Source organism: Corallococcus sp. AB018 (genome assembly GCF_003986945.1).
GTDB classification, from domain to species: domain Bacteria; phylum Myxococcota; class Myxococcia; order Myxococcales; family Myxococcaceae; genus Corallococcus; species Corallococcus exiguus.
The window spans coordinates 1-45094 of sequence record NZ_RAWR01000060.1 but is presented as its reverse complement, the minus strand read 5'-3'; the positions used below and the strand labels follow the sequence as shown (position 1 = coordinate 45094).

Here is a 45094-nt window from a genome sequence, read left to right as displayed (position 1 = left end):
CGTTCCCGCCCTGTTCAAGGTGGCCCTGGCCCCCGTACAGGCGTTCTTCCGGCTGGAGGCCAGCAGTGGAATCCTCCTGGCGCTCTGCGCGGTGGCCGCGCTCGCGTGGGCCAACTCACCCTGGGGCTCCACCTACGCCGCCGTCTTCGACGCCCCCCTGCACCTGGAGATCGTGGGCCACGGCGGCCACTTCACCTTCCGCGAGCTCATCAACGACGGGCTGATGACGCTCTTCTTCTTCCTCGTGGGGATGGAGATCAAGCGCGAGCTGTCCGCGGGCGAGCTGCGCACCTTCTCCCGCGCGCTGCTGCCGCTCATCGCCGCGCTGGGCGGCATGGTGGTGCCCGCCGGGCTCTACCTCGCCTTCACCCACGGCACGCCCGCGCAAGTCGGCTGGGCCATCCCCATGGCCACGGACATCGCGTTCGCCATCGGCTGCCTCACGCTGGTGAAGGCGCGCGTGGGCCACGGGCTGGTGGTGTTCCTCACCGCGCTCGCCATCTTCGACGACATCGGCGGCATCCTCGTCATCGCGCTCTTCTACGGCACGGGCCTTCACGTGGAGTGGCTCGCGGTGGCCGCGGGCCTGGTCGCGGTGCTCTGGGGGCTCAACCGCTTCTACGTGCGCAACGGCCTGGCCTACGCCGCCGTGGGCCTGGCGCTCTGGTACGCCATGCACCACGGCGGCATCCACGCCACGCTGTCCGGCGTGGTGCTGGGCCTCTGCATCCCCGCGCTGCCCACCCGCCCGGGGCGCGAGGTGCTGGAGGAGCTGGCGGAGTACATCAAGGGGCTCGTGTCCCAGCCGGACGACGAGGCCGCCCGGGGCGCGCAACTGCTCCACATCGAGGAGGCGCTGGAGGACATCGAGCCGCCGCTCAACCGCTTCGTGCACCTGTGGCACGGGTACGTGGCGTACGGCATCGTGCCCTTGTTCGCGCTGGCCAACTCCGGCGTGGACGTGTCCGGCATGTCGCTTTCGGACCTGCTCAAGCCCCTGCCGCTGGGCATCATCGTGGGCCTCTTCGTGGGCAAGCAGGTGGGCATCTTCCTGTTCACCTGGGCGGCGGTGAAGGCGGGCGTATCCCCCCTGCCCGCGGGCGGCAGCCTCGCCCAATTGCACGGGGTGTCGGTGGTGGCCGGCATCGGCTTCACGGTGGCCCTCTTCGTGGGCGGCCTGGCCTTCGCCAACCAGCCGGCCCTGCTGGCCGAGGCCAAGCTGGGCATCCTGACGGGCTCGCTGCTCTCCGCCGTCGTGGGCTACGTCCTCTTGCGCTACGTGGCCCGTCCAGCCCAGGCTCCCGCGCAGCCCTCGCCATGAACCTCCAGGACCTCAACCGCATCCGGCAGATCGCCCTCATCGCCGCCCGCCACGGCTTCGGCGAGGTGACCGAGCGCGCGGGCGTCTGGCGCATGCTCGGCGGCCGCAAGGAGAAGGTGGAGGTCTCCGAGGAGGCCCGCCGCGAGTCCACCGCGCGCCGCTTCCGCCTCTTCCTGTCGGAGCTGGGCCCCACGTTCATCAAGCTGGGCCAGGTGCTCTCCACCCGCGCGGACCTGCTGCCCGCGGAGTTCGTGGAGGAGCTGGCCACGCTCCAGGACAACGTGGAGGCCATCCCGCTGGAGCAGGTCCACGCGCAGATCCGCGACGCCCTGGGCAAGGACGTGCAGGAGCTGTTCGCCCAGGTGGATCCGGAGCCGCTCGCCGCCGCGTCCATCGCACAGGTGCACCGCGCGGTGACGCTGGAGGGCGAGGAGGTCGTCATCAAGGTGCAGCGCCCCGGCATCGCCCAGCGCATCGACGCGGACCTGGGCGTGCTGCGCTCGCTGGCGCGCCTGTTGGAAGCCGTGGTGGAGGAGACGGGCATCTACTCGCCCTCCGGCATCGTGGACGAGTTCGACCGGGCCATCCACGAGGAGCTGGACTTCATCAACGAGGCCACCAACATCCGCGCGTTCCTGGAGAACCACAAGGACCGCCCGTACCTCAAGATTCCGCGCGTGCACGCGGCGCTCTCCAGTCGCACCGTGCTCACCATGGAGTTCATCCGCGGGGAGAAGATCAACCCCGCGGCCCTGCCGGAGGCGGACCGCAAGCAGATTGCCCAGCACATCCTGGAGGCCAGCTTCCGCCAGCTCTTCGACGACGGCCTGTTCCACGGAGACCCGCACCCCGGCAACGTGCTGCTCATGGAGGGCAACCGGCTGGCGCTCCTGGACTTCGGCGTGGTGGGCCGGCTCACCCGCCCCATGCAGGAGACGCTGGTGATGCTGTGCCTGGCGGTGGCGCTCAAGGACAGCGACTCCGTGGCGCGCATCCTCTACCGCGTGGGCGTGCCGGACGCGCGCGCCAACCTGATGGGCTTCCGCAACGACATCGAGGCCATCCTCGGCCAGCACCTGCCCACCACGCTGGGACAGGTGGACGCGCGCACGCTCCTGCGCGACCTGCTGGACCTGGCCGTGAAGTACCGCATCCGCATCCCCAAGGAGTACGCGCTGCTGTCGCGCGCCTCCATCTCCACCGAAGGCATGCTGCGCGGGCTCTACCCGGAGCTGAACATCATCGAGGTCGCGCTGCCGTACGCGAAGGAGCTGATGGCGGGCCGGTATGATCCCTCGCAGCTCCAGGGCGGCCTGATGCGCACGCTCCTGCGCTTCCAGTCCATGGCGCAGGACCTGCCCACGCAGCTGTCGCAAATCCTGTTGGACCTGGAGACGGGCAAGTTCAGCGTCACGGTGCGCGCGGAGCAGTTCGACAAGCTCAACGAGAACCTGCGCAGCGTGGCCGTCATCGCCTTCCTGGGCCTGTGCGCGTGCGGCTTCATCGTGGGCGCGTTCATCGCCTTCGCGCCCCGGCCGCCCATGTACGGGAACGTGCCGGTGCTGGGCATCGTCGGCATCGCGCTGGCGGCGGCCCTCTTCGGCGCGGTGCTCACCTGGTACCTGTTCGGCGGCCGGTTCGGGAAGGTCAGCGTGACCCGCTTCCTCAAGAAGCGCAGGTAGCCAAAGGCCTTCGCCGGCGCTCGGCACGGTGCGGGTGTGACAACGGCCCACCTGGGGACGGGCAGGCGGGCGCGGGGAGCGCATGTCACGCGAGTGCGAACGGATCCGTTGATGGGTGCACAGTCAGGCTCTGCCCGGGTAATCTGCGGGGCTTGTCGTTCCCCCCTCTTGCCCCCGTGCTCGACTTGTTCGCGAACCCAACCGCCGCCCGTCGTCCGTATCGCGCCCCGCTGGCCACGCTGTTCGCGGCCGCGCTCCTCGCCACCACCGCCGGCTGTGCTGGCGGGCTCGATGACCCCGAGCGCTTCACCGGGGGCTCCAGCTCCTGCGCCGCCGGCACCACCGGCGCGAGCATCATCCAGGCGCAGTGCTTGTCGTGTCACTCCACGGATGCCAACGGTTCGGCGGGTGGGGGCCTGGATCTGCAGGCGTCCGGCCTCCCCGGGCGGCTCTACACCACCAACGCGGCGTGCAATTCCAAGCCGCTGGCGGACAGCGCCAACCCGTCCCAGTCCTTCTTCCTGATGAAGCTCACGGCTTCTCCGGGCTGCGGCGCGCGGATGCCGCTGGGCGCGTCGCTGAACGCCGCGGACACCGCGTGCCTCTCCGAGTGGCTGGTCGCCGGAAAGCCGAGCTCCCCGTGATGACGCGCACCCGATACGCCTCCGCCGCGGCCCTCCTGGGCTCGGCCCTGCTGCTCGCGCCCGCCGCCTACGCCGCGCCGAAGAAGGCGTCCGCGAAGACGGCGCAGTCCGCGAAGAAGAAGGCCCAGGCCGCGGAGGCGCGCCGCGTGGCGGTGCTCGCCTCTGGTCCGCACGCGGACGCCGCGCGCGACGCGCTGGAGGCGGAATTGGCCCGCCGTCCGGCCCGCTACGAAATCGTCCCCGAGTCCGCGGTGCGCGCCGCCGCCTCACGCATGGGCAGGGACCCGACGCAGCCCGCCGGCGCCGCCGCCGTGGCGAGCGAGCTGGGCCTGAGCGCGGTGGTGGTGGCGGACACGTCCACCGTGGGCAAGAAGCCTCAGGTGCGCGTCACCGTGCGCAACGGCAAGGACGGCAAGGCGCTGGCCTCGCCCCCCGCCGCGAAGCCCGCCACGCCGAAGCTGGTGCCCGTGGCGGTGAAGCGTCAGTGGACGGCGCTGGAGCGTGGCCTTCAGAAGTCCAGCGCGCCAGTGGCCGCCCCGGTGGCGCCCCCGCAGCCTCCCACGCCGGTGGAGCCGGAGCCGTCGGTGAAGCCCGCGACGCCCATCGCGGAGACGCCCGCGCCCACGAAGACGCCCGCCGCGGAGCCCAACCGCAAGCCGGTGGCCGCCACTCCCAAGGAGAACAAGGCCCCGGAGAAGCCGGAGGACTCCTCCTCCACGGAGCCAGAGCTGACGGCCTCCGCGCCCATCGTCGAGGGCGCACTGGGCCTGAAGCTCTTCGGCCGGTCGCTGCGCTACAAGGACGACGTGTTCGGCGTGCTGCGCCCGTACACGCTGGGCCCGGACGTGGGCGGCTTCGCGCTGCCGGGAGCGCCCCAGTTGGCGGGTGACGTGACGGTCTATCCGCTCGCGGCCTTCAAGAAGGGAGCGCTGGCGCGGCTGGGCATCACGGGCTCCATTGATCAGTCCTTCGGGCTGAAGTCCACGGGCTCCTCGGGCGAGGTCACCTACCCCACCACGGCGCGCGAGTGGCAGGCGGGCCTGCGCTACGTGATTCCCTTCGGCGCGGCGAAGCAACACGGCTTCGAAGTCACCGGCACGTACGGGATGAACACGTTCCGCATCGACGCGGTGGACGGCGAGCGGCCGTTGGACCTGCCCAACGTGGAGTACAAGACCGCGGGCCTGGGCCTGGGCGTGCGGGCGGCGCTGTCGGAGAAGTTCGACTTCAACTTCCGGCTTGGCTACCAGCACCCGCTGGACTCCGGCGAGCTGTCCTCGGACGCGTGGTTCCCGCGCATGTCCGCGGGCGCCGTCACGGGCAGCGCCACGCTGGCGTACCGGCTCAATCGCATCCTGGACGTGAGGTTGAAGGCGGACCTGCGCCGCTACTTCTTCAAGTTCAACCCGGAGCCGGGCGACCCGTACGTCGCCGGTGGCGCCGTGGATCAGTACCCCGGCCTGTCGCTCCAGGTGGGCTTCCGCTACTAGCTGAAGCGCCCGCCCCCGCTGTGCCTGCGTGTCTGCCCATCCTTGGAATGGGCAGACATGCTACCCGGGAGGCAGGGCAGGTAGTGCCAACCAATCCCTACCCTGTTTCTACATGGGTGCGATTGCAATGCGACGCCGACCGGCGGATTCTGATTCACGCCACGTGAACAGGATTCAACCGGAGACCGGATGTCCGACCCCGTACGCGTCATCTTTCGCAACCAGGCCAACGCGCCTGTCACCGTCATCATCAACGGCTATCAGAACGCCAGCAGCGTCCCGGCCCGTGTCTATTCGGGGCAGGTCACCGGCATGAGCGGCGTCTTCCAGGTGTCTGGCTATGCCAGCTACGCCTGCTCCGCCTATGCAACGACGATGCTCTCCCCGGCGCTCGCACCCCAGACGGACGTGTCCATCGTCTTCACCACGGAGCAGACGCCATGAGCAACATGCGTGTCGTTTTCACGCCCTGCCCGGGGCAGGGCTATCAGGCGGATATCAAGAAGGTCTCCCAGGGGCACGTCAGCGAAGTGCAGAACGTGTCGGTCTGGAAGAGCTTGACCACCGACGCCACCGCGACGTTCACCGGCGGACCGGGTGACAGCTTCTTCATGCAGCTCTCTTCCTCGGGAGGACCGCGGGCCCTCTCGGGGACGGCGACCTTCTCGTCGGACGTCACCATCACCTTCGGGATGCTTTACACGGTCTTCGAGGAAGGATGAGCGCCCCGCCGACCCAAGAGACGCCGTCGCTCTTCCTGGTGTCGCTGCCCCGCTCCCTGTCGTCGACCACGTGGCAGTGGGCGCGCGAGCTGTTGGGACTCTCGGCCCCCGGCTGGGTGACGGACGGTGAAGTGCTCAACCTGGAGCGCTTCGGCTTCGCGCCCCATCCCGCGGCGGTGCACTTCCTGCGCCCGTCGGATGGCCCCGCCTTCGAGGCCGCGCGCGAGCACCTGGTGCACGTGGTGCGCCCCACGGGCTGGGCCTACAAGGACGTCACCCAACCCTTCGTCGTCTCCGCCGCGCTCTCCCAACCCGGCGCCCTCCGGGTGATGAAGATCCACCGCTCCGTCGCCGACGTCGCGCTCTCCATGGGGGACCGGGGCTGGACCTATCCAGCGCGAGGCGTGCGCCGCAACGACCCGGATGAGGCCCTCATCGAAGGCCTGCTCGACGCCCAGGAGGCGCTGGATGCCATTCCCGGCCTGGTCGTGGACTTCGACGACCTGGTGATGGACGAGCTCGCGCTGCCCGCCTCGCTCCGGAGCCTCTATCCCGGGCTCGCGATGCCCGACACCGTCTCCTTCGACGATGCGTTCCTCCGGGCGCGGGACGAGGTCCTCACGCGACGCCGGAGCGAGCGCCACCGCGTCCTGGGAGATCGCGTGCTGGAGGCTGTGCGACGGCGCACGGAGGAGCGCCGGGCCACCTCCGCGGACGCGCCCCGGCCGGGCTCCGCGCGCCGGAGCCGCCCGCGCATCCTCGTGGTGGGAGATGCCGTGGCCCCCACCGGCTTCAGCCGGGTCACCGAGAGCATCTTCCGCCGCGCCTCACGCGACTACGACGTCCACCAGCTCGGCATCAAATACGCGGGCGGCGCCCACGATCTGCCCTGGACGCTCCACCCCGCCATCGACGCCCGCGGCGTCAGCAAGCTGCCGGAGCTGTGCGCCAGCCTGGAGCCGGATCTCGTCTTCCTCGTCAATGACATCTGGGTGCTCGGGGACCATGTCCGGGCGCTCGGCCGCGTGCCCGGACGCCACCGGATGGTGGCCTACTGCCCCGTGGACTCCGGCCCGCTGAGCCCGAGCTTCCTCGCGGGGCTCCAGGGCGTCCACCGCCTGGTCGCGTACACCGACTTCGGTCAGGGCGAGCTGAGCGCCGCCGCCGCCCGGCTCACCACCGCGCCCACCTGGCCCCGGGTGGACGTCATCCCCCACGGCGTCGACACCGACGTCTTCCGCCCCCTGTCGCCCCCGAGCGAGTCGCTCGTCGCGTCCCGCCGCGCCAGCCGTGCCGCGCTGTTCGGGACGAACGAGCTGGACGACGCCTTCATCGTCCTGAACGCCAACCGCAACCAGCCGCGCAAGCTCATCGACCTCACGGTGAGGGGCTTCGCCGCCTTCGCGCAGGGCCGTCCCGACGCCCGGCTCTACCTGCACATGGGCACCGAGGACGTGGGCTGGGACGTGCGTGGGCTGGGAGCGCGCTTCGGCATCACCGACCGCCTCATCATCAGCTCGGACCAACGCTTCGCGCCCCGGCTGTCGCTCGCCCAGCTCAACCACGTCTACAACGCGTGCGACGTGGGCGTGAACACGTCCAGCAGCGAGGGCTGGGGGCTCGTCGCCTTCGAGCACGCCGCCACGGGCGCCGCGCAGGTGGTCCCCGGCCATACCGCGCCGGGGGAACTCTGGGCGGGCAGCGCCGAGCTGCTCGACGTCGCGTTGACCTTGTGCCAGCCCCGCATCCTCACCGACGCCCACGTGCCGTCCGTGGACTCGCTGACGGCGGCGCTGACCCGGCTGTACGAAGATCGAGCACACCTGGAGGCCCGCTCCCGGGCCGCCCACGCGCTCGCCACCCGTCCCACGCTCCAGTGGGACACCATTGCCCTGGAGTGGGCCCGTCTCTTCGCGGACGAGCTCTCCCTGGGTGGAGGCCGTTCATGAATACCCAATATCAGCAGGCCCTCGCGGGAACCCTGGCTTCGGCCCCCACCGGAGGCATGCGCTCCCTTCGCTTCTGGAACAACCTGCCCGTGGACGCGCAGCTCTTCTACCTCGCCGAGGACGCCTCCCGGTGCGCCATGGGCGTCGTCCCCGCGGGCTACGCGATCAACTTCTGGGTGGCCAACGGGGACTCCATCAGCTGGTCCTGCCGACACACGGGCTCGTTCATCGGCGTGTGCTCCATCACCTCCAGCACCCCCAGCGTCTTCTTTGGCCCCCACTCCATGGTGGCCCCCAATGACATCGGACTGCCCCCGCAGCCCACCGCCGAGGTCGTCATCCCTCCGGACTCCCCGCGCGTCCTCGTGGCGGCGGGCCTGCTGGAGAACCGCAACCGTACGCTTCGTGAGCAGTACTGGCGGCGGCTGCCCGAGTCCTACACCATCGCCCCGGGCGAGACGCAGACGGTCAGCACCACGTCCACCTCGAACATGCAGCAGACGTCGTCGAGCACCGACACCGTCTCCGCCTCGCTCGGCACCAGCGCGAGCGCGGGCTGGGGGCCCATGTCCGTGGGCATCTCCGCCAGCCTGAGCGCCAGCTCCACCAGCTCCCAGGAGGTGTCGCTCAGCACCGAGTACACCGCCTACGTCTCCGACACCCTCACCGCCACCCAGACCTATACGCAGATGTTCCTCAAGTGGCAGCTGATGGACATCGTCAGCGTGCTCTCGCCGAACGGCCAGGTGCTCTCGAGCATCGTCAACGGGCTGTCGCCGACGCTGTTGCAGGGGCCCTACAACGTGTCGGACCTCTCGACGCTGAGCGCCGCGAAGAAGGCCCTGAACCCCGCGAGCCCGGGCTTCCCTCGCACGCGCGTCGCCGCCCGTCCGTTCCAGCCCCGGGCCCTGGCGGAGCGCAGGTGATCATCGCGTACTGGAACACCCAGCGGGCCAGCGGGCTGAACTCCCGCAACCTGGAGCCCCAGGCCCGCTGCCTCTGGTGTTGCCAGCAGATCATCCAGTGGGTCCTCTCGATCATCGACACCCACCAGGCCCTGCCCTCACTCATCTTCCTGTCCGAGGTGTCTCAGGGCGGGGGGGCGCTGGCCAGGTACCTCGAAATCGGCGGCTATCGGGCGCGGTACATCGCCGCAGGCGACAGGAACAACAATGCCAGCCCGTGCTCCTTCATCGTCATGTGGCAGGAGGAGCTGAATCCAGACATCCGGATCATTGGCGTCAGCCAGAGGCGGCCCCTGGTGCGGGTGCGGCTGAGAGACATCACCGTGGGGGGCGTCCACATCATCGCCAATCCCGACAAGGCTCCGGATGAAATCCTGGATGACATCAACGAGCTCGACACGGAGCCGCAGCCCGCGGTGCTCATCGGCGACATGAATTACGCCTGGAGCAGCCTCGACAAGGGGCGACCTGGAAACCCCGAGAGCCTGGAGGACGAGGTCGATTACCTCTACGACTGGGAGCCGGTCCACCCCCGGCTCGACGCCACCTTCGGCAAGGTCTCGGAGACGGGTGGGCTCAGGACCCAGATTCTCGACTACCTGTGGAAGTCCGAGGACATCAGCCGCATCGAGGCCATGCCCCCATTTCCTGGCTACAACCAGTGGACGATGATCGACCACGCGCCCATCGCATACCGCATCCACCTCAATGACGAGGACGAGCTGATGACCGATGAGGAGGACGGGATGGGCGACGACGCGAAAGGGTGAAGCAGCGGGTGCGCTACGCTGCCGCGAATGCTCACCGCCCTCGTCCTTCCCGCGCTGTTCCTGCTGCACACCGCTCCAGCGGAGCTGTCCTCCGAATACACCGACGTGGAGAAGTGCCCGCGTCAGGCCGAGGCGGATGACTCCGAGGGCGGCGACATCCCCCTCCAATGTGACGGCCCTGGTGGCGACTACGTGCTGACGGAGTTCTACAGCGCCTACGACATCCAGCGGCAAATCACCTCCAAGAGCGACTCCCGCTTCACCCTCGAGCTGAGGCCGAAGGCGCAGTGCCCGGTGTCCCGCTTCGGTCCCAAGCTGGAATGGCGCATGAAGGACGGAAAGCCCTTCGCCGTCATCCAGCGCGTGACGTGCTTCGCCCTGAACAAGGAAGAGTCCGGCCCGGGCAAGAAGCTGGGGGAGTACCTGGTCGTGAGGGGACTCAAGGGCTTCGAGTCCATCAGCGGCGAGGTGTCCACGAAGACGAAGGACGCGAACACGAAGGCCCGCGCCATCGCGGACGCGGCGCCCTCCAAGCGCTGAAGGCCTTCAGCCGCGCTCCGGGGCGTGGCGGCGCAGCCACTCCCTCACCGTGGGCCAGAGCGTGGCGGCGTGGTGCTCGCGGAAGAAGCCCAGGTGGCAGATGCCCTGGCCCAGGCTGTCCGCTGGGGAGAACTGCCGGCGCTCCACGGTGCAGCCGGTGAGGTGCTCACAGACCAGGTCGATGGCTTCGGGTGGCCCCCAGGGGTCATCGTCCAGGCCAATGGCCAGCACCGGCATGCGCAGCCGCTTGAGGCGGGCCGCGGCGTCCACGTTCGGGGCGTCGAAGTAGAAGCGAGGCAGCGACGCCCAGCGGCTCCACTCCAGCAACGCCTGGGCGGGGACGTCCTCGCCAAGCCCCAGCCGCGCATAGGGCATGTAGCCCAGGACCCGCGCGCACAGCGGCCCGATGAGTTTGAGGTACATCGCGACCAGCATCCGCTCCCGAATGGAGTGGATGAACCGCAGGCTCCCGGCCTGGGCCGCCACCATCACCGCCGCGGTGAGTTGCTGGCTGCTCGCGCTCAGTCCAATGGCGTGGCCGCCGAAGCTGTGTCCCACGGCCAGCAGCGGCAGCCCCGGGTATTGCTCCGCCGCCCAGCGGGTCACCGCGTCCACGTCCTGGTCGGCCCAGGTGAGGAACCCGGCATGCGTCCGCTTCGCCACGCCTGAAGGGTGCACGCCCCGGTAGTTGTAGGTCACCACCGCGAAGCCGTCGTCCGTCAGCCGCTCGGCGAACGCGAAATACATACTCGCGGGCATGGCGGTCGCGGGATGCACCAGCACCACGCCCCGGATGGGGCCCGCCGGGCTGTGCAGCGTGGACTGCAACTCGAAGCCATCGGCGCAGGTGATTCGATGCGGAGTCGAGAGTGCCATGGCCCCGTGAGCGGCTTCGCAAAAGAACCTATCGGCTAGCATGTGAATCCAGGCAGGGCAAGACCACGGCCCGCGGCGAGCCGGCGGATGCGACACACCGCAATCCTTTCGAACAATCCGGGTTGAACGGGAACGGAGGTGTTCATGAATGCGGTGATCAGGGCAGTCAGCGGTGCGGGGATGTGTTTCCTGTTGTGGGCCTGTGGTGGCGCGGGCGCTCCGGCTCCAGAGCAGGAGGCGGCTCTGGCCGTGACAGCCCAGGAACTGGCGCCGGACGCGGGAGCCGCATGGAACGCGGTGGGCGCGATGGTGGCGGCCCGCGCGTCACGCCGTGGTTGGACCGGGGCGCGAAGTACTACGCCACCCTGGGCATGCAGCTGGCGGGCAGCGACACCACGGGCGGCGTGGTGGCGTTCTCGGTGGACCTGGAGAACGACCTGAAACCGTTGATTGCAACAGCGCTCGGGAACTGAGCCACACTGCCCTCCCTTTCTGGAGGCAGCCCATGTCCCAGCGCCGAGCGTCATGCGTCTGCGGTCAGCTTCGCGTGGAGTGCACGGGAGAGCCCTTCCGGGTCTCCATGTGTCACTGTTTCGCCTGTCAGCAGCGCAGCGGCAGCGTGTACGCCGTGCAGGCCCGCTTCCGGCGTGAAGACATCACCGCCATCGAGGGCCGCTCCCAGACATTCGTCCGCAAGGGCGACGAGAGCGGCATCCCCACCACCTTCCACTTCTGTCCGGAGTGCGGCGCGACGGTCTACTACGTGAGCGCGGGGGCTCCGGACGCCGTGGCCATCGCCGTGGGTGCCTTCACGGATCCGAACTTCCCCGCCCCGGTCTTCTCCGTCTACGAAGAGCGGAGCCACCCCTGGGCCGTGCCCCGGGGCATCCCCATGGAGCACATGGACTGAGCGCCCTTCACTTCGCCGGAGGCCGCGCTTCCAGGAGCCCCCGCACGAACGCCGCGACCGGGCCGGCCAGCTCCGAGAGCCGGTCCACGCGGTCCTCCTCCACGGCCTCCAGGATGAGCTCGTTGATGCCGCCCACGAGCGCCATCGCGATCGCCGGGGACAACGTGGCCCCGGTGCCCGCCGCGTCGAACTCCCTTCGCATCAACTCCGCGAAGCCGCGCATCACCTGGCGGCGCAGCGCCACGCCCTTCGGCCCCACGTGCAGGATCTCCACCAGGAGCGTCCGCACGAGCCCCGGCCGGCTCTGGAGGCTCGCGAGGTACACGGCCGCGCCGATGCTGGCCCGCATCTCCCCCGGAGGCGCGTGCTGGATGGCCGCCTGGATCTCCGCCAGCAGCCGGGCGCTCTGCGCCGCGTAGAGCGCGAGCAGGCATGCGTCCTTGTCCTCGAAGTGCTCGTAGAACGTGCGCTTCGACACGCGCGCGTGCCGCACGATGTCCGCGATGGTCAGCCGGGCGTAGCCCACCTCGATGATGGCCTGCGCCAGGCCCGCGACGAGCCGCTCCCGGGGCGCTTCGCCTGGTGGGTCGGACGGGGTCGTCATGCGGCTCCCGGGGCTGGTACTTGACGGTACCAGATGTCACTGCTACCTCTGTTCAACAGACGCATAGGCTGGGTACCTTCCTGTACCACGAGGAGTCCCGTGATGCCGCTGTCCTCCGCCGAGCCGCTCTCGCACGTCGATGTGTTGATCATCGGCGCGGGCCTGTCGGGCATCGGCGCCGCGTACCACCTGCAGACGCGCTGCCCCACCCTGAGCTACGCCATCCTGGAGGGGCGCGGGGCCATGGGCGGCACGTGGGATTTGTTCCGCTACCCGGGCGTCCGCTCGGACTCGGACATGTACACGCTGGGCTACCGGTTCCGGCCGTGGCTGGGGGGCAAGGCCATCGCGGATGGGCCCTCCATCAAGGCGTACATCGAGGAGACCGCGGCGGAGTACGGCATCGACCAGCGGATCCGCTACCACCACCGCGTCACGCGCGCGGAGTGGTCCTCCGAGCACGCGCGCTGGACCGTGGACATGGAGGTGGGCCCTGAGCGCGCGCCCGTCCGCATGACGTGCGGCTTCCTCTACGCCTGCACCGGCTACTACGACTACGCGAGCGGCTACACGCCCACGTGGCCCGGCACGGAGCGCTTCCAGGGCCGCGTCGTGCACCCGCAGCACTGGCCCGAGGACCTGGACTACGGCGGCAAGCGCGTGGTCGTCATCGGCAGTGGCGCGACGGCGGTGACGCTGGTCCCCGCGATGGCCGACCGCGCCGCGCACGTCACGATGTTGCAGCGCTCGCCCACGTACATCGCGGATCAACCGGCCGAGGACGGCGTCGCCCGGGCGTTGAGGTACGTCCTCCCCCGGCGCGCGGCCTACGCGGTCGCGCGCTGGAAGAACGTCCTGCGCGGCATGCTCCTCTATGGCATCGCGCGCAGCCGGCCGGGGCTGTTCAAATGGCTCTTGCGCCTGGGCGTGCGGAAGGCGCTCGGCAAGGCCTACGACGTCGATACGCACTTCGCGCCCCGCTACAATCCCTGGGACGAGCGGCTGTGCGTCGCCCCCGACGGAGACCTCTTCGGCGCCATCCGAGAGGGGCGCGCCTCCATGGTGACGGACCACATCGAGTCCTTCACCGAAAAGGGCCTCCAGCTGCGCTCGGGCGCGCACGTGGACGCGGACATCATCGTCACCGCCACGGGGCTGAACGTGAAGATCCTCAGCGGCCTGGCGCTGTCCGTGGACGGAGAGCCCGTCCAGCTGGCGCGGACGCTCGCGTACAAGGGGATGATGTTCAGCGACGTGCCCAACCTCGTCGCGGCCTTCGGGTACACCAACGCGTCGTGGACCCTGAAGTGCGACCTGGTGGCCGAGTACACCTGCCGCCTGCTCAACCACATGAAGCAGCACGGCTACACGCAATGCGTGCCCCGCCTGACGGGCCCGGCCATGACGCCGGAGCCCGTGCTCGACTTCCGCTCCGGCTACGTGCAGCGCGCGCTGGACTCCCTGCCCCGCCAGGGCACGCGCGCCCCGTGGCGCCTGTACCAGAACTACGTCCGCGACCTGGTGATGATGCGCTACGGGCGCGTGGACGACGAAGCCATGGAGTTCAAGCGGTCCGGGAGCGCGGCCTCGGGACAGGCGCTGCTTCCGGAGGTGAGCACCCGTTCCAACGCGGAGGTGGCCCGTGGCTGAGCGCATGCGGCTTCAAGGCAGGACGGCGGTCGTCACGGGCGCGGCGAGCGGCATCGGCCGCGCCATCGCGGTCTGCCTGGCGCGCAAGGGCTGTCACCTCGCGCTCGCGGACGTGAACGAAGCGGGGCTCGCTGAAACAGCGGACTTGGCGAGTGCGCCGCAGCTGCGCATCAGCCGCCACCGGCTCGACGTGTCCGACAAGGAGGCCGTGGAGGCCTTCCCGGAGAAGGTGACGGCGGAGCATCCCGGGGTCGACCTGCTCTTCAACAACGCGGGCGTCGCGCTTGGAGGCTCCTTCGAACAGGTGAGCAGCGACGACTTCGAGTGGCTGTTCGGCATCAACTTCTGGGGTGTGGTGCGCCTGAGCCGTGCCTTCCTGCCCCTGCTGCGCCAGAGCGACGACGCGCGGCTGGTGAACCTCTCCAGCGTCTTCGGGCTGGTGGCCCCGCCGGGACAGGTGGCCTACGCGGCGAGCAAGTTCGCCGTCCGAGGCTTCTCCGAGGGCCTGCGCCACGAGTTGGAAGGCACCACCGTGGGAGTCACCGTGGTGCACCCGGGCGGCGTCGCGACGTCCATCGCCGCGAGCGCCCGGGTCCCCACCGGCGCGACGGACGAGGAGGTCTCCCGCCGCCGCAAGTCGTTCCAGAAGATGCTGCGGCTCCCGGCGGAGGCCGCGGGCGACATCATCGTGCGAGGGGTCGAAGCGCGCGAGCAGCGCATCCTCGTCGGCAAGGACGCCGTGGCGCTGGCGATGCTCGCCCGCGTCTTCCCCGTGTCGTACTGGAAGCTGCTCGCCCCGCGCCTCCGCGCCTGAATTCGTGCGGCACTGGGGAGCTCAGCCCGCGTTCAACCAGAAGAAGTCATCGCCGCTGGCCAGCGCCCTCTCCAGGAACTCGCTGAACGACGCGGCAATCTGCCGGGTCTCCGCCGGATCCGGGAACGTCTCGTGAAAGGCGTCGAGGAGCGGGTATCCCCCGTCCACCTGCCGCGCGACGTCCGCGAGGATGTAGTCCCCGTCCTGGAGGTAGAGCAGGGTGTACCAGGAGGCGGGACCATAGGTGTCCGTGTCCTCGTGCCTCATCTTGACGCGCGCGCGCTCAATCTCGTCGAGCGGGAGAATGCGGTAGTTGGGCGCCTTCTCTCGTGGAGCAAACAGCGTGGCTCCGTCGCAGTGCAGATAGAAGGCGCGCAGGTCATCGTCCAGTTGCCAGCCTACGCGCGCCTCGAAGGCCTCGACCTGCGCATGGGTGGCCGGAGGGTTGGGGAAGTGGCGAGCGGAGACTTCAGCGAGCAGGCGCCGCATGAGCGTCGTCATGGTGCTGTCCTCAGTCCACGTAGGGCCGCGCGGGGCCGGGGGTGAGCCACTTGCCGCCAGGCGCGTAACAGGCGGGGTACTCCTTGCTGAAAAGGTCGTGCACGTCTGGAGGCGTGGGGAGGATGTTGCCGGGTGCGGTGGCAGGGCCTCCGTGCGCGAGGTCGAAGATGTGGTGGCCTGGCCAGGGGTCCTTGCCTGCCGGCCACGCGCCAAACTCCTGGGCCCAGTCCTCGCGGAAGCCAGGACGCGCCTTGTTCCACTGCGTGCGCAACTGCTTGAGGTTGGACGCGGCCGGATAGTCACAACAGCAGTGGGTGATGGCGAGGCGGCCACCGACCTCCGCGGGCATGAAGAGGTATCGCCCCTGCCAGTCGCCCTTGATGTCGGCCAGCCACATGCAGCCCATGAGGGCGTGGCCCTGCGCCGCGCACTTCGACTCGCAGCGGGAGAGGAACTCGGCGCTGCACTGCCAGGGCCCATAGTAGATGGTCGTGCGGAGTTGCCCGCCGTCCGGAGTGCTGACGATGGGGCTGACCCATTTCGCCTGTGCCGGGCTGCCACCCCCACCGACGGTGGCAGAGCCGCACCCGACGAGGGCGAGGAGCGCGACTGTGCACGCGGTGCGCGAGAAGGATTGCGAGGCTGGCATCGCGCATCATGTCAGCACGGCGGGCGATGGAAGTTAACCTCTCCCATGAGAGAGATCCTTCGTTCCGCTCCTGAAACCGGTCCGACGGTCAGACAGGTCTGCGGAACAGGTCGCCCAGGTCGGCGGGCAGCTGCGACGCCACGGCGGCGATCTCGTCCTCGGGGATGCGGTCGCGCACGGCGGTGAACACCGCGGTGACGACGCGGAAGGCCTGGTCGGGCTTGATGTTCAGGTGGTCCGCCACGTCGGTGATGAACTCATCGCGGCCAATGCGCTTGGCGCGTGAAGGTCCCCGGTGCACCGAGCAGGCCCCCAGGATGGCGCCGATGCCGCCGGGCAGCGCGCGGTAGAGCTTCACGTCCTCGCCATCCGACAGCCTCCGGGCGAGCGAGCAGAACACCGCGCTCGCCGCCTCCCGGGCTTCCAGGCCCTGGCTGTGCATGACGGCGTCCCCCTGGATTTCGTCCAGGAACGGCTGGAGCTCGAGCGACTCGTCGCGCTCCTTGACGGGCACGGCGTGGGTGTCGGGAGGAACAGGCGTGGCCATGGCAGCGTCTCCGAAGGTTCAGGGCCCCAAGGCGGGGCCGTGTTCCGAAGACGCTGCGCATGTGCCAGGGCGCCTGCATCGTCCACCGGCGCCGGGGGCGCGCGGGCGGTCAGGCCGCCGCTGAGACTTGTCCAGCCCGCTACCCGTGCGGCACCGGCCGGGGCTCCTCGTGGGCGGAGTGCGAGTCGTCATCGCCCTTCCCCTTGCTGAACCGGTTGCCCAGGCGCGTCTTGAGGCGGTCCGCGACAACGTAGAACGCGGGCACCACGAGCAGGCTCAAGACCGTGGACACGGACAGGCCGCCCAGCACCGCGATGGACATGGGGGCGCGCGTCTCGCTGCCCGCGCCCAGCGCCAGCGCCGCCGGCACCGCGGACATCATCGTCGCGGTGGACGTCATCAGGATGGGACGCAGGCGCACCGGGCCCGCGCGCAGCATGGCCTGCATCGCGTCCGCGCCCTGCTCGCGCTGCTGGAGCGCGTAGTCCACCAGGATGATGGAGTTCTTCTTCACGATGCCCATGAGCAGCAGCAAGCCGATCATGCTGAAGATGTTCAGCGTGTTGCCCGTGATGAGCAGCGCGAACGACGCGCCCGCCACCGACAGGGGCAGGATCGTGAGCACCGTCACCGGGTGCAGGAACGAATTGAACTGCGCGCCCAGCACCATGTACGCGACGGCGATGCCCATGAAGAGCGCGAAGATGAGGCTGCTCATCGAGTCGCGGAACGCCACGCTCGCGCCGCCCGCCACCACGCGGATGCCGCCGGGCAGGTCCTTGCCCAGGGACTCCACCGTGGCCAGCGCCTCCTCCTGATTCGACCCCGGCGCCACGTTGGCGAAGATGCTGATGGCGCGCTCACGGTCTCGCCGGGTGATGGCCTGCAGCGCGGGCAGCTCCTCCTGCGTCACCAGCGACGACAGCGGCACCAGCGAATTGTTCGCCGTCCGGACCTTGAGCAGCGACAGGTCCTCCGGCCGCGAGCGCTGGCTCGCGAGCAGCCGCATGCGCACGTCGATGCGCCGCCCGCCGCTGCTGTACTTGCCCACGCGCACGCCGCCCACCAGCGCGTTCACCGTGGACGCCACCGCCTGGATGGGCACGCCCACGTCCGCCGCGCGAGCGCGGTCAGGGGTGATGCGCAGCTCCGGCTGGCCCAGCTGGTAGTCCGTGTCCAGGTCCACCACCTTGCCGGACGCCTGGAGTTGATCGCGCAGGGACTGGCTCGCCTCCACCAGCTTGTCCCAGTCCGACCCGCGCACGCTGAACTCCACCGGGAAGCCGCGCTGCGCGGTGAAGCCCGCCTGGGACAGGTCCTGCACCACCGCGCGCAGGCCCGGGTAGCTGTTCAGCTCCTTGCGCAGCACCTGCGCGAAGTCCGCCTGCGACATGCGCTGATCCGTCGGCACCAGCGTCAGGTTCATGTTGCCGGAGTTCACGGCGGACCCGCTGCCGCCGCCACCCACCACCACGAACACGCGCGTCACCTCCGGACGGCTGGCGACGAACTCCTCCGCGCGTTTGAAGAGGCGGTTGGTCTCCTGCAGGCTGCTGCCCACCGCCGTCTGCAGGCGCACGGACATGCGGCCCTGGTCCTGCGACGGCACGAACTCGCCCGGCAGCGCCTTGAACGCGAACGCGCTCAGGAACAGCATGGCCACCGCCACCAGCAGCACGCGCCAGGGCCGCACCAGCCCCCAGCCCAGCGCCCGCGCGTACAGCGCCTCCAGCTTGGAGAAGGCCTTGTCCACCACCACGCCAATGCGGCTGCGGTGCTCGCGGGACGTCTTGAGCAGCTGCGCGCAGCGCGCGGGCGCCAGGGTGATGGCCTCCACGTAGGACAGGAGCACCGCCACGCACAGCGTGACGCCGAACTGGAGGAAGAACCGGCCGATGATGCCCTTCATGAAGACGACGGGCAGGAAGATGGCCACCACCGCCAGCGTCGCCGCCAGGGCCGCGAAGGTGATTTCGGCCGTGCCTTCACGCGCGGCGCTCACCCGGTCCTTCCCCTCCTCCGCGTGCCGGAAGATGTTCTCCAGCACCATGATGGCGTCGTCCACCACGATGCCCACGGCCAACGCCAATCCCAGCAGGGTGAACGTGTTGAGCGTGAAGCCCAGGAAGTAGATGACCGCCACCGTCCCCAACAGCGACATGGGAATGGCGAGCACGACGTTGAGCGTGCTGGAGAGTGACCCCAGGAACACCCAGCACACGAACGCGGTGAGGATGCACGCGAGCAACAGCTCGAACTCAATCTCATGCACGCTCTCCTCGATGAACTGCGTCGAGTCGAAGTTGATGCTCGCGCTCATGCCCTCCGGCAGCTCCTTCTGGAGCTGCGCCAGCTGCTCACGCACCGCCTGGGCCACGGCCACCGCGTTCGCGCCGCGCTGCTTCTTGATGCCCATGGCCTGGGCGGGCTCGCCGTTCACGCGAGCCAGGCGGCGCTCGTCCTCGAAGCCGTCCTCCACGATGGCCACGTCGTGCAGGTACACCGGGCGGCCGCCCTCCTCGCGCACCACGACGTTCTGAAGCGTCTCCAGGTCCAGCGCCTCGCCCATGAAGCGCACGTTGACCTCGCGGCCCTGCGTCTCGATGCGGCCCGCGGGCAGCTCCACGTGCTCGCGCTGGAGCGCGGCGGTGATGTCCGTGACGGTGAGCCCGTGCGCGTCCAGCTTCTGCGCGTCCACCCAGATGCGCACGTTGCGCTCCAGGAGGCCGCCCAGGATGACCTCGCCCACGCCGGGCACCGTCTGCAGGCGCTCCTTCACGCGGTAGCGGGCGAAGTCGCTCACCACCTGCTGGGAGAACGGTCCGGCCACGCCCAGCCACATGATGGGCTGGTCCTCCGGGTTGGACTTGGAGACGACGGGCGGATCGATGTCCAGCGGCAGCCGGCGCTGGGCCTGGCTCACCTTGGTCTGCACGTCCTGCAGCGCCAGGTCCACGTTGCGCGACAGATCCAGCTCCACCGTGATGTTGGCGCTGCCCTGGCGCGCGGAGGACGTGATGCTCTTGACGCCCTCCACCTGCGTCACGGCCTCTTCGATGAACTCGACGACGTCCGACTCCACCGCCTCCGGGTTGGCGCCCTCCCACGACACGGAGATGTTGATGGTGGGGAAGTCGACGTCCGGGAACTGGCTGATGCCGATGCGCTGGGCCGCCACCAGTCCGAAGATGATGGTCGCCGCCATGATCATCCAGGCGAACACCGGCTTCTTGATGCAGACGTCGGTGATGCTCATGGCCGGCCCTCGGCACCCGCGTTCGGGTTCGTGTCGCCGCGGGCCTCGGCCGGGGGCTGCTCGCCTCCCACCTTCGGCTTCGGGCGCTCCTGCTCCACGCGCACGGCCACGCCGTCGCGCAGGGCCTCCGCGCCGCGCACCACCAGCGTCTCACCGGGCTTGAGGCCTTCCTTCACCTCCACCCGTCCGTCCGGCGTGCGCAGGCCCAGCTCCAGGATGCGCTCGCGCGCCTTGTTGTCCGTCACCACGAACGCCAGGAAGCCGCGCTCGCTGGGGCGGATGGCCGTCTGCGGAATCACCGGGCTGCCCCCGCGCGACTCCACCGGCACGCTCACCGTGGCGAAGGCGCCCGGGCGCAGCTTCTGCGCGGCCTCGCCCGTCACCTCCGCGGTCACCGCCACCATGCGGCTCTGCGTGTCCGCGCTCGCGGACACGTAGGTGATCTTCGCCTCGTACGCCCCGCCGTCCGAGCGCACCGTGAAGCGCGCGGGCATCCCCGGGGTGATCCGCGTCACGTCCGCCGCGGGCACGTTGAAGCGCAGGAGCAGCGGTTCGCGGCGCAGGAGCGTGGCCAGCACCACGCCCGGCTGCACGTACTGGCCCGTCTGCACGGTGCGCGTCTGGAGGACGCCGTCCATGGGGGCGCGCACGTACGCGTCGCGCTGGTTGAGCTGGGCTTGATCCAACGCCGCCTTCGCGGCCGACACGTCCGCCTGGGCGGTGGCGGCGCGGGCCTGGTACGTCTCCAGCTGTTCGGCGGGCAGCAGGCCCGGGCTCTGCGCGTTGACCTCCGCGCGGCGCTGGGCGCCGGCCTTGGCCTCCACCAGCGCGGCCTGGGCCTTCTGCAGCACGGCCTCCGCGGCGCGCACGGCGATGGCGTAGCGCGCGGGTTCGATCTCCGCGAGCGTGTCGCCCTTCTTCACCGTCTGGCCTTCGGTGAAGGACACCCGCTCCAGGGCGCCCGGGACGCGCGCGGTGATCTGCACGCTTTCGAAGGCCTCCACCGCGCCCACGGCGCTGACCGCGTACTCCACGTCGCGCGACTCCACGGGCGCGACCTCCACGGGGAACTGGAGGGGGCCCCGGCCCGCGGCCTTGCCACCTTGCGCGGTCGCTTCCTTCTTGCAGCCAGGGGCCAGGGACAGCACGGCCAGCGACAGGGCCAGCACACCAGTGCGTTGCATTGCCTTCACGGTTCCTTCCCCAGCGGATTCAGTCCGACAGCGGCCCGCAGGCCCAACAACGCCACGCCCAGCCCATAGCGGTTCTGGGCGAGCGCCACCTCCGCCTCGAAGAGGCTGAGCGACGCGTCCGCCAGGGTGAGCGCGGTGGACAGGCCCTGGCGGTAGAGGATGCCTGTTTCCGCGGCGTTCTTGCGCGCCGCCTTCGCCGCCTGCTCGCTCTGCGCGAGCGCGGCTCGCGCCGTCTCCAGATTCACCCGAGCCTGCTCGATGTCCACCGGCACGCGGCGCGTCGCGGCCTGGGTGTTCAGCTCCGCGACGTTGGCGTTGGCCACGCGCTCGTCGCGGTCCGCGTAGCGGGCGCCGCCGTCGAAGAGCGTCCAGGTGAGGTCCAGGGCGAGGAAGCCATCACCGACGTTGCCGTTGAGGCCCGCCTCGTTGGTGAGGCGGTACTGGGCGCTCGCGCCCAGGGACGGCAGCAGGCGAGCCAGGGGCTCCTTCGCGTTCTCCCGCAGCGAGCGCACGCGCAGGCGCGCGGAGAGGATGTCCGGCCGCCGGTCCGTGGCCCCCTCCGTGAGCAGCTCCAGGGACGGCGTGGGCTGGATGGCGTCCGCGAGCAGCGGCTCCGGCGGCGCGAGCTCCCCCTGCACGGGCTCCACGAGCAGGTAGCCCAGCTCCAGGCGGCTCGTCTCCGCGGTGCCCAGGGCGGCGGCGAGGTTCGAATGAGCGGTGGCCAGCTCCAGCTCCGCGCGGGTGACGTCGTTGGTGCTGGCGAGCCCGGAGCTGGCGCGGGCCTGTGCGTCCGCCAGGCTCTGCTTCGCGTAGGCCAGGCGCTGCTCGGCTGCCTGGTACACCTGCTGGTTGGCCAGGGTGACGAGGAAGGCGTTGGCGGCGCTGAAGGACACCTGGCGGCGCGTCTCCACGGCGTCCAGCTTGAAGGCCTCGCTCTCCAGCTTCGCGGCCTTGTAGAGCGGGAAGCCGCGCGCGTCGAAGAGGGCCATGCGGCCGGAGAAGACCGCGCCCAGGGCGTTGTACTTCTGGAGCACGACGGTCTGTCCACCGACCTCGCGCGTGGACTCACGCAGGCGCCGCGTGTAGGTGCCAGCGGCCGTGATGGTGGGCAGGAAGAAGGCGCGGGCGCGGGCGACGCGGGCCTGGGCGGCCTCGGCGGACTGCCCCGCGGCGAGCACGGCCTCGTTCTTCTGCGAGGCGAGCTCCACGGCGCGCTCCAGCGTCAGCGGCGCGGCATCGCCGGACGGCATCGGCGGCTTGGGGAAGGCGCTGGCGGGAGCCTCGGTGGCGGGCGCCGGAGACGGGGCCGGAGGCGTCTGGGCGAAGGCGTCCGGGGCCAGCGCGCAGAGGCAGGCACCCAGTGGCGCGGCGAAGAGGGCACGGCGGACGGTAGGCATAAGGCGTGCGGTGGAACGGGCCAATGTTGAAAGGTCAGCGGCCCCTATACACGGAAGCCGTCATCTGGGGGGTGATGAGCGGTGCGTGTCTGGACGATGCCTCGCGCAGCGGACTAAGGGTCGGGGAAGAAGGCTCTCGGGTTGAATTGCCGACGGGTGGCGACATCGCCCTACTCCGGGTGTGGGCGCGCCCCAGAATGCGTGTCCCATGCGTTTATTCCTGGTCGCTGTGCTCGCGAGCACCCTCGCGGGGTGCTCCAAGGGCGATGAGCTCAAGTCCGCCGCCCTGAAGGTGCAGGTTCATTACGAAGGATTTCGGCCGGGGTGCGTGACGCTGACCGTCACGGATCAGGCGGAGGTGTCCCAGCACGTCACGAAGGACGTGAACGTGTCCGCCGGTGCGCCTCCGGGCACGCTGTCCGTGGCGGTGTTCCGGCAGGCAGGCTGGAGCAACGACGTGAAGCTCCTGGCCCAGGCACACGAGCAGTCCTGCGAAGGCGCCCGGGTGGCGATCGCGGAGGCCACCGCGAGCCTCGCGAAGGACGGCATCACACCGGTGGAGCTGCTGCTGGCGGCCACGGATGGCGACGGCGACGGCTACGTCGTTTCGTCCGAAGGCGGCACGGACTGCAACGACCGCGACGAGACCGTGGGCGGTCCCAAGCCCTGGTACGCGGACGATGATGGCGATGGTTACGGCAACGGGCTCCTGCCGCCCCGCGTGGTGGCATGCGAGGGGCCCGCGCTGACCGCGTCCCGCACCGGAGACTGCAACGACCGCGACCCGAGCGTCCACCCGGGGCAGGCGGAGTTCCGCTGCGACGGCAAGGACGACAACTGCGATGACGTGAAGGACGAGTCGTTCGACGTGGGCGGGAATTGCTTCAACGCCTCCCAGTGCCCGGGTGCGAACGTCTGCGGCAATGATGGTCGCGTCGTCTGCAACAGCACCGTCACGCCCACGGCCTGGTACGTGGACGAGGACGGCGACGGAAAGGCTGGCGCGGTCGAGGGCCAGACGTGCGGAACGGTCCCTTCGGGCAAGCCCACGGTGTCCACGGACTGTGACGAGAGCACCGTCTACGTGGCGAACGGGCTTCCGGAGGTCTGCGACCGGCTGGACAACAACTGCGTGGGTGGCGTGGACGAGGGCAGCACCTGCGCCACGCTCACCTGGCGTGAGAACCTGCTCGTCGGCGGGGATGTCGTATGGAACGCCATTGCGCTCCATGGGACCCAGGGAGCCTGGTTCGCGGGAAATGACCTGCTCAACTATGCCACTGCCTCGCCCGCAGGCTTGAAGTCCTTCAGGTGTACTGGGGACTGGAAGGCGGCATGGACCAGCAGCACCGGGCGGGTGTACTTGGCGGGCGCGAATGGACAGCTCACCACCCGCGCGCCGACAGATCCGCAAGGCACCGACTGCGCGGTCGTGGTCGCGAACGGGAACACCAGCACCCTCTATGGGATTGTCGGGCTGGAGCAGCCGGCAGGCAGCGAGCCCGTCCTCTACGCCGTGGCAAGCAACGGTAGCATCGTGCGTTGGCGCAGCCCGGATGCTCCGACGGTCGTGACCCAGGTCCCGGCCAACCTGCGAGCCATTGATGGCGTGGGAACACCGGACACACTCATGGCAGCGGGCTTTGTCACCGTCGGAAGCCAGTCGACGATCCGGGTCTTCCGCTCCAATGCGGATGGAAGCGCCTGGCAGGAAGAGCCGTTCAGCCCTCCCATCGAAGGCTCCCTTCGCGCGGTGGATGTCGTGAACAGCCGTCTTGCCTTCGTGGCGGGAGACAATGGGCAGGTACTCCAGAACTACCGAGGCATGTGGAGCGCCTTGCCACAGGCCAGCTCCCTGGGGACGCGACTCAATGTCCTGGACGTCCAGGGCCTCGCGCAGGGCAAGGTTTATGTGGCTGCTGGACAGGGAGGCGTCTATTTCTACGGTGGAATCACCTGGGACGCCGTTCACCCCGGGCTGAACGCGCTCAGGTCCCTGGACTCGACCTCACCCACGAACATCGGAGTCGCGGGTGACCATGGAACCGTCGTCTACTGGCGGCCCTGAGGAGAAACCGCCCCCTTCACCATGGACCTGCGCGCCGAAGCCCTGACCCTCCGCTACGGCACCCGCACCGTGCTGGAGCCCACGGATTGCCACGTCCCGCCCGGCACGCAGGCGCTGGTGCTGGGGCGTTCGGGGTCGGGCAAGACGACGATCCTGAAGGCCTTCGCGGGCCTCCTGCGCCCCTCTTCCGGACGGGTGACGTGGGACGGACAGGACGTCTCCAGGCTCTCGGCGCCGGAGCGGCGCGCGCAGCAGGCGTCGTTTGGCTTCGTGTTCCAGACGGACGCGCTCTTCGACTCGCTGACGGTGCGGCAGAACGTGATGCAGCCATTGCTCCGCCGTCGCGTGCCCGAAGACGAGGCTCGCGAGCGGACGGACGCGGTGCTGCGCTCGGTGGGACTGGCGGACGCGGCGGACACGCTGCCGGAGCGGTTGTCCGGCGGCATGAAGAAGCGCGCGGGGCTCGCGAGGGCGATCGCGGCGAGGCCGGCGGTGCTGCTGGCGGATGATCCGTTCGCGGGCCTGGATCCCGGCACGGCGCGTCAGGTCGCGAGGGTGCTCCTGGAGGTCGCTGGCCAGGGAACGCTGTTGGTGGCGGCGCCGGAAGCGCCGGTGGATCTGCCCCTGCCCCGCTGGTTGTACCTGCGAAGCGGCAGACTGGTGCACGATGGGGCCCCGGCGCCGCAGCTCGAAAGCGCGCCGGACGAGGCCCTCGCATGACTCCGCGGTCCCAGCACCCGTGAGCACCACCGCCCTGGCCTGGCTGGGACGCTCGGCGATGCGGGCGGTGGGCGGCGTGGGAGCGCTGGCCCTGGTCGCGGGCCGCACGGCCTGGGGTCTGCGCAGGCTGGAGCGGCGCGAGCTCGCGCGAGGGCTGGTGCAGTTCGGCTACGGGTCGCTGCCGCTTGCATTGGCGACGGCGGCGCTGGCGGGCGTCATCGTGGTGGTGCAGGCCTCGCTCTACATCCAGCGCTTCGGGGCGAGGGCCTTCCTGGGATGGGCCGCGGGCTACGGCGTGCTGTGGGAGTTCGGCCCGCTGCTGCTGGGGCTGATCATGTCGGCGCGGATCGGCGCGAGGAACGCGGCGGAGCTGGCCACGCTGAAGGTGGGCGGACAGATTGAAGGCCTGCGAGGCATTGGCCTGGATCCGTTCGCGCTGCTGGTGGCGCCCCGGGTGGTGGCCATGGAGCTGAGCATGCTGGGGCTGAGCACGTTCACGTTCCTGGTGTCCATCCTCTGCGAGGCGGTGGCGGCGAAGCTCACGTTGGACCTGCCGGTGCGGGTGTTCTTCGGGACGTTCGCGCAGATGCTGAGCCCGTCCGACATCCTCGGGGGCGTGGTGAAGACGGGAGCGTTCGGGCTGGCCATCTCGCTGGTGTCCACGGCGGTGGGGCTCCGGGCGAAGGGAGGAGCCCGCGCCGTGGGAGAGGCCGCGGCGAGCGCGGTGGTGCTGGGCTGCGCGGCCATCTTCCTGTTGGACTTCCTGCTGACGTCGCTGCTGTCGAAGGTGCTCGCATGAAGCGCGTGCTGCTCTTCTTCGGGGCGCCGGGGGTGATGCTGGCGCGCACGGTGCGGGCGGGCGCGCGGGAGGGAATCCCGTGGCGTGAAACCCTGGCGCAGGTGCACGAGCTGGGCGGGCGCAGCGTGTTGTTGGTGATGTCCGGCATGGCCTTCTTCGGCGCGGTGCTGGTGATGATCGCCAACGCTCAGGCGAAGAAGCTGATCGGCAACGTGGCGGTGTTGGGCCCGGCCTACTTCGAGATGCTGGTGCGCGAGTTGGGCCCCGCGGTGTCGGCGCTGCTGACGGCATCACGAGCAGGCGCCAGCCACTCCGCGGAGCTGGCCACGATGAGCGTGAATGAACAGGTGGAGGCGCTGGAGATGTCCGCGGGGGATCCCTACGCGGACCTCGTGGCGCCCCGGGTGGTGGCGGGGTTGGTCGGAGTACCGCTCCTGAGCGTGCTGGGGACGATCGCGGCGACGGCGTCGGCGGTGCTGGTGGCGAGCGTGGCGTTGAACATCGACGGCCGGGCATTCATGGACGCGAGGTACGTGGATGGGTGGGACGTGCTGGTCGGAGGGCTGAAGGTCGTGGCCTGCGGGCTGTACATCCCGCTCGCGGCGGCGGTGGCGGGGTTGAACGCCCGAGGCGGCGCGGAGGCGGTGGGCGAGGCCACGACGGACGGCGTGGTGGCAGCCAGTCTGGGATGTCTGTTGATTGACCTGACGGTGTCGCTTGCGTTCCAGTTCGTGCGCCTGTGAGTGACACCGGTCCGGACACGCTGCTCTTTGATGACGTGGCGATCGCCTTCGAGCAGGGCCGCCGCGTCCTGGACGGCCTGAGCGCGCAGGTCTCCACGAGGGAGCTGACGTTCATCGCGGGAGCGAGCGGCTCCGGCAAGAGCGTGCTGTGCCGGCTGGCGGTGGGCCTGCTGAAGCCCGAAGCCGGCAAGGTGACGCTGTTCGGGGAGCGGGTGGACACGCAGCCGGAGAGGACTCTGGTGCCCCTGCGCCGCAGGGCTCCGTACTTGGTGCAGGGCCCCGCGCTGCTGGACTGGAGGACGCTGAGGGAGAACGTGCGCCTCGCGGATCCGCGCGCCCCGGAGGAAGCCGTGGAGACGGCGCTGGAGAAGGTGGGCCTGAAGGAATGGGCAGACCGGCTGCCGCCGGAGCTGGGGCCCGGGGCGAAGAAGCGGGCAGCCATCGCGAGGGCACTGGTGCTCAAGCCGCGCTACCTGTTGTTGGACGAGCCGACGACGGGGTTGGACCGGAGGGCGGCGATGCAGGTGGAGGCGGTGTTGGCGTCGTTGAAGGAGCAGGGCCTTGGTGCGTTGGTGGTGTCGCACGACTACCGGCAGTTGAGAGGCATCGCGGACCGGGTGCTGGTGGTGGCGAAGGGGCGCAGCGCGTACCTGGGCAGCCCGGAGGGCTTCCTGGAGTCCCCTGCCCCGGAGCTGCGAACGCTGACAGCGCCGTTCATGGAGGGCGCGACGGATGGATGAGCAACGGCTGGAGTTGAAGGTCGGGGCGCTGGTGCTCGCGGCGCTGGTGGGAGTGCTGGTGTTGCTCTGGTTGATGGGAGAGCTGACGCTGGGCCGCGGCGCCAAACTGGAGGTGGACTTCGCGCACACGGGCAACGTGGTGCAGGGAGCCCCGGTGAAGCTGGGAGGCGTCCAGGTGGGCAAGGTGGACACCATCCATCTCCTGGCGGACCGAAGGGACGCGAAGGGCCTCCCCCTCCCCGTCCGCATGGACCTGTCCGTGGAGCCGGCGGCGAGGGGCGCCCTGCGCAAGGACGCCAGGGTGACGGTGGGCACGGTGGGCCTGCTGGGTGAGCCCTATCTAGAGTTGAACCCGGGCAACGCGGACGCGCCGCTGCCGGAAAAAGAAGCGCTCCGGGGCGTGGATGCGCCGCGCCTGGACCTGCTGTCGGAGCAGCTGTCCAAGTTCGTGACGCTGTTGTCGGACATGCTGGAGAAGGACCCGGAGGCCGTGACCGGCCTGGCCGCCAACGTGTCACGATTGGCGAGGACGTTGGACGAGGTCCTGACGGAGAACAAAGGCGACGTGAAGGTCCTGGCCACGGAGCTGTCGGCGGCGTCGAAGGACCTGAGGCAGCTGGCCCAATTGGCCAAGGAGTCCATGCAGCCCGGAGGCAAGGGAGCGCGCCTCCTGGACGACGCCTCCGCGGTGGCGGCCTTGATGAGAAAGGATCTCCCCGGACTGACGAAGTCCGCCGGAACGACCCTGGACGGCCTGGCGGCAGTGACAGGTCCCCTAACGCCCGAGGACGGCCAGCAGGTGAAGCTAGCCCTCCAGCGATTCACGGCGGCAGCGGGCCAGTTGGAGCAGATCGCCACCAAGGCGGACCGGATCCTCGGACAGCTCGACTCCGGCCAGGGAACCGGTGGCGCACTGCTCAAGGACCCGGCCCTCTACGACGAGCTGAAGACCCTGGTCACGGACCTGCGCAAGCACCCGTGGAAGATACTTTGGAAAGACTAACGCACACCAAACACCACCAACACAAGGCAATCAATGAGCTTTGAAAAAACAAAATCCGCCCTCATCTCAGCTCTTGCCCTGCGGGACACTCCTGTAATTGCGCTCCATGGCCCGTGGGGCTCTGGGAAAACCCATCTTTGGATGGGCGTTTCAGCCAGCCTCGAAAACGAGGGCAAAGCAACACCGCTTTACGTTTCATGCATGGCCTACGGCTCAAGCGCAGCTCTCAAATCGGCCATCATCACCATCCTCCTATCTCGTTCATCAAGCCTTGCGAAGCACGGCGAGAAAATATTCAACCTCGCTGTTCGACTAGTAAACACAAAGTTACCCGAGGAGCTTCAATTCAGCACAAGCCTGTCAGACATCCAGGCACTTTTGCCCACCATAAGGAATTTCCTACCCACCAACACACTGCTCGTTCTCGACGACATTGAGCGCGCTGTAGAGATAGACATCAGAGAACTGCTCGGATTTGTTGGCTTTCTTACAAATCAACTTCAGATTCGGGTAATGCTTATTCTAAACAAATCAAAGCTCGGCGAAAAACAAGAAGCATGGGAACAACTCAGGGAAAAGATTATCAGCATCGAAATCAGCCTTGAGCCCACACCCGCAGACTGCGTGTCCATTGGAATCGGCGAACTACCCAAGGCGCACCTGAATGTTTTTTCAGATCGAGCACACCGATTAGGAGTCACAAACATCCGCGCGCTGCAGCACATGCGAAGAACCTATGACGCGCTCAAAACTACTCAGCCGCTTAATGACGAACATTGGACGCAACTCATCCCTAGCATCGTCCTCCTCACCGCAATTCACTTAAACGCAATTGAGAACGGGCCAACAATCGAACAAGCAATAACGCCCTTCTTTATCTTTGGGAAAAAGAAACCCACAGAGCAGGAGGAGAACGCCAGCAAAATGCTTGGCGACTACAATCTCGGCACGCCTGATATTTTTGAAACCAAGATTCTGGTCCCATACCTTCGTACTGGGCATCTTGACGGCCAAGCCTTCGCGGCTTATGCGACCGAGATTCACCGGCGCAACCGCAGTCAAGCCGCCGGAGCCAAAGTAAAGGAGTTTGCCCTTAGATACAAATGGGACGGCGGTTCCTCAGTCGATGACTTGCTGACCTTATTCGAAAGCCTCCGCCAGTTCCTTGACGTTCTCAACGAAAGCTACATCAGCCAGCTCGCAGACATTGTCGTCCAGCTTGGAGCCCCAGAACGTGCCGACTCATTTGTGAAATCTTGGGTGGAGCACAACATGGCGTCAATTTCGACAATGCCCATGGACGAATACTTCTTCGATTCATATTCGTTGGATTTCCACAAGATCCACCCATTCATTCAGGCTGCTTATCAGAAGCGCTACGATGCACTTCATTCGCCTTTGTCCCTCAAACACGCCATTGAGTATCTTGCGGCGCACAACTCATGGGCCAATCGTCACTCCACTCCGATCGTAAACTCAACTCAATCGGAAATAGATGAGCTAGTTTGCGGACCTGACTTCGAACTACGTGAGCGCGCTTTTCGCTTCTTTGCTCCTTATGTGCGAGGAGGTGTGCATGGGGGTTCTTTCCATCCCGCAGCTGAGCGGTTTATTGAGGCTTGTCGCAAGGTCACAACCAATGAGCCTGCATCTCGACTCGCAAGCATCATTCAAAGAGAGTTTCAGGAGCTTGGTGCAGCTGGAAAACTAAACAAGCCCATCACCCAATAAATCGCAGACTGCGATTTACAGTCGCACTGTTTCACTCCTCGATGAATGGCCCGTCAAACCCCAAACGGGCTGTCATCGGCCCAATGAGTCTCAGGGTTATCCTATCCCTACCCGGGATCCAGCCCCCAGGTTCCTTCTGCCCAGCGCTTCAACGCCTCAGAGGCGGCGAAAGAAACGAGGTCCTGCCCTTGAGCAGCCTCGTTGAGGACAGCCGTGGCTTCATCCGTTCGATGGCGGAGAAGGAAGGCCGCAGCCTTGACCCGGACGTCCATGCGCGGATGGATGAACAGGGCCGCGAGCGCATCCCGACCCGCGTTCCCGTGCGCACACAACTTGTCGAAAGTCTCGTTCACCTTCTTGGCGTGCTTGTTCGCGGTCTTCGCATCGCCCTGCCGGACTGCATCGTTCTGGGCCGCCACATGCAGGGCGAACGCCTCCACGAGCTTTTCCATCTTCACTTCCAGACTCCCCAGATTCGCTTCTGGATCTTCTCGATGGCCTGCAGACCGAAATCGCGCTGAGCCTCGAAAGACTGCGTGCTCAACCACTGTCTCACCGTCAAGGTCCGCGAACCGGTGATTTCTTGCTGGATCGATGAATAGAACCCGCTCAGCCGTTTATGCAGCCCTTGATCCAGCTGAATGACGTTCTCGGTGTTGTGAACAGCCTCCGGCCCGAATCGATTCACGTTGCCCGGTGTTTGCTCGACGATGTGGTGCCACTGCTTTCCGTCTTCCGCCGGGCCAAGGGCACGTTTGAGGCCGCTGAACGAACCCCAGGACCGGGGACCGCTGGGTGTGCTGTTCGAGCTGGCTCCATTCCGGGCCACCATCGCAACCGCTGTCGCTGGAAGTGAGACGACGATGGTGTCGCCTGCGATGGCCACCGCGCTCACCTGCCCTACCTGAGCCAATTCGATTCCGACTCGGGTTGCGCCCACCACCGCTGCCTCGGGGTAGCCGGGCATTCTCGAAAGCCGTGACGCCAGTGACGCCGCGCCGCCGGTCATCCCCTGACTCACCACGACCGTCACCGCGAGGATGAAAACGCGCGCAACCTCCGGCCCGACACGATTCGCGAAGTGCTGCCCAGCCTGCTCCAGCTCTCCGGCGGAGGTCGCCTTCTCCGTTGCTCGCTTCAGTTCCCGACTTGCCTCCAGCACCGTCAGGAAGGTCTCTACGCCCAAGTAGATCAGGAGGATTGCGGAAATAACCGCGGCTGACTTGGTGAAGACAGGCTCTGGATTGGCCGCGAGCACCGCCCAGGTGATAAGTCCTGTCGCGATGACGGTGTAGAAGAGCTGCGGTGCCAAGGTGTCTTCCACTGCCTTGGCGATGCTCGACTTCAGCGGGCCCACCGAAAGGCCCAGCGCGACGCCCAGCCTATCCGCCTCGCTCAAGGCTGAAACGTTGGCGAAGAGCGAGAGGCAATCCTCGCTCTCCTGGTTCGCGCGACAGATTCCTCCGAAGCTCTTGCGCATCAGGCTTCGCCAGCTTGCGTCAGGCGTGCTTCCCGGATAGGCGGCTCGAACCAACCAGGGTTGCCGCTCTGTGCGAAGCGAAAGCGGGAACTCAAGGACCCAAGCGGAGAGCGCCTCTTCGAATGCGTCCGCATCCACTACCACCGGCCGCATGGAGGCGCGCGGCACGTAATCAATGGTTCGCCCCTGCCCCAGGTCAAGGCGGAGCCCAGGTCGATTCGCGCACGCGCCGAGCAGCGAAAGAACAAGGACGGATACCACCAGCCGGTTCGTCATGAATGCCTTCGCCTTCGGGAAGAGCCCCGCCACCAGGTGATTGCCTCCGCTCCACAGTCTTGGAGTTGCTCCAGAGGGACAGCTGGAGCAGATCGCCACCAAGACGGACCGGATCCTCGGGCAGCCGGACTCCGGCGTCCCCTACCGCCGACCCTGGTCGGAATCGAGGTACTCCCACGGGAAGGCGTCGGCCGGCGTGGCCGACCGCAGGTAGCTCATGGGATGGGTCGGATTGTATTTGTAGGTCTTCTCCATGTCGCGCTCGAACGCGAACATCTGGTGGGCCGTGTACAGGTTGTGCTGGCGGTTCAATGCGTGGATCCGGGTGTTCTGGGGCGCGACGACACGGGCGGGCAGCGACAGCAGCCGGGTCCCCTCGTCAGCATAGGACGGCTTGATCCTCACCGTGACCGGCGGGTCCATATTGGCAAGCAACTGCTCCATCTCATCGTTCACCGCTTCGTACGTCGCATGGGTGCTCGAGGCGATCTGCCGGTGGTCCTGATGGCTGACCATATCGGCGATGTAGCAGTCGCGAAGATCATTGAGCGTCCAGTTACCGCTCCGGGCGTGGAGAATCGTCTGGCGGTTGCTGAGCCCATGCAGCGCCCACTCATGGGAGATGACCAAGAGGATGCCGCCCGGGTGCGTGGTGGCCTGTCCCCTCATCGCGATATGGACGCGGATCCGCACGTCGCGAGACAGGTCGAACCCGGCGAGGTCCCGGGTGAGCAGGTGAAGCGGAATCCAGGATCCGCCCGGCGTCGTCGTGTCGGCAGGGTCCCGCACCTCGATGATGCACTGACCATCGATGCCGCGCTTGGCGGTCGGAGTGACGTCGATGATCAACGGGACGTAGTCGGCGGCGCCTCGGTTGGCAAAGGGCTCGATGACGGACTGACGGAAGACGCTGGAGCTTTCGAGGATCTGCGTCAGTCGCGGGTAGGCCGCCGTGATCTGCGAGTAGCCCTCGATGAACGGCCACTCCGTCGGGGGCTGCTGCTCCTGCTCCTGCTCGTCCGGGTCCGTCGGGGTGGAGGTCGCGGAGCTGGCGCCTCGGGTGCCCGAGCGGTTGCGAACCGCGACCTTGGACGGCTGCACGTCCACCTCCATTCCAGGCGAACCACGGACCGCGTCAATGGTCTCCCTCAGATCCAACTGATCCAGCGGCGACGCCTTCGAGCTCGACGCCTGGGAATCGCCGCCGAGCTGCGCGTTCAGCAACCGCTCCTTCCACTCCTGGTTCTTCGCCGGGGATCTGGCGGCAGGGAAGGCCTTGTCGATCTGCTCGTTCAGGACGGCGGAGTTGCGGCTGCTCTGGGCTGACAGCGCGAGCTTCGTGGCCATCTCCCCGAAGGCCCGCGCGGTCTCCTGGTTGGAGGTCATCGCCGACAGGGCGTTCTTCTGGTTCTGGTCCAGGCCCGTCAGGTTGGCGAACGGGCTCACCTGGGTGAGCGCGTTCAGCAGCGAGCCCACCCCCGTGGGATCCGGCGCGGCCGGTGCGTTCTGGATGTTGACGATGGGCTGCGGGAGCGCGGTGGGCGTGGTGCTCTGCGGCGTCTGGTAGCGGCTGTCCGTGCTCACCGGGTTGATGGCGGTGGGCTCGTCCGAGGGCGACTGCTCCCATCTCCAGAAGCGCGTGTCATCGATGCGCTCGCACGCGTTGCAGGCGCCGCGCACGGCCTCCGCGAAGACTCCGGGCGTGGGCACGCTCAGGCGGAAGACCGCGCCCTGCCCTCCTTCGCGCTCGGCCTCCGTCTGGTAGTGCTCCAGCAGTGAGGCATGGGCCATGGCCCCACTGCCGCTCTGGTCCGGGGTGCCCATCTCGTAGGTGGGGTCCAGGTTGAGGCCACGGGCCACCGGGAACACGAGCGAGTTGCCCGCGACCCCCAGCAGCCGGTTCTCCACCAGCGAGGCCAGGGAGCGGCCCAGCACCCCGCGTTGCGCATAGATGGAGTTGAACTCGTCCTGCGCCAGATGGATGCGGTCCAGCATCATGTACCGGCGGTGCGGCGTGATGCCGTGGCACCAGATGGCGTGGTGGTAGTACTCCAGGTTCTCCTGGTTGAGGTGATCCCGGAGCTGCTGGGCCAGCCGCTGGTCCTCCTGCCAGGGGTTGCGCTGCTCCTCGGGCTTCATGGGCGTGGGCAGGTAGATCTGATCCGCGAAGCCGATGTCGTTGCGGATGGCCTGGTTGTTCACCAGCGTCCCGCTGAAGTGGGGCGTGCGGTAGCGCAGCGTGCCCCGGTCGACGACGGCGAAGCTGCCCGACAGACTCAGGCTGGGAGAGTTCAGCCGCAGTCCGACAATCTGGCTGCGCTTGAGGTCCGCGGGGGTGCCGGTGAAGGGCTGCTGGGCCACCCCTGCCTTGAGCGCCTTGATGTCCGTGGTCCGCGTGGAGCGCACGGAGACGGTCAACAGCCGGCCCGGGGCGTAGTCGGTGAGCAGGGTGCAGTCCAGCCGCAGGTCCTTCACCGTCGTTCCGTCCGCGAGGATGGCCTCGAAGCGAAGCTGCTCGACGAAGTTGCGGGCGAGCGCGGGGGCGTGCTGCGTCTGGAAGGTGCGCTCGCGCTCCTCGATGGCGAGCTTGACGAACAGGTTGCTGATGCCCCGGATGTCCAGCCCCAGGAAGACATGGCTCAGGGTGGCCCAGGCGGCGGCGTCAATCGACCCATCCGCTTGATCCGCCGGCCTGCTCAGCGTCAGGCGGAGCTGGAGCTCACCCGAGAACTCCTCGATGGACTCCTCACTGTAGGGCAGGAAGGTCACCGCGCCGGAGGACTCCACGCGGCGGGGGAAGTCCGTGCCCTGGTAGTTCCGCGCAATGCGATCCAGCGCGTCGAAGCCCCGGCGCAGCTCCTGCCCCCGGGTCGTCTCCAGGGAGTAGAGCAGGTGCTCGGACAGGCACTCCCGCCAGCGGAGGATCTTCGCGTCCGTGAAGAGGCTCATCATCAAGGGGACGAAGAGGCACTCCTGGACGTCCACCACCTGCTGCTCGATGACGAAGTGCCGGAGGATCTCGAAGTACTGGATGGTCAACGCGTGGCAGTGGTTGTGGTTGGCCACCACTTCGGTCTGCACGGAGAGCGATTCGCCCTGCTTCGCGCTGGTGACGACGGTGGAGCGCTGGCTGCGCACGGAGGACGTCGCCTGCATGGTGGCGTCACGCAGCCGGTTGTGGAGGCTGGACGTCATGTCGCGGGTGTTGTCCTGCCACGCGGAGGACGTCCCTGAACCGCCGGAGATGCTGAAGCCGGTGGACAACCCCACGGCCACGCCGTTCTTGCTGCCGCTGCCAGCGCCCCCCAGGCCGAAGGAGAAGCCGCGCGTCTTGGCCGAGCTGCCACCCCGCATGGACTCCTGGACGGTCCCACTGAGGATTTCGTCGATGTCGCGGTCTCTCGACAGGTTGTGGGTCAGGCCCTCTTCGGCCACCGTGGCCTCATCGCGCGAGGCCCCGTCCTCCCGGTTCCAGTCATAGATGACGAGCTGCTTCTTCTGCCCGGGGGCCAGCGGCAGGGAGTAGAGCAGGTCCCCCATCGAATAGCCGTCCGCCTTGAAGGTCTGCTTGAAGTGGAGCACGTGGCCGTGCGCCAGCGACACGGCTTGATACAACTCATAGTCGGTGGCGTCGTCGTCCCAGCGCAGGGGGTTCTTGCTCCCCAGCGTCTGCCGCAAGGTGCGGTGGAGATGACGGGCGTAGCCAGCCGGGTCGGAGGTGTCGCCATTCCACTCCCAGGCGGGGGCTTCGCGGATGGGGACGAGCTGGCCGCGCGGGTCCGTGGTGCGGACGATGGCGTAGTGGCTGAACTCCTCCAGCGACCGGTTGGGGACCGTGAAGTTGACGCAGGAGCCGCCGATATCCTGCGAGTAGCTGGACTCGTTGGCGACGAGCTCCTCCGTGCCCGGCAGGCGCGGGGTCGGGTCATTGCAGGCGCAGTCGTCTTCACCGCTGGCGGCCTCGGTCGTGCTCCCTGTCGCGACGACCAGCAGCGTGAACGCGGGGAAGGTCCCATCCGCGTTGAGCACGATGGGGAGCTCCTCGTCGGGACGGGAGGAGACCACCGCGTGGGCCCCGAGGAACGGCTCGTTGGGGACCACCACGGAGAAGTTGCCGCTGCTGTGCGTGGTGACCGCGGCGAGGGACACCTTGAGCGGGGGGCTCGTCCCGTCACCTCGCAGTGCCTGGAAGAGGATCTGCTGCCGCGTCAGCGCCCTGCCCGTGGGGTCCACCAGGCGCCCCTTGAGGACACGGGTGGTGGGCGCGCTGGAGCTCGGCACGAGGACGTTGGGCGAGAACGGCTCCACCTGCACCTTCACCACCGCCATCTTCGCGGCCTGGCTCACGGTGAGGTGCGTCGGAGAGACGAGCCGGGTGGGCAGGCCGTTGGGGGTGCGCACCACGAAGGTGAGAGGGCTGCTGGAGATGCGGCCGGTGATGGCGAGCGTCAACTGGAAGGCGCCCGTGGGCCCGAGCAGGAACTCCTGGTGGATGGGGGTGACGTCGCTGTCTCCAGCGATGGTGTCCGGACAGGAGATCTCCAGGGTGTACCCCGAGACGGAGCCGGCGGAGCTCTCCACCGCGCCCAGGACGGAGATGAACTCCACCTCCTCCAGTTTCGGCGCTGTCGCGGTAGGTGTGAGGGGCGACAGAGGGGCCTTCTGCTCAAGCCGGGAAGCGGTCGCGGCCTCCATCGTCGTGACCGACGTGCGCGGGGCCACCTTCACCGCGGGAGCGAGCGCCGGCAGCTGGAGGATGACCCGCCGGTCCGCCGCGGCGGGCTTGCTCTCCGCGACCAGCACCGCGTTCAGCGCGGCCTTGTCGGCGAAGGTGTGCTCCACGACGGAAACCCCCGAGCGGAGGACATAGAGCGAAAGGGGAAAGGGAAGCGCGGAGGCGGTGATCTTCTGGAAGAAGAACCCACCCTGCGGGCTCGTGAGCTCAGCGGTGAAGAGGGGCGTGTTGGGCGACTGGCCCAGCAGCACCGTGCATGCTTCCAGGCTGCCAGGCTCCGAGGTTTCTATCTGTCCGTAGAGTTTCATGGGTCTCGTGAATTATTTCCGACGAGACCGTAAGAAACACGACATTTGTACTCATAATACATTTCTCAGGAAATGAGACATGTCTCAAGCGGGCGCGTCCTGGGGCATTCACATCCGTACACGTCAAAGCTCGGTCGGCACCGGCACTTCGTCCGCGGGCGCCGAAGCAGGCGCCGGAGCCTGAACAGGCACCGAAGCAGGGACCTCATCCTGGGTCACGGGCGAGTTCAGGATCCACGAATAGCTATAGCCCGCCTTACGCAGCCGGTACGTCGCGCGCTTCCCGCAGCCCACGACGCCCGTGGTGACGCGGTCCAGCTTGGAAGCCTGGAGCTCCGCCTTCCCGCAGCTCAGGTCGAACTCGGCGCGGAGCCTCACGTCCGGAATCCAGGAGCACTGCCCCATGATACAGCGCAGTTCGTAGACGCCCTCGGTGTTGCAGCCGATCATCCGGTACTGGTTCTCACCCAGGTACTGCGGCGTCAGCTCTTCCTGGCACTTGAGATCCTTGGCGGCGATCTTCTCCAGGTTCGCATAGCGCTTGGAATTGATGGATGGCCCCATCTGGGAGAAGTCCACCTTGGAGTTGCTCCGGCGGCCCCCACAGCCTGCAACCAGGAACGCCACGCCCACGCCCACAACCGACAGTCGAATCAGGTTCATGGGCGCTCATCTACTCCAGGGCCTCACGCGCTTTCCAGCCCTCCCCCGCAAAGACAAGGAGCCGCCCCGCCGCACAGGCAGGACGGCTCCCAGGTCAACGCCCGCGCATCACTGCATCGACAGGGCCCAGGTGTAGCTGCCGCTCGATCCCAGCCCGACCAGCGTCGTCTTGCACGTGGCGGTGGTGCTGCCCTTGGACGTGGCGCTCCCCGCGGGCGTCCAGTAGCCGGACGTCCCCAGGATCGGATTGGGCGGGGTCCAGATGCTGCTCATGTTGAAGCGACAGGTCTTGCTGCCGCTCGTGTACTCGATGTAGACGGCGGAGTTGGTGCCACAGTCCGTCTGGTACACCCCGGACGTCGAGTTGGCCGCCACCGAGGTCAGGGCCGGGATGACCGCGGCACAGCCGTTGAAGTAGGAATTGGTGATCGCGCTGGCCGTGATCTTGTTCTGCACCGTGAACGTCAGCGTCGCCGCGTGCGCGGAACCCATGCCCAGCGCCGACACCGCGAACGCAGCCACCACCGTCAAGCTTTTCATGGACAGCCCCCAAGGAAGGGGAATCGCTTCCCCAGAATCAGATAGACGATTCCCGGGAGCCTTGTCCAGACAACCAACGCCTGAAATCCATGCAATGGATTGCGAGGAAAATTCTCGCCAGACTCGCTTCCCTTCCTGAGTCAGGCCTGAATCGCATACCGCCCATCGTGGTCGCGTCCGACTCATGAACCTCCATTCAATGACAGACATCCGCCGTGCTGCGTCAGGGCTGGGGCGCCTCCGCACTCCCGGGCAGCAGATCCGACAGCAGCATCTGCTCCTCGCTTGGCGAGAGGTCGTAGTGGCGGGCTGCCTCCGTGATGATCTGGATCATGGGAGTGTCCGGTTCCTCGGCCCTCCGCGCCGCGATCCTGCGGGCTGCGCCTCGAAGGGCCTCTCCCCTGGGTTGAAGTCTTTCACGCATGACGGCACCTCACTGGAGAGATTCGGATGCGCTTGCACCAATGCAAGGGCGATGACGGGTGGTGGGAGCAAGCGCTTCCCGTCAGCCCCCGCCCACGGGAAGCGGGCGGCTCGCAGGGTGGCGCGTGCCTTCCTCTGGATTCGCGAGCGCTCCAGCTTTGGGGTCGGACCCCACTCCGAGGAACGAGGAATCAGACATGGCAGCGCAAGACATCCCCGGCACCGGGCAGCAGGCAGGGAGCCCCACGCACCGCAGCACGGACATCCCGCTCGATGAGCGCCGCCGCATGCGCCACGAGTCCCGCACGTCGCAGACCTACAAGGCCTTCCTCAAGTACCTGCGCGACGTAGGCCAGTTCCAGGACGAGCAGGCTGCCCAGCAAGCCGCCTTCTCCGTGCTGTGCGTGCTGGAGCAGCGCCTCTTCGGCGAGGAGGACAACGACATGGAGGCCCAGCTGCCCCACAAGCTGCGCGAGCTCCTGGTGCGGTGCGACCGCCACGAAGCCGGGCCGCCGCCTCATAAGTTCGGCCGGGCGGAAATGCTGGCGATGGTCTCCACGGACCTGGGCGTGGAGGCCGAGAACGCAGAACCCATCGTCCGCGCGGTCTTCAGCGCCATCCAGGCGCAGATCTCCGAGGGGGAAAGCGACGACATCGCTGGCGAGCTGCCGACGGACCTCCGCGAACTGTGGGCGCGCCCCACCTGAGGCCGGGGGGGCTCGCCTGCATGGGCGCAATCCATTGACGCCTGGTCATGAATGGCTGTGAGCTGGCGGCAACATGAACTCCATCTCGGAGATCGAAGTCTTCATCAAGGCCGTCGACCTGGGCGGCTTCACTCGGGCCGCCGAGAACCTGGGGCTGACGCCTTCGGGCGTGAGCCGGATCATCTCGCGACTCGAAGGCCGGCTGGGTGTCCGGCTCCTGAACAGGACCACCCGCAGCCTCAGCCTCACGGATGAAGGGGCCGTGTACCACGAGCACTGCACTCGCATGCTCGCGGAGCTCGAAGCGGTCAACGCCACCCTGGCGCGGACGAGCGTCACGCCGCGAGGCCGCCTGCGCGTCGATGTCCCCATCCCGCTCGCGGACTACGTCGTCGGGCCCGCGTTGCCCCGGTTCCTGGAACGCTACCCGGACGTGTCCATCGACCTCACGGTCCGCGACCGGATCATCGACCCCACCGCCGAGGGCGTCGACGTGGTCCTCCGCCTCGCGCCGACGCGTGACTCCGACCTGGTCTCACGGAAGCTCGCCCGCGCGCGCTCCATCCTGGTCGCATCCCCTGCCTATCTCACCGCGCATGGCAGGCCCCGGACGCTCGCCTCGCTGCGGGAACACACCTGCATCGCGTACCTGTCGAACACAGGCCCCCTTCCGTGGCGGCTGAAGGGGCCTGGGGGCGAGGTCACCTTCGCCGCCCGGGGCAGGTTCATGGCCGGCTCTGGCAACGTGCTCACGCACGCCGCGCTGGGCGGGCTCGGCATCATCCAGACCTACGAGTACCACGTCGCCGAACACCTCTCCCGGGGCGAGCTCGAGCTCATCCTCGAAGACCTGGAGCCCGAGCCACGCACCGTCTTCGCCCTCTTCGAACGGCACAAGTCCGCCGTGCCCAAGGTGCGCGTGTTCCTGGACTTCGTGGCGGAGCTCTTCGCCTCCAGGGCCCCGCTGGCCACGGGACGCAAGCGCCGCTGACTCAGCGCACCAGCCGGAACCCGATGTCCAGCCCCAGCTTCTGCACGTAGCCGAGCAGGATGTTGAGGTAACCCAGCGACTCCAGCCACCGGGAGTTGCGCAGCGGTCCCGCGTCCACCGGGTCGAAGCCCAGGTCCTTCCCCAGACCCAGGACGCGCTCCCTGCCAGCGGCGTCATCCGAAGCGACCAGCAGGCTGAGCTTCTCGCCCTTCACCTGTCCCTGGTCCATGTGCTGCGCGAAGACCGTGTTGAAGGCCTTCACCACGCGCGCCTGGGGCGCCTTCTTCTGCAGCTCCTCCGCGCCGCTCGTGGTGAAACCGAGCGCCAGCTGCATATCGGCGGTCAGCGCGTTCGTCACGTCCACCACGACCTTGCCGTTCACCGCGTCGCCCAGCGCGCGGAGCGTGTCGTCCAGCGCGCCGAAGGGCACCGCCAGGAACACCACGTCCGCCCACGCCGCCGTCTGACGCACGGCCGCCGGGTCCTTGCCCACCGCCCGCACCTCATGCCCGGCGCGAGCCAGGCCCCGCTGCAGTGCGCCGCCCACGTTCCCCTTGCCGATGATCCCGATCTTCGTCGCCATGGTCTTGCCGTCCTCGTGAAGGCCGGAGCGGTGCGCCCCGGAACGGTTGGCAATATGCGGAACGGGGCCCTCGCGAAAAACGCCTGGGTCGTCACGGCACCTGTGACGCGGCGTCATGAAACGCGGGATGGGCCTCCTGGTGACACGAGTCACCAGCACTGATGATCCGCCTCACCAGTTTCGAGCCGCCCAGACACCTCTCGAAACATGCGCTTCAGAGGGAAGATGGCCCCGCCGGAGGTCTGGCACGCGCCGTGCTCTAGGGATTGGTCATCACGGACCGGACGCAGCACTCCGGTCCCTCTTCCAAATCCCTGACTCTCCCCTCCTTCGCCGCCCCCCGAGGTCTCCCATGCGCGTCTCCAACCGCCCCGCGTCCACGCCCGCCTCGAACTCCCCCGCCGTTGCTGGCCCGTCCGCGGCCACCGAGAAGAAGCCCGGCTTCATCGACAAGAACCAGCCGGAGACGAAGTTCAGCAAGGAGTGGGGCCAGGACATCTTCATGGACTCGCGCAAGGGCGATAAGGCCCAGGCCAGCGCGGACAAGAAGGACGGGCGCCAGGTCACGCAGGGCAACACGGGCCCCGGCCAGGTGGCGGGCAACGAGAGCGGCAAGTACGTGTCGTGGCAGAAGGACGCGGCGGAGTTCAAGACCGGCACGGGCTTCTCTAAGGACGGCACCGGCGCGCAGATCGAGGCGAGCGCCGCCGAGGTCCAGGGCGATGCGTCCTACCGCGTGATGCCGTGGGAGATCGGCGGCCGCGCGGGCGCCGAGGCCAACATCGCCAGCCTCCGCGGTGACGCGGGCTTCGGCAAGGACCTGAAGGACATCGGGCTCGACAAGGTGGAGGGCAAGGTCTACGGCGGCGTGCACGGCGAGGCGCTGGTGGGCGCCAACGCGGACGCGAAGGCCAAGATCGACCTGAACCCCAAGAACGGCGACATGGGCGCCGAGGTCGGCGCGGGCGCGCTGGTGGGCGCCGAGGCGAGCGCCACGGCTCGCGGTGAGTTCGGCCCCGTGCAGGGCTCCGTGACGGGCAGCGCCATCGCTGGCGTGGGCGCCGCGGTGGACGCGAAGGTGGCCTTCGAGGACGGCAAGCTCACCATCGGCGGCAAGGCCAAGGCGGCGCTCGGTGTGGGCGTCGGCGTCGGCACCTCGTACACCATCGACTTCAACAAGCTGAAGGGCACGGTCGACAACCTCACCAACGGCAAGGCCAGCGAGGCCGTCAAGAACGTCACGGACAAGGTTGGCGATACGGCGAAGAACGTCACGGACAAGGTCGGCGACACGGCCAAGAATGTCACCGACAAGGTCGCCGACAAGGCCAAGGACGTCGGCAAGGGCATCAAGGACCTGTTCAAGTTCTGATGCGCCTTCAGGCCGCGGAGACCACCGTGCCCTGTGCCAGGGCGCACAGCGTCTCCGCGCCATCCTTCACCGCGAAGACTTCACACTGACACACAGCCTGCCGCTTGCCGGCGGCCTTCGCGTGGGCCCGCGCGATGAGCAGCGAGCCCACGGCGGGCTTCAGGTAGTTGATCTTGTACTCGGAGGTCAGCGCGTTGCCGCCCAGCGCCAGGCCACCGGCGAACGTGATGGCGTTGTCCGCGAGGTAGCTGAGCACACCCCCATGGACGAAGCCGTGCTGCTGCTTCAGGTGGTCCACGATGGGGAGCCGCAGCTCCGCGGTCCCAGGCCCGGCGCTGGCGAGCTGCGCGCCGATGAACTGGCTGAAGGGCTGCGACGCGAACACCTGACGCGCGAACTCCTGAAGGTCTTCCACTGCGTGCTCCTGCGCTCGTGTTGAAAAGTCACGGGAGCATGACCCGCGAGGGGACCTTCACCAAGCCGAAAACCTGCCGCGCCCGTCAGCGGTCTATCAATGACACGCGGCGACTTGCCAATCCCTGCTCGCCGGGAATAGGACTGTCCTTGCCTTACAAACCAGACACGGGAGGACGCGTGAAGCCGTCGCGACTGAAGCGGGCAATTCCTGGCATCGCGTTGTTGATGGGACTCGCCGCGGGCACCGCCCTGGCGATGGTCCCCACCTCCACCGCGGAGGGCACGGAAGCAGGCGCGGCCCCCAGGGCGAGGATCTGTTCCTTGAGCTGCAAGGATTGCAACTCGCCCGATACCGCGTGCGGCCCTGGGGAAGGAGTCTGCGGGCCCTATCTCTGCCTGTAGCGGCGTCCCCCTATCCCTCCGCCGGAGCCGGCGCGTTCACCGGTTCCGGCGGCTCCACCGGCGGCTTGACGATGAGCTGCTCCAGCGTGGGCCGCTTCGGCTTTTCGAACGGGGCCAGCTTCACCGGCTTCCCCGTGCGCGCCGACTCCTGCAACGCGACGATGATGCGCACGTCCGCCAGGCCTTCAATGCCATTGGGCTCCGGATCCCGGTCCTCCAGGACGCACTTCGAGAAGTAGACGAGCTCCGGCGCGAACTGGTCGCTGTTCTTGAACGTCCGCGTCTCCGTCTCTCCGCCCACCGTGAGCTCGTGCTGGATGTCCGTGCCGTAGCCAAAGCCGTGCTTCACCAGCAGGTCCCCTTCCGTCCCCACCAACCGGTAGCTCGACACCGCCGAGGCCTCGTGGCTGATGGCGAACTGGGCCACCCGTCCGTTCGGGAACCGCATCAGCGCGAACGCGGATGCATCCACGCCGTGGAAGCGCCCATCCCTGCCTCCTCCCGTGAACGCGAACACCTCGCGCGGCTCGTCGCGGAAGAGGTAGCGCGCGGCGTTGATGGGGTACGGCCCTTCGTCCAGCAGCGCCCCGCCTCCCACGTCCACTCGTGTGCGGATGTCCCCTTCTCGCACCTGCTGCGTCAGCGTCCCCGTGAACACCAGCGGATTCCCCAGCCGCCCTGAGCGCATCAGCTCGATGGCGCGGAGGTTCGCCTCCTCGAAGTGCAGCCGGTACGCGACCATCAGCTTCACGTCGTTCTCGTTCGTGGCGCGGATCATCGCCTCGCAGTCCTCCACCGACGTCGCCATCGGCTTCTCGCAGAGGACGTGCACGCCAATGCGCGCCGCACGCTCCGTGAAGGCCCGGTGCAGGGTGTTGGGCAACACGAGGTAGACCGCGTCCGCCTTCGAGTCGCGCAACACCTGCTCGAAGTTCTCGTAGCCCCCCACGTGCTCCACGCCGTACTTCTCCTGGAGCGTGACCCGCTTCGCCTTGTCGGAGGAGATGATGGCCACCAGCTCGGAGTTCTCCTCCGCGTGCTGGAACGCCGGGAGGATGGCCACCTGCGCGAGGTTGCCCGCTCCCACCACCGCGTACCGCACCCGCCTGGATGTCTCCTGCGCCATGATGCACCTCTCCCGTGGTGAAGCCCTACGCTGGTGACGCGCCAGGCCACCCCGCAAGCCGCGCCCGTCCCTCCGGTGCAGGGGCCGCATGATGGGCAGGCGGACGGACAGGCTTTCGTGCGGCGTCCATCCGGCCTATGCCGTTCCCCATGCCCTTCATGAAGATGCTCGCCCGCCTCGGGATTGGCAGCGCGCGGGTGGACACCCGCCTGGAACACGACACCGTGCGCGCGGGCGGCGACCTGCGTGGACTCGTCCATGTCCAGGGCGGCCACACGCCCCAGCGCATCGACCGCATCGACCTGCACCTGATGGCGCAGTACCTCCAGCGCGACAACGACCGCCTCAGCGCGCTCAACGCCGTCGTGCGCACCTGGCGCGTCGCCAACCCCTTCACCCTCCAGCCCCGCGAGGAGCGTGAGATCCCCTTCTCCCTGCGCATCCCCGCCCACGCGCCCATCACCGAGCGCGGCACGCCCGTGTGGATCAAGACGGCGCTCGACATCGACAACGCCCTCAACCCCGAGGACAGCGACCGCGTCCACGTCCTGCCCCACCCGTCCCTCCAGGCCGTGATTGAGGCCGTGCGGCAGCTGGGCTTCCAGTGGCGCAACTCGTACTGTGAGGCTGGGTCCCCGTTGGGTCGCGACGAGCCCTTCGTGCAGGAACTGGAGTTCCACGCCGGCCCGGAGTGGAACGGCCCGCCTCGCTCGCTCGCTCTCCTGCCCTTCCCCCAGGAGGACGCGCTGGAGCTGGTCCTCGACCTGGACCGTGGCCCCCGGGGCCT

Annotated in this window: 42 protein-coding genes; 25 read left to right on the top strand and 17 right to left on the bottom strand. The window is 68.1% G+C overall.

Translation table 11 applies throughout. From position 1 onward, the window contains the following. The 10 genes from nhaA to D7Y11_RS14980 all read left to right on the top strand — a co-directional run. Positions 1-1321: Na+/H+ antiporter NhaA (nhaA, locus tag D7Y11_RS15025; protein ID WP_126934048.1), on the top strand; the 1321-nt coding region annotated here is incomplete at its 5' end. Beyond that, complete coding sequence (locus D7Y11_RS15020; RefSeq protein ID WP_121762152.1) at positions 1318-3003, top strand: AarF/ABC1/UbiB kinase family protein; 1686 nt, start codon at positions 1318-1320, stop codon at positions 3001-3003. The genes nhaA and D7Y11_RS15020, both read left to right, overlap by 4 nt. Positions 3004-3188: 185 nt before the next feature. Then, entirely contained in the window at positions 3189-3647 is a 459-nt protein-coding gene (locus tag D7Y11_RS15015; protein ID WP_147477262.1) for a cytochrome c, read from the top strand. Next, the gene (locus tag D7Y11_RS43295) at positions 3647-5137 is read left to right on the top strand and encodes a hypothetical protein (protein ID WP_158641947.1); all 1491 of its coding nucleotides are present in this window, start codon (positions 3647-3649) and stop codon (positions 5135-5137) included. Before D7Y11_RS15015 ends, D7Y11_RS43295 begins: the two co-directional genes overlap by 1 nt. 189 nt (positions 5138-5326) lie before the next feature. Continuing rightward, entirely contained in the window at positions 5327-5581 is a 255-nt protein-coding gene (locus D7Y11_RS15005) for a hypothetical protein (protein WP_120579993.1), read from the top strand. Next, a complete protein-coding gene (locus D7Y11_RS15000; protein ID WP_120579994.1) occupies positions 5578-5859 on the top strand; it encodes a hypothetical protein in 282 nt (93 codons plus the stop codon). Before D7Y11_RS15005 ends, D7Y11_RS15000 begins: the two co-directional genes overlap by 4 nt. Further along, positions 5856-7808, top strand: coding sequence for a hypothetical protein (locus D7Y11_RS14995; protein WP_126934046.1), 1953 nt, complete (start codon positions 5856-5858; stop codon positions 7806-7808). Before D7Y11_RS15000 ends, D7Y11_RS14995 begins: the two co-directional genes overlap by 4 nt. Beyond that, positions 7805-8734, top strand: a complete 930-nt coding sequence (locus D7Y11_RS14990; protein WP_126934045.1) for a hypothetical protein — start codon at positions 7805-7807, stop codon at positions 8732-8734. Before D7Y11_RS14995 ends, D7Y11_RS14990 begins: the two co-directional genes overlap by 4 nt. Continuing rightward, positions 8731-9543, top strand: coding sequence for an endonuclease/exonuclease/phosphatase family protein (locus D7Y11_RS14985; protein WP_120579997.1), 813 nt, complete (start codon positions 8731-8733; stop codon positions 9541-9543). Before D7Y11_RS14990 ends, D7Y11_RS14985 begins: the two co-directional genes overlap by 4 nt. A gap of 27 nt (positions 9544-9570) precedes the next feature. Continuing rightward, entirely contained in the window at positions 9571-10083 is a 513-nt protein-coding gene (locus D7Y11_RS14980) for a hypothetical protein (protein ID WP_126934044.1), read from the top strand. Positions 10084-10089: 6 nt separating this feature from the next. On the opposite strand, the gene D7Y11_RS14975 is transcribed toward D7Y11_RS14980, so the two are convergent. Next, positions 10090-10959, bottom strand: coding sequence for an alpha/beta fold hydrolase (locus D7Y11_RS14975; RefSeq protein WP_120579999.1), 870 nt, complete (start codon positions 10957-10959; stop codon positions 10090-10092). A 287-nt stretch (positions 10960-11246) separates the two neighbouring features. Between D7Y11_RS14975 and D7Y11_RS14970 the strand changes: the two genes are divergently transcribed. Both D7Y11_RS14970 and D7Y11_RS14965 read left to right on the top strand, forming a co-directional pair. Continuing rightward, positions 11247-11432 carry a hypothetical protein gene (locus D7Y11_RS14970; protein ID WP_121753243.1) on the top strand — a complete coding sequence of 62 codons (186 nt, stop codon included), beginning with the start codon at positions 11247-11249 and terminating at the stop codon, positions 11430-11432. A gap of 32 nt (positions 11433-11464) precedes the next feature. Next, positions 11465-11869, top strand: a complete 405-nt coding sequence (locus D7Y11_RS14965) for a GFA family protein (RefSeq protein WP_121753242.1) — start codon at positions 11465-11467, stop codon at positions 11867-11869. A gap of 7 nt (positions 11870-11876) precedes the next feature. On the opposite strand, the gene D7Y11_RS14960 is transcribed toward D7Y11_RS14965, so the two are convergent. Then, positions 11877-12473, bottom strand: a complete 597-nt coding sequence (locus D7Y11_RS14960; protein ID WP_121753241.1) for a TetR/AcrR family transcriptional regulator — start codon at positions 12471-12473, stop codon at positions 11877-11879. 102 nt (positions 12474-12575) lie between these two features. Here D7Y11_RS14960 and D7Y11_RS14955 point away from each other — a divergent pair, with 102 nt between their 5' ends. Both D7Y11_RS14955 and D7Y11_RS14950 read left to right on the top strand, forming a co-directional pair. Further along, a complete protein-coding gene (locus tag D7Y11_RS14955; protein WP_121753240.1) occupies positions 12576-14123 on the top strand; it encodes an NAD(P)/FAD-dependent oxidoreductase in 1548 nt (515 codons plus the stop codon). After that, positions 14116-14937, top strand: coding sequence for an SDR family oxidoreductase (locus D7Y11_RS14950; protein WP_199753736.1), 822 nt, complete (start codon positions 14116-14118; stop codon positions 14935-14937). The genes D7Y11_RS14955 and D7Y11_RS14950 overlap by 8 nt, the downstream gene beginning before the upstream one ends. 21 nt (positions 14938-14958) lie before the next feature. On the opposite strand, the gene D7Y11_RS14945 is transcribed toward D7Y11_RS14950, so the two are convergent. From D7Y11_RS14945 to D7Y11_RS14920, 6 genes are all read right to left on the bottom strand, one after another. Next, positions 14959-15438: an SMI1/KNR4 family protein gene (locus tag D7Y11_RS14945; RefSeq protein WP_169819852.1), complete on the bottom strand. Its 480-nt coding sequence runs from the start codon at positions 15436-15438 to the stop codon at positions 14959-14961. A 10-nt stretch (positions 15439-15448) separates the two neighbouring features. Then, entirely contained in the window at positions 15449-16087 is a 639-nt protein-coding gene (locus tag D7Y11_RS14940) for a hypothetical protein (protein ID WP_120580004.1), read from the bottom strand. Between the two features lie 88 nt (positions 16088-16175). Continuing rightward, positions 16176-16634, bottom strand: coding sequence for a DUF2267 domain-containing protein (locus D7Y11_RS14935; RefSeq protein ID WP_120580304.1), 459 nt, complete (start codon positions 16632-16634; stop codon positions 16176-16178). A gap of 139 nt (positions 16635-16773) precedes the next feature. Beyond that, on the bottom strand, positions 16774-19890 hold the full coding sequence (locus tag D7Y11_RS14930) for an efflux RND transporter permease subunit (RefSeq protein WP_126934043.1): 3117 nt from the start codon (positions 19888-19890) through the stop codon (positions 16774-16776). Continuing rightward, complete coding sequence (locus D7Y11_RS14925) at positions 19887-21074, bottom strand: efflux RND transporter periplasmic adaptor subunit (RefSeq protein WP_120580302.1); 1188 nt, start codon at positions 21072-21074, stop codon at positions 19887-19889. Before D7Y11_RS14925 ends, D7Y11_RS14930 begins: the two co-directional genes overlap by 4 nt. Positions 21075-21079: 5 nt before the next feature. Next, a complete protein-coding gene (locus tag D7Y11_RS14920) occupies positions 21080-22480 on the bottom strand; it encodes a TolC family protein (RefSeq protein WP_126934042.1) in 1401 nt (466 codons plus the stop codon). A gap of 208 nt (positions 22481-22688) precedes the next feature. On the opposite strand from D7Y11_RS14920, the gene D7Y11_RS14915 reads away from it, so the two are divergent. From D7Y11_RS14915 to D7Y11_RS14885, 7 genes are read left to right on the top strand one after another with little or no spacing between them, the layout of a single operon-like run. Beyond that, positions 22689-24548, top strand: coding sequence for a putative metal-binding motif-containing protein (locus D7Y11_RS14915; protein ID WP_126934041.1), 1860 nt, complete (start codon positions 22689-22691; stop codon positions 24546-24548). A 21-nt stretch (positions 24549-24569) separates the two neighbouring features. Then, complete coding sequence (locus D7Y11_RS14910) at positions 24570-25268, top strand: ABC transporter ATP-binding protein (RefSeq protein ID WP_126934040.1); 699 nt, start codon at positions 24570-24572, stop codon at positions 25266-25268. Between the two features lie 19 nt (positions 25269-25287). Further along, positions 25288-26067: an ABC transporter permease gene (locus D7Y11_RS14905; protein ID WP_233607295.1), complete on the top strand. Its 780-nt coding sequence runs from the start codon at positions 25288-25290 to the stop codon at positions 26065-26067. Continuing rightward, positions 26064-26810, top strand: coding sequence for an ABC transporter permease (locus D7Y11_RS14900; RefSeq protein ID WP_126934039.1), 747 nt, complete (start codon positions 26064-26066; stop codon positions 26808-26810). Before D7Y11_RS14905 ends, D7Y11_RS14900 begins: the two co-directional genes overlap by 4 nt. Then, on the top strand, positions 26807-27550 hold the full coding sequence (locus tag D7Y11_RS14895) for an ATP-binding cassette domain-containing protein (RefSeq protein ID WP_126934038.1): 744 nt from the start codon (positions 26807-26809) through the stop codon (positions 27548-27550). Before D7Y11_RS14900 ends, D7Y11_RS14895 begins: the two co-directional genes overlap by 4 nt. Further along, positions 27543-28553, top strand: a complete 1011-nt coding sequence (locus D7Y11_RS14890) for an MlaD family protein (RefSeq protein ID WP_126934037.1) — start codon at positions 27543-27545, stop codon at positions 28551-28553. The genes D7Y11_RS14895 and D7Y11_RS14890 overlap by 8 nt, the downstream gene beginning before the upstream one ends. A gap of 33 nt (positions 28554-28586) precedes the next feature. Beyond that, positions 28587-30284: a P-loop NTPase fold protein gene (locus tag D7Y11_RS14885; RefSeq protein ID WP_126934036.1), complete on the top strand. Its 1698-nt coding sequence runs from the start codon at positions 28587-28589 to the stop codon at positions 30282-30284. Between the two features lie 107 nt (positions 30285-30391). Here the strand turns inward: D7Y11_RS14885 and D7Y11_RS14880 are convergent, their stop codons facing one another. The 5 genes from D7Y11_RS14880 to D7Y11_RS14860 form a co-directional block, all read right to left on the bottom strand. Beyond that, positions 30392-30736 carry a DUF2019 domain-containing protein gene (locus D7Y11_RS14880; protein ID WP_126934035.1) on the bottom strand — a complete coding sequence of 115 codons (345 nt, stop codon included), beginning with the start codon at positions 30734-30736 and terminating at the stop codon, positions 30392-30394. A gap of 2 nt (positions 30737-30738) precedes the next feature. Continuing rightward, complete coding sequence (locus D7Y11_RS14875; protein ID WP_306770437.1) at positions 30739-32073, bottom strand: hypothetical protein; 1335 nt, start codon at positions 32071-32073, stop codon at positions 30739-30741. Positions 32074-32181: 108 nt separating this feature from the next. Beyond that, positions 32182-37083 (bottom strand): hypothetical protein, encoded by a 4902-nt coding sequence (locus D7Y11_RS14870; RefSeq protein ID WP_126934033.1) that lies wholly within the window; start codon positions 37081-37083, stop codon positions 32182-32184. Positions 37084-37206: 123 nt separating this feature from the next. Then, positions 37207-37746 (bottom strand): hypothetical protein, encoded by a 540-nt coding sequence (locus D7Y11_RS14865; RefSeq protein ID WP_120580187.1) that lies wholly within the window; start codon positions 37744-37746, stop codon positions 37207-37209. A 108-nt stretch (positions 37747-37854) separates the two neighbouring features. Then, on the bottom strand, positions 37855-38286 hold the full coding sequence (locus tag D7Y11_RS14860; protein WP_126934032.1) for a hypothetical protein: 432 nt from the start codon (positions 38284-38286) through the stop codon (positions 37855-37857). Between the two features lie 620 nt (positions 38287-38906). Between D7Y11_RS14860 and D7Y11_RS14855 the strand changes: the two genes are divergently transcribed. Both D7Y11_RS14855 and D7Y11_RS14850 read left to right on the top strand, forming a co-directional pair. After that, positions 38907-39416 carry a DUF2267 domain-containing protein gene (locus D7Y11_RS14855; RefSeq protein ID WP_120580189.1) on the top strand — a complete coding sequence of 170 codons (510 nt, stop codon included), beginning with the start codon at positions 38907-38909 and terminating at the stop codon, positions 39414-39416. Positions 39417-39489: 73 nt separating this feature from the next. After that, positions 39490-40407 (top strand): LysR family transcriptional regulator, encoded by a 918-nt coding sequence (locus D7Y11_RS14850; protein ID WP_126934031.1) that lies wholly within the window; start codon positions 39490-39492, stop codon positions 40405-40407. Between the two features lies 1 nt (position 40408). Here D7Y11_RS14850 and D7Y11_RS14845 read toward each other — a convergent pair whose 3' ends face one another. Next, positions 40409-40990, bottom strand: coding sequence for an NADPH-dependent F420 reductase (locus D7Y11_RS14845; protein ID WP_126934030.1), 582 nt, complete (start codon positions 40988-40990; stop codon positions 40409-40411). A gap of 352 nt (positions 40991-41342) precedes the next feature. Between D7Y11_RS14845 and D7Y11_RS14840 the strand changes: the two genes are divergently transcribed. Further along, positions 41343-42362 (top strand): hypothetical protein, encoded by a 1020-nt coding sequence (locus D7Y11_RS14840; RefSeq protein ID WP_126934029.1) that lies wholly within the window; start codon positions 41343-41345, stop codon positions 42360-42362. Positions 42363-42369: 7 nt separating this feature from the next. On the opposite strand, the gene D7Y11_RS14835 is transcribed toward D7Y11_RS14840, so the two are convergent. From D7Y11_RS14835 to D7Y11_RS14825, 3 genes are all read right to left on the bottom strand, one after another. Next, on the bottom strand, positions 42370-42777 hold the full coding sequence (locus tag D7Y11_RS14835; protein ID WP_120594833.1) for a PaaI family thioesterase: 408 nt from the start codon (positions 42775-42777) through the stop codon (positions 42370-42372). 154 nt (positions 42778-42931) lie between these two features. Then, positions 42932-43111 (bottom strand): hypothetical protein, encoded by a 180-nt coding sequence (locus tag D7Y11_RS43290; protein WP_158641946.1) that lies wholly within the window; start codon positions 43109-43111, stop codon positions 42932-42934. Between the two features lie 80 nt (positions 43112-43191). Further along, positions 43192-44307, bottom strand: a complete 1116-nt coding sequence (locus tag D7Y11_RS14825) for a Gfo/Idh/MocA family protein (protein ID WP_121753223.1) — start codon at positions 44305-44307, stop codon at positions 43192-43194. A 149-nt stretch (positions 44308-44456) separates the two neighbouring features. Here D7Y11_RS14825 and D7Y11_RS14820 point away from each other — a divergent pair. Next, positions 44457-45094 (top strand): sporulation protein (locus tag D7Y11_RS14820; RefSeq protein WP_158641945.1); only part of this gene is annotated, 638 nt, incomplete at its 3' end.

Excerpts from the sequence above, each read along its gene's own strand:
- D7Y11_RS14980 (WP_126934044.1), top strand. The coding sequence starts at position 9,571 with ATGCTCACCGCCCTCGTCCTTCCCGCGCTGTTCCTGCTGCACACCGCT.
- D7Y11_RS14900 (WP_126934039.1), top strand. The coding sequence starts at position 26,064 with ATGAAGCGCGTGCTGCTCTTCTTCGGGGCGCCGGGGGTGATGCTGGCG.
- D7Y11_RS14975 (WP_120579999.1), bottom strand. The coding sequence starts at position 10,959 with ATGGCACTCTCGACTCCGCATCGAATCACCTGCGCCGATGGCTTCGAG.
- D7Y11_RS43295 (WP_158641947.1), top strand. The coding sequence starts at position 3,647 with ATGACGCGCACCCGATACGCCTCCGCCGCGGCCCTCCTGGGCTCGGCC.
- D7Y11_RS14925 (WP_120580302.1), bottom strand. The coding sequence starts at position 21,074 with ATGCAACGCACTGGTGTGCTGGCCCTGTCGCTGGCCGTGCTGTCCCTG.
- D7Y11_RS14970 (WP_121753243.1), top strand. The coding sequence starts at position 11,247 with ATGGAACGCGGTGGGCGCGATGGTGGCGGCCCGCGCGTCACGCCGTGG.
- D7Y11_RS14865 (WP_120580187.1), bottom strand. The coding sequence starts at position 37,746 with ATGAACCTGATTCGACTGTCGGTTGTGGGCGTGGGCGTGGCGTTCCTG.
- D7Y11_RS14995 (WP_126934046.1), top strand. The coding sequence starts at position 5,856 with ATGAGCGCCCCGCCGACCCAAGAGACGCCGTCGCTCTTCCTGGTGTCG.
- D7Y11_RS14930 (WP_126934043.1), bottom strand. The coding sequence starts at position 19,890 with ATGAGCATCACCGACGTCTGCATCAAGAAGCCGGTGTTCGCCTGGATG.
- D7Y11_RS14850 (WP_126934031.1), top strand. The coding sequence starts at position 39,490 with ATGAACTCCATCTCGGAGATCGAAGTCTTCATCAAGGCCGTCGACCTG.
- D7Y11_RS14910 (WP_126934040.1), top strand. The coding sequence starts at position 24,570 with ATGGACCTGCGCGCCGAAGCCCTGACCCTCCGCTACGGCACCCGCACC.
- D7Y11_RS14960 (WP_121753241.1), bottom strand. The coding sequence starts at position 12,473 with ATGACGACCCCGTCCGACCCACCAGGCGAAGCGCCCCGGGAGCGGCTC.
- D7Y11_RS14890 (WP_126934037.1), top strand. The coding sequence starts at position 27,543 with ATGGATGAGCAACGGCTGGAGTTGAAGGTCGGGGCGCTGGTGCTCGCG.
- D7Y11_RS14920 (WP_126934042.1), bottom strand. The coding sequence starts at position 22,480 with ATGCCTACCGTCCGCCGTGCCCTCTTCGCCGCGCCACTGGGTGCCTGC.
- D7Y11_RS14845 (WP_126934030.1), bottom strand. The coding sequence starts at position 40,990 with ATGGCGACGAAGATCGGGATCATCGGCAAGGGGAACGTGGGCGGCGCA.
- D7Y11_RS15000 (WP_120579994.1), top strand. The coding sequence starts at position 5,578 with ATGAGCAACATGCGTGTCGTTTTCACGCCCTGCCCGGGGCAGGGCTAT.
- D7Y11_RS14965 (WP_121753242.1), top strand. The coding sequence starts at position 11,465 with ATGTCCCAGCGCCGAGCGTCATGCGTCTGCGGTCAGCTTCGCGTGGAG.
- D7Y11_RS14940 (WP_120580004.1), bottom strand. The coding sequence starts at position 16,087 with ATGCCAGCCTCGCAATCCTTCTCGCGCACCGCGTGCACAGTCGCGCTC.
- D7Y11_RS14990 (WP_126934045.1), top strand. The coding sequence starts at position 7,805 with ATGAATACCCAATATCAGCAGGCCCTCGCGGGAACCCTGGCTTCGGCC.
- D7Y11_RS14855 (WP_120580189.1), top strand. The coding sequence starts at position 38,907 with ATGGCAGCGCAAGACATCCCCGGCACCGGGCAGCAGGCAGGGAGCCCC.
- D7Y11_RS14935 (WP_120580304.1), bottom strand. The coding sequence starts at position 16,634 with ATGGCCACGCCTGTTCCTCCCGACACCCACGCCGTGCCCGTCAAGGAG.
- D7Y11_RS14915 (WP_126934041.1), top strand. The coding sequence starts at position 22,689 with ATGCGTTTATTCCTGGTCGCTGTGCTCGCGAGCACCCTCGCGGGGTGC.
- D7Y11_RS14945 (WP_169819852.1), bottom strand. The coding sequence starts at position 15,438 with ATGACGACGCTCATGCGGCGCCTGCTCGCTGAAGTCTCCGCTCGCCAC.
- D7Y11_RS14880 (WP_126934035.1), bottom strand. The coding sequence starts at position 30,736 with ATGGAAAAGCTCGTGGAGGCGTTCGCCCTGCATGTGGCGGCCCAGAAC.
- D7Y11_RS15020 (WP_121762152.1), top strand. The coding sequence starts at position 1,318 with ATGAACCTCCAGGACCTCAACCGCATCCGGCAGATCGCCCTCATCGCC.
- D7Y11_RS14885 (WP_126934036.1), top strand. The coding sequence starts at position 28,587 with ATGAGCTTTGAAAAAACAAAATCCGCCCTCATCTCAGCTCTTGCCCTG.
- D7Y11_RS14840 (WP_126934029.1), top strand. The coding sequence starts at position 41,343 with ATGCGCGTCTCCAACCGCCCCGCGTCCACGCCCGCCTCGAACTCCCCC.
- D7Y11_RS14860 (WP_126934032.1), bottom strand. The coding sequence starts at position 38,286 with ATGAAAAGCTTGACGGTGGTGGCTGCGTTCGCGGTGTCGGCGCTGGGC.
- D7Y11_RS14870 (WP_126934033.1), bottom strand. The coding sequence starts at position 37,083 with ATGAAACTCTACGGACAGATAGAAACCTCGGAGCCTGGCAGCCTGGAA.
- D7Y11_RS14955 (WP_121753240.1), top strand. The coding sequence starts at position 12,576 with ATGCCGCTGTCCTCCGCCGAGCCGCTCTCGCACGTCGATGTGTTGATC.
- D7Y11_RS14825 (WP_121753223.1), bottom strand. The coding sequence starts at position 44,307 with ATGGCGCAGGAGACATCCAGGCGGGTGCGGTACGCGGTGGTGGGAGCG.
- D7Y11_RS15005 (WP_120579993.1), top strand. The coding sequence starts at position 5,327 with ATGTCCGACCCCGTACGCGTCATCTTTCGCAACCAGGCCAACGCGCCT.